The 57,671-nt window shown below is 60.6% G+C and carries 43 protein-coding genes (1 of these 43 running past the window's edge); 27 read left to right on the top strand and 16 right to left on the bottom strand.

What is annotated here, in order from left to right:
- Positions 1–9,394: the 3' portion of a hemagglutinin repeat-containing protein gene (locus ACVOMB_RS02770; protein WP_481529765.1), read on the top strand. The gene continues 3,566 nt to the left of window position 1, outside the view; 9,394 of the gene's 12,960 nt are visible here — the last part of the coding sequence; its start codon lies off the left edge, out of view; its stop codon occupies positions 9,392–9,394.
- On the top strand, positions 9,384–10,076 hold the full coding sequence (locus ACVOMB_RS02765; protein WP_481529764.1) for a hypothetical protein: 693 nt from the start codon (positions 9,384–9,386) through the stop codon (positions 10,074–10,076). The genes ACVOMB_RS02770 and ACVOMB_RS02765 overlap by 11 nt, the downstream gene beginning before the upstream one ends.
- A gap of 615 nt (positions 10,077–10,691) precedes the next feature.
- Here ACVOMB_RS02765 and ACVOMB_RS02760 read toward each other — a convergent pair.
- The gene (locus tag ACVOMB_RS02760; RefSeq protein ID WP_481529763.1) at positions 10,692–11,660 is read right to left on the bottom strand and encodes an IS5 family transposase; all 969 of its coding nucleotides are present in this window, start codon (positions 11,658–11,660) and stop codon (positions 10,692–10,694) included.
- A gap of 113 nt (positions 11,661–11,773) precedes the next feature.
- On the opposite strand from ACVOMB_RS02760, the gene ACVOMB_RS02755 reads away from it, so the two are divergent.
- The 6 genes from ACVOMB_RS02755 (at position 11,774) to ACVOMB_RS02730 (ending at position 18,927) form a co-directional block, all read left to right on the top strand.
- The gene (locus tag ACVOMB_RS02755; RefSeq protein WP_481529762.1) at positions 11,774–12,838 is read left to right on the top strand and encodes a hypothetical protein; all 1,065 of its coding nucleotides are present in this window, start codon (positions 11,774–11,776) and stop codon (positions 12,836–12,838) included.
- Positions 12,829–13,416 (top strand): Imm42 family immunity protein, encoded by a 588-nt coding sequence (locus tag ACVOMB_RS02750; RefSeq protein WP_481529761.1) that lies wholly within the window; start codon positions 12,829–12,831, stop codon positions 13,414–13,416. Before ACVOMB_RS02755 ends, ACVOMB_RS02750 begins: the two co-directional genes overlap by 10 nt.
- 685 nt (positions 13,417–14,101) lie before the next feature.
- Positions 14,102–14,926, top strand: a complete 825-nt coding sequence (locus ACVOMB_RS02745; protein ID WP_481529760.1) for a hypothetical protein — start codon at positions 14,102–14,104, stop codon at positions 14,924–14,926.
- Between the two features lie 104 nt (positions 14,927–15,030).
- Positions 15,031–15,477 carry a hemagglutinin repeat-containing protein gene (locus ACVOMB_RS02740; protein WP_481529759.1) on the top strand — a complete coding sequence of 149 codons (447 nt, stop codon included), beginning with the start codon at positions 15,031–15,033 and terminating at the stop codon, positions 15,475–15,477.
- A gap of 19 nt (positions 15,478–15,496) precedes the next feature.
- Positions 15,497–16,540 carry a zinc-binding metallopeptidase family protein gene (locus tag ACVOMB_RS02735; RefSeq protein ID WP_481529758.1) on the top strand — a complete coding sequence of 348 codons (1,044 nt, stop codon included), beginning with the start codon at positions 15,497–15,499 and terminating at the stop codon, positions 16,538–16,540.
- A 434-nt stretch (positions 16,541–16,974) separates the two neighbouring features.
- Positions 16,975–18,927 carry an alpha/beta hydrolase family protein gene (locus tag ACVOMB_RS02730; protein WP_481529829.1) on the top strand — a complete coding sequence of 651 codons (1,953 nt, stop codon included), beginning with the start codon at positions 16,975–16,977 and terminating at the stop codon, positions 18,925–18,927.
- A gap of 179 nt (positions 18,928–19,106) precedes the next feature.
- Here ACVOMB_RS02730 and ACVOMB_RS02725 read toward each other — a convergent pair whose 3' ends face one another.
- On the bottom strand, positions 19,107–20,063 hold the full coding sequence (locus ACVOMB_RS02725) for a LysR family transcriptional regulator (RefSeq protein WP_481529757.1): 957 nt from the start codon (positions 20,061–20,063) through the stop codon (positions 19,107–19,109).
- A 96-nt stretch (positions 20,064–20,159) separates the two neighbouring features.
- Between ACVOMB_RS02725 and ACVOMB_RS02720 the strand changes: the two genes are divergently transcribed.
- Entirely contained in the window at positions 20,160–20,822 is a 663-nt protein-coding gene (locus ACVOMB_RS02720; RefSeq protein WP_481529756.1) for a LysE family translocator, read from the top strand.
- An 800-nt stretch (positions 20,823–21,622) separates the two neighbouring features.
- Complete coding sequence (locus ACVOMB_RS02715) at positions 21,623–22,984, top strand: carbohydrate porin (RefSeq protein ID WP_481529755.1); 1,362 nt, start codon at positions 21,623–21,625, stop codon at positions 22,982–22,984.
- A gap of 298 nt (positions 22,985–23,282) precedes the next feature.
- Here ACVOMB_RS02715 and ACVOMB_RS02710 read toward each other — a convergent pair whose 3' ends face one another.
- Positions 23,283–25,046 (bottom strand): peptide MFS transporter, encoded by a 1,764-nt coding sequence (locus tag ACVOMB_RS02710; protein WP_481529754.1) that lies wholly within the window; start codon positions 25,044–25,046, stop codon positions 23,283–23,285.
- Between the two features lie 208 nt (positions 25,047–25,254).
- Here ACVOMB_RS02710 and ACVOMB_RS02705 point away from each other — a divergent pair, with 208 nt between their 5' ends.
- The 5 genes from ACVOMB_RS02705 to ACVOMB_RS02685 all read left to right on the top strand — a co-directional run bounded on the left by ACVOMB_RS02705 (position 25,255) and on the right by ACVOMB_RS02685 (position 32,943).
- Positions 25,255–27,246 (top strand): OPT family oligopeptide transporter, encoded by a 1,992-nt coding sequence (locus tag ACVOMB_RS02705; protein ID WP_481529753.1) that lies wholly within the window; start codon positions 25,255–25,257, stop codon positions 27,244–27,246.
- A gap of 301 nt (positions 27,247–27,547) precedes the next feature.
- On the top strand, positions 27,548–29,608 hold the full coding sequence (locus ACVOMB_RS02700) for a S9 family peptidase (protein ID WP_481529752.1): 2,061 nt from the start codon (positions 27,548–27,550) through the stop codon (positions 29,606–29,608).
- Between the two features lie 114 nt (positions 29,609–29,722).
- Positions 29,723–29,959: an SHOCT domain-containing protein gene (locus tag ACVOMB_RS02695; protein WP_481529751.1), complete on the top strand. Its 237-nt coding sequence runs from the start codon at positions 29,723–29,725 to the stop codon at positions 29,957–29,959.
- Between the two features lie 216 nt (positions 29,960–30,175).
- The gene (locus tag ACVOMB_RS02690) at positions 30,176–31,426 is read left to right on the top strand and encodes a DUF819 family protein (protein ID WP_481529750.1); all 1,251 of its coding nucleotides are present in this window, start codon (positions 30,176–30,178) and stop codon (positions 31,424–31,426) included.
- Positions 31,427–31,692: 266 nt separating this feature from the next.
- Positions 31,693–32,943, top strand: a complete 1,251-nt coding sequence (locus tag ACVOMB_RS02685) for a DUF819 family protein (RefSeq protein ID WP_481529749.1) — start codon at positions 31,693–31,695, stop codon at positions 32,941–32,943.
- Positions 32,944–33,161: 218 nt separating this feature from the next.
- Here the strand turns inward: ACVOMB_RS02685 and ACVOMB_RS02680 are convergent, their stop codons facing one another.
- Both ACVOMB_RS02680 and ACVOMB_RS02675 read right to left on the bottom strand, forming a co-directional pair.
- Positions 33,162–33,386 (bottom strand): YbdD/YjiX family protein, encoded by a 225-nt coding sequence (locus tag ACVOMB_RS02680; protein WP_481529748.1) that lies wholly within the window; start codon positions 33,384–33,386, stop codon positions 33,162–33,164.
- Positions 33,386–35,452 carry a carbon starvation CstA family protein gene (locus ACVOMB_RS02675; protein ID WP_481529747.1) on the bottom strand — a complete coding sequence of 689 codons (2,067 nt, stop codon included), beginning with the start codon at positions 35,450–35,452 and terminating at the stop codon, positions 33,386–33,388. Before ACVOMB_RS02675 ends, ACVOMB_RS02680 begins: the two co-directional genes overlap by 1 nt.
- Before the next feature lie 236 nt (positions 35,453–35,688).
- On the opposite strand from ACVOMB_RS02675, the gene ACVOMB_RS02670 reads away from it, so the two are divergent.
- Positions 35,689–36,540 carry a pirin family protein gene (locus tag ACVOMB_RS02670; protein WP_481529746.1) on the top strand — a complete coding sequence of 284 codons (852 nt, stop codon included), beginning with the start codon at positions 35,689–35,691 and terminating at the stop codon, positions 36,538–36,540.
- A 92-nt stretch (positions 36,541–36,632) separates the two neighbouring features.
- Here the strand turns inward: ACVOMB_RS02670 and ACVOMB_RS02665 are convergent, their stop codons facing one another.
- From ACVOMB_RS02665 to ACVOMB_RS02655, 3 genes are all read right to left on the bottom strand, one after another.
- Positions 36,633–37,094, bottom strand: coding sequence for a hypothetical protein (locus ACVOMB_RS02665; protein WP_481529745.1), 462 nt, complete (start codon positions 37,092–37,094; stop codon positions 36,633–36,635).
- 244 nt (positions 37,095–37,338) lie between these two features.
- Positions 37,339–38,058 carry an aquaporin Z gene (aqpZ, locus tag ACVOMB_RS02660; RefSeq protein WP_481510554.1) on the bottom strand — a complete coding sequence of 240 codons (720 nt, stop codon included), beginning with the start codon at positions 38,056–38,058 and terminating at the stop codon, positions 37,339–37,341.
- A 200-nt stretch (positions 38,059–38,258) separates the two neighbouring features.
- Positions 38,259–39,119, bottom strand: a complete 861-nt coding sequence (locus tag ACVOMB_RS02655) for a pirin family protein (RefSeq protein WP_481529744.1) — start codon at positions 39,117–39,119, stop codon at positions 38,259–38,261.
- 410 nt (positions 39,120–39,529) lie between these two features.
- Between ACVOMB_RS02655 and gpmA the strand changes: the two genes are divergently transcribed.
- Positions 39,530–40,279 (top strand): 2,3-diphosphoglycerate-dependent phosphoglycerate mutase, encoded by a 750-nt coding sequence (gpmA, locus tag ACVOMB_RS02650; protein ID WP_481529743.1) that lies wholly within the window; start codon positions 39,530–39,532, stop codon positions 40,277–40,279.
- Between the two features lie 223 nt (positions 40,280–40,502).
- Here gpmA and ACVOMB_RS02645 read toward each other — a convergent pair whose 3' ends face one another.
- Positions 40,503–40,913, bottom strand: coding sequence for a helix-turn-helix domain-containing protein (locus tag ACVOMB_RS02645; RefSeq protein ID WP_481529742.1), 411 nt, complete (start codon positions 40,911–40,913; stop codon positions 40,503–40,505).
- Positions 40,914–41,174: 261 nt separating this feature from the next.
- Here ACVOMB_RS02645 and ACVOMB_RS02640 point away from each other — a divergent pair, with 261 nt between their 5' ends.
- The 3 genes from ACVOMB_RS02640 to ACVOMB_RS02630 all read left to right on the top strand — a co-directional run bounded on the left by ACVOMB_RS02640 (position 41,175) and on the right by ACVOMB_RS02630 (position 44,626).
- Complete coding sequence (locus ACVOMB_RS02640; RefSeq protein ID WP_481529828.1) at positions 41,175–42,080, top strand: alpha/beta hydrolase; 906 nt, start codon at positions 41,175–41,177, stop codon at positions 42,078–42,080.
- Positions 42,081–42,215: 135 nt separating this feature from the next.
- Positions 42,216–43,028 carry a helix-turn-helix transcriptional regulator gene (locus ACVOMB_RS02635; protein ID WP_481529741.1) on the top strand — a complete coding sequence of 271 codons (813 nt, stop codon included), beginning with the start codon at positions 42,216–42,218 and terminating at the stop codon, positions 43,026–43,028.
- A 74-nt stretch (positions 43,029–43,102) separates the two neighbouring features.
- The gene (locus ACVOMB_RS02630) at positions 43,103–44,626 is read left to right on the top strand and encodes a serine hydrolase domain-containing protein (protein ID WP_481529740.1); all 1,524 of its coding nucleotides are present in this window, start codon (positions 43,103–43,105) and stop codon (positions 44,624–44,626) included.
- A gap of 212 nt (positions 44,627–44,838) precedes the next feature.
- Here the strand turns inward: ACVOMB_RS02630 and ACVOMB_RS02625 are convergent, their stop codons facing one another.
- On the bottom strand, positions 44,839–45,201 hold the full coding sequence (locus ACVOMB_RS02625) for a roadblock/LC7 domain-containing protein (protein WP_481513213.1): 363 nt from the start codon (positions 45,199–45,201) through the stop codon (positions 44,839–44,841).
- Positions 45,202–45,632: 431 nt separating this feature from the next.
- Between ACVOMB_RS02625 and ACVOMB_RS02620 the strand changes: the two genes are divergently transcribed.
- The gene (locus ACVOMB_RS02620) at positions 45,633–46,325 is read left to right on the top strand and encodes an alpha/beta hydrolase (protein WP_481529739.1); all 693 of its coding nucleotides are present in this window, start codon (positions 45,633–45,635) and stop codon (positions 46,323–46,325) included.
- A gap of 37 nt (positions 46,326–46,362) precedes the next feature.
- On the opposite strand, the gene ACVOMB_RS02615 is transcribed toward ACVOMB_RS02620, so the two are convergent.
- Positions 46,363–47,085: an AraC family transcriptional regulator gene (locus tag ACVOMB_RS02615; RefSeq protein WP_481529738.1), complete on the bottom strand. Its 723-nt coding sequence runs from the start codon at positions 47,083–47,085 to the stop codon at positions 46,363–46,365.
- A gap of 150 nt (positions 47,086–47,235) precedes the next feature.
- Here ACVOMB_RS02615 and ACVOMB_RS02610 point away from each other — a divergent pair, with 150 nt between their 5' ends.
- Positions 47,236–48,447, top strand: coding sequence for an MFS transporter (locus tag ACVOMB_RS02610; RefSeq protein ID WP_481529737.1), 1,212 nt, complete (start codon positions 47,236–47,238; stop codon positions 48,445–48,447).
- A 70-nt stretch (positions 48,448–48,517) separates the two neighbouring features.
- Here ACVOMB_RS02610 and arsB read toward each other — a convergent pair whose 3' ends face one another.
- From arsB to ACVOMB_RS02595, 3 genes are read right to left on the bottom strand one after another with little or no spacing between them, the layout of a single operon-like run.
- Positions 48,518–49,546, bottom strand: a complete 1,029-nt coding sequence (gene arsB, locus ACVOMB_RS02605; RefSeq protein ID WP_481529736.1) for an ACR3 family arsenite efflux transporter — start codon at positions 49,544–49,546, stop codon at positions 48,518–48,520.
- A 17-nt stretch (positions 49,547–49,563) separates the two neighbouring features.
- Positions 49,564–50,076 carry an arsenate reductase ArsC gene (locus ACVOMB_RS02600; protein ID WP_481529735.1) on the bottom strand — a complete coding sequence of 171 codons (513 nt, stop codon included), beginning with the start codon at positions 50,074–50,076 and terminating at the stop codon, positions 49,564–49,566.
- Between the two features lie 36 nt (positions 50,077–50,112).
- Positions 50,113–50,442 carry an ArsR/SmtB family transcription factor gene (locus ACVOMB_RS02595; RefSeq protein WP_481529734.1) on the bottom strand — a complete coding sequence of 110 codons (330 nt, stop codon included), beginning with the start codon at positions 50,440–50,442 and terminating at the stop codon, positions 50,113–50,115.
- Between the two features lie 17 nt (positions 50,443–50,459).
- Here ACVOMB_RS02595 and arsH point away from each other — a divergent pair, with 17 nt between their 5' ends.
- The 4 genes from arsH (at position 50,460) to ACVOMB_RS02575 (ending at position 55,772) form a co-directional block, all read left to right on the top strand.
- A complete protein-coding gene (gene arsH / locus ACVOMB_RS02590; RefSeq protein ID WP_481529733.1) occupies positions 50,460–51,206 on the top strand; it encodes an arsenical resistance protein ArsH in 747 nt (248 codons plus the stop codon).
- A 311-nt stretch (positions 51,207–51,517) separates the two neighbouring features.
- Entirely contained in the window at positions 51,518–52,306 is a 789-nt protein-coding gene (locus tag ACVOMB_RS02585) for a DeoR/GlpR family DNA-binding transcription regulator (protein ID WP_481529732.1), read from the top strand.
- A 57-nt stretch (positions 52,307–52,363) separates the two neighbouring features.
- A complete protein-coding gene (locus ACVOMB_RS02580) occupies positions 52,364–53,503 on the top strand; it encodes an MFS transporter (protein ID WP_481529731.1) in 1,140 nt (379 codons plus the stop codon).
- A 175-nt stretch (positions 53,504–53,678) separates the two neighbouring features.
- Positions 53,679–55,772: a M13 family metallopeptidase gene (locus ACVOMB_RS02575; protein WP_481529730.1), complete on the top strand. Its 2,094-nt coding sequence runs from the start codon at positions 53,679–53,681 to the stop codon at positions 55,770–55,772.
- 204 nt (positions 55,773–55,976) lie between these two features.
- Here ACVOMB_RS02575 and map read toward each other — a convergent pair whose 3' ends face one another.
- Together map and ACVOMB_RS02565 are read right to left on the bottom strand one after the other, a co-directional pair.
- Positions 55,977–56,768: a type I methionyl aminopeptidase gene (gene map, locus ACVOMB_RS02570; protein ID WP_481529729.1), complete on the bottom strand. Its 792-nt coding sequence runs from the start codon at positions 56,766–56,768 to the stop codon at positions 55,977–55,979.
- Positions 56,765–56,977 carry a ParD-like family protein gene (locus tag ACVOMB_RS02565; protein ID WP_481529728.1) on the bottom strand — a complete coding sequence of 71 codons (213 nt, stop codon included), beginning with the start codon at positions 56,975–56,977 and terminating at the stop codon, positions 56,765–56,767. The genes map and ACVOMB_RS02565 overlap by 4 nt, the downstream gene beginning before the upstream one ends.
- Positions 56,978–57,282: 305 nt before the next feature.
- On the opposite strand from ACVOMB_RS02565, the gene rpsP reads away from it, so the two are divergent.
- Positions 57,283–57,543, top strand: coding sequence for a 30S ribosomal protein S16 (rpsP, locus tag ACVOMB_RS02560; protein ID WP_282273428.1), 261 nt, complete (start codon positions 57,283–57,285; stop codon positions 57,541–57,543).
- Positions 57,544–57,671: the final 128 nt, after the last annotated feature.

Below are 57,671 nucleotides of genomic sequence, written 5' to 3'. Positions count from 1 at the left end.
CGGTGCGCTGAACATCACTGGTCAGCAGGTCGACCTGAGCAAGGGCATCACCTCGGCCCAGCGCATCGCTATCACCACCACCGATTTGAGCAACGCCGGTGGTCAGCTTTCCGCCACTGGCAACGATGCGTTGCACCTGCAGGTTGGCAACCGCTTGGACAACAGCGGTGGCAGCATCGGCAGCAATGGCGCCATCGATCTGGCCGCGAACCAGTTCCTCAACAACCAAGGCAAGTTGATTGCCGCAGGTAGCGGCGCAAGCACGGTGACGGTTGGTCAGCTGCTCGACAACAGCGGCGGCGCACTGTCCAGCAATGGTGACCTGAGCGTAACCGCCGGTCAGATGAACAACGCTGGCGGCACGCTGTTGACCGCCGATGAGGCCAGTCTGCAACTGGCGGTAGACGGGCGGCTGGACAACAGCAACGGCGGCCGCGTTGCTGCCGGTGGCGACCTGAGCCTGGCAGCGGACATCCTCGATAACCAGACCGGTACCATCGAGCACGCTGGTGCCGGCACGCTGGATATCGCTGTGAACACGCTGCATGGTGCAGGCGGCAAGATCATCGGTAACGGCGATCTCGCGCTGCGGGGCGAAACGCTCGACCTGCAGGGCGCCACTACCCAGGCCAAGCGCCTGCAGGTGAACGCAGGCAGCCTGACCACGGCCGGCGGCACCTTGGTCTCTACCGGCAAGGACGCTTTGCAGTTGCAGGTGCGTAATGCCCTGAACAACGATCGCGGCACCATTGCTGCCAACGGTGCATTGGCGCTGGATGCTGGCAGTGTCTCCAACCGTGGCGGCACCGTCAGTGCCGCAGGCACCGGCGACAGCTATCTGCGAGTGGATGGGGCGCTGGACAACAGCGCTGGCACCATCGCCAGCAATGCGTCTTCGTTGACGTTGACATCGGGCAGCCTGGTCAACGAAGACGGCACCATCAGCCACGCAGGTGAAGAAGCATTGATCCTGCAGACCGGCCAGCTCGACGGCCAGCGCGGCACCATTGCCAGTGCCGGCGCACTGCAGCTGACCGCAGCGCAGGTAGATCACCGCAACGCCACCCTCAATGCCAAGCAGCTGACGGTGAACGCTGCAGGCTTCGACAACCGCGGCGGTACCGTGCTCGGCACCGGTCAGCAGCCCAACAGCGTCACCGTGCAGGGCACGCTGGACAATGGCAGCGGCGGCACCATCGCCAGCAACGGTGACCTGTCGTTGAAGGCCGCTACGCTGGGCAATGCAGGTGGCACCGTGCAGCATGCGGGCGCCGGTACGCTCAGCATCGATGCGGGCACCTTGAATGGCCAAGGTGGAACACTGCTGGGCAATGGTGCGCTGAACATCACCGGCCAGCAGACCGATCTGAGCAAGGGCACCACCTCAGCCCAGCGCATCAACATCACCACCACCGATTTGAACAATGCCGGTGGTCAGCTGTCGGCAACCGGTACCGAGGCGCTGCGCCTGCAGGTAGGCAACCGTCTGGACAACAGCGGCGGCAGCATCGGCAGTAATGGCAGCTTCGATGTGACCGCAGCGGCCTTCATCAACAACAAGGGCAATCTGCAGGCCGCCGGTGCCGGCAGCAGTCGCCTGGATGTAAGCGGTGTGCTGGACAACCGCGAAGGCAACATTCTTGCCGCTGGTGACACCCGCATCGACGCAGGCAGCGTGGATAACCGCAGTGGCACCCTGCATGCAGCAGGCGATTCGCAGCTGACCCTCGACGTTGATGGCCTGCTCGACAATAGCGGCAAGGGCACGGTCTCCAGTGGCGGTGATGCGAGCATCAGCGCCGCCGCGCTGGCTAACGCGGGCGGCAGCATCGCTGCTGGCGATGCGTTGACCCTGACCACCAACAACGCCATCGACAACACTAACGGCCTGATCCAGGCCGGTGCCGCCCTGCAGTTGACCAGCAATGGCCTGCGCAATGGCGACGGTACCGTGCTGGGCAACAGTGTCAACATCGATACCCGCGGAAATGCCCTGGATAACCGCGACGGTACGCTTGCCAGCCTGACCGGCGCGTTGGATATCCGCAGCGGCGCGCTGGACAACAGTGCTGGTCTTATCCAGTCCGCAGCCGCGCTGAACATCAACACCGCTGGGCAGCAGCTCAGCAATGTCAATTCCGGCAGCGCTGGCGGCATCGTCAGCGTCGGTACGCTCGATATCAACAGCGGCAAGCTGGACAACCGCGCCGGTACGGTGTTCTCGCAAGGGGCCGCACAGCTGCGTGCCACCGATATCGACAACACCAGCGGCTGCTCACTGGTAAGCGCTGCCGGCCTGGTCATCCAGGGCCAGACACTTGCCAACAGCGGTGGCGAGGTGAAAGCCGGTGGCGACGCCAGCCTCGCACTGCAAGGCGCCCTGAACAACAACACGGGTCTGGTCGCAGCCGGTGGCACCCTTCAGCTAACTGCCACCACGGTGGACAACCGCAACACCGCGACGGGCGCCAACTTGGGTCTGCAAGGTGGAAACCTGCAGCTCACCGCACAGAGCTTGGACAACCGCCAGGGCCAGCTGATCGCCGACAACGACGCGCGTCTGCAGCTGAGCGGTCAGTTGAACAACAGCGCCGGCCAGATATCCACGGGCAAAGACCTGGAGGTGCGTGCCGATGCCGTACTGAATACCGGCGGTAGGCTGGTGTCCGGCGGCAATCTGCAGCTGGATGCCCGTCATCTGTCCGGTGATGGCAAGGTGCTGTCGCAAGGCGATGCTACCTTGAATCTGGTGGAAGGCTTCACCAACACCGACGAGGTAGCAGCCAACGGCAAGTTGACCCTCAACACCCAAGGCGCGCTGGACAACCAGGGCAAGCTGCAAGGTGGCGGCGTGGAAGTGCACGCCAACAGCATCAACAACGCGGCCAATGCAGAGATCAGCAGCGCCGGTATCACCCATCTGGTCGCCGACGGTGCCTTGGTGAACCGCGGTTTGTTGAACGGCGTGGTGAGCCATCTGCAGGCAGGTCAGCTGGACAACGTAGGCAGTGGCCGTATCTACGGCGACCATATCGCAATCAACACAGGCAGCTTGAATAACCGCGCCGAGACGCTCAACGGCATCACCGCTGCAGGCACCATCGCCGCGCGCGAGCGCTTGGACCTGGGTGTACAGGGCGTGCTCAGCAATACCGGACAAAGCCTGATCTTCAGCGACGGCGACGCGGCTATTGGGGGTGCATTGGATGCCAATCGGTTCGCTACCGGCGCCGCACAGAAGATCGACAACCTCGGTTCCACCATCGAGATCTCCGGCAATCTGGACATCGCCGCACTGGCGGTGAACAACATCCGTGAGAACGTGGTGGTCACGCAGGAATCCAGTTCCAGTACCACCCAGTTGAATCAGCCGGGTTGGTGGAACAACGGTAGCAACAACACCAACAACATCCGTAATTCGTCCAACTACCAGGCACATGAAATCTACTATCTGAGCCCGGATGACATTCTGGAGGACGCGCCTTACATCACTCCGGATGGGCAGGTGGTACACAAGGCGGTGATCCGGGTGACCCCGCAGACCACGGCCTATTTTTTCGGTCGCGGCGCGTTGTATGGAGCCAAAGGTGAGCGCTCGCGCATCAACCTGGCCGACGGCACCATGACCATTTATTACTCAGGGCGTCAGGACGGCCAGAGCAATCCGGACCAGGTAGCCGGTGGTGCTGATGATCCGTTCGTCGAACTTACTCATACCGAGCCGGGTTCCCCTGCCTTCAGCTATGTCAGTGACAACCTCAGCTACAACAATGCCTATGGCACCTGCACAACCAACTGCGTGCAGCTGACGGCATGGCATGCGTATACGGACCCGGACAGCACACTGATCTACCCCAACCGGTATTCCAGTACCAGCCTCAACGGAAACGAGCGGTACCGGCTGGCAACCCACACCGTGGTGGAGGATGTACTGCAGTCGGCCGGCCCCGATGCCATCATCCATGCCGGTGGCAACATGCGTATAGATACCGATGCGCTGACCAACAAGTACGCGCGTATCGCCGCTGGCGGCAATCTGGCCATCGTCGGCTTGAACAAGGCTGAGTCCAGCGTAGACAACATTGCGTTGCAGTTGTATCGCACGCATTCGTTCCAGAATGTGTCGGTTACCTTTGGTGGTGCCCGCCACAACTGGACCAACCCGGACATCTCCGAGAAGACCGGTCAGCTGGGTGGCCAGATCACCGCAGGCGGCACTTTGACGGTGGATGTGGGTGACCTGAGCAACCTCAATGACGGGCGTAACCCGCCCAATGTGCAGGACGGCCTCGACTTCGGTGACGTAAACACTGCAGGGCCGGCCGGTGGCAACCTCGGCCCTGGTGCTGGTCAGGTACAAGGACCGGGCACAAGCAACGGCCAGAGCGCTGCTGTTGCCGCCGGGAACGGCCCGCAGACGGTAGCGGACAGTGCTGATAGCGGCGGCGCTGGTACTGGTCGTTTGCAAGATCTGCTTGGCAAGATCGCCGCGCAGGCAGCATCTGATGCGCCGAGTGCTACCCAACAGGGCGGGCAGGGCGGTGCCAGCGTCGGTGGTGGTGCTACTGCGGTGGCAGGCGCCACAGCGGTAAAAGCTAACGGCGACGATCCGACATTGATTATTGCCGGAACGCTGGACAACACCGCACCCAGCGCCAGCCTGTTCAAGGTGGACGCCAATCGCGGCCAGCACTTGGTGGAAACCGATCCGCGCTTTGCCGACTACCGCAACTGGCTGAGCTCGGACTACTTGCTGACGCAGATGGGTTTTGACCCGGTCAACGTGCAGAAGCGCTTGGGCGACGGCTTCTACGAGCAAAAGCTGGTGCGCGAGCAGATTGGCGAGCTCACCGGCCGTCGTTTCCTCGATGGCTACGCCAGTGACGAGGATCAATACCGCGCCCTGCTGGAAGCAGGCGCAACCGTGGCCAGCAAGTGGGGCCTGCGTCCGGGTATTGCGCTGACCGCCGAGCAGATGGCGCAGCTGACCAGCGACATTGTCTGGCTGGTGGAGCAGACCATCACCCTGGCTGACGGCTCCACTACCACCGCACTGGTGCCGCAGGTGTTCCTGCGCGTGCAGCCGGGTGATCTGGACAACAACGGCGCGCTGTTGGCCGGCGCCAACGTCGACCTCAAGCTGCGCGGTGACTTCGTCAATCAAGGTAATGTCGCCGGGCGGCAAGTGGTGTCCATTGACGCCGGCAACATCCGTAATCTTGCCGGCGCCAACATCAGCGGCCAGCAGGTGGGGCTGCAGGCCAAGCAGGACATCGACATCATCGGCAGCAAGGTAACCGCTGCCGATGCGCTCAGCGTCAAGGCAGGCGGCAACATCACCGTCGCCAGCACCACGCGCAGCTGGGAGAACAGCGGCACGCACGCGCAAAGCAACACCAGCATTGATCGTGTGGCTGGGCTGTATGTCACCAGTCCGGGCGGCTTGGGTGCGCTCACCGTAAATGCCGGTGGCGACGTCACCCTGACCGGCGCGCAGGTGATAAATGCCGGCGTGAAGGGAGCCACCGTATTGGCTGCCGGTGGCAACCTCAATCTGGAAACCATCGCCCAGAAGCAGAGCCTGGACCTCACCACCGACAGCCGCAACTATGTGCGTAACAGCCAGACCACCCACGTCAGCAGCACCGTGAACGGTGCGGGCAACGTGGTGCTGCAGGCCGGCAACGACGTCAATCTTGCTGCTGCCAATATCAACGCCGGCAATGCGATTGCGGTGCAGGCTGGGCGAGATATCAACAGCAGTGTTGCGGTGGATGTGAGTACTTCCGATAGCAGCTATGCGGGCAAGAAAACCTCGCGCGCAGTGTCGGCCAGCGACGAAACCGTGCAGGGCACGCAGATCACCGCGGGCAGCGATATTGCGCTGCAGGCTGGGCGTGATGTCACCTTGCAAGCGGCCACGGTCGCCAGCGATGAAGGCGGCATCGGTGTTTCTGCTGGTCGTGACGTCAATCTGACTGCTGCGCAGGAGCAGCACGACCTGAGCATCGACGAGCAGCGCAAGAAGAAGGGCTTCCTCAAGACCAAAACCACCACCACGCATGATGAGTGGCATGACAGCATCGCCGTTACCACCACGCTGAGCGGCGAGACCGTCACCGTGACGGCCGGCCGTGACCTGACCTCGCAAGGGGCGCAGATTGCGGGTACGGGTGATGTGATCTTAGCGGCAGGACGTGACCTCACGCTTGGTACTGCGCAAAGCACCTCAAGTGAGACGCACGACAAAACCGTAACCAAGTCGGGCTTGTTTGGCAGCGGTGGCATCGGGTTCACTGTCGGTAAGCAACGCACGGATACCGAGGCCGACATCACCGGTGTCAGCCATACCGGCAGCACCGTAGGTAGCCTGGGTGGTGACGTGACCTTGGTGGCCGGCAATGCACTGAAGATCGAAGGCAGTGACGTGATTGCCCTTCAGGGGGATATCACGGGCAAGGCCAAATCGATCTCCATTACCGAGGTGCACGACACCAGCACCGCAGAGCAACAGACCCGCTTCAAGCAGGCAGGTTTGACGGTGGCAGTCAGCGCCCCGGCCCTGAGCTTGCTGGAGACAGCCAATGACCTGAGCAAGGCCGCAAAGCAATCCGGCGGCGATGGTCGCATGCAAGCGTTGGCAGCAGGAACGGCAGCGCTCAACGCCTACAACTCGGCCGGTGCGATGAATCAGCTGGCGGATGGCCTTGCCAGTGGTAACCCGGCAGACATGGCCAAGGGTGCAAACGTCAGCATCTCTGCCACCATCGGAGCCAGCAAGAGCTCGAGCCAGAGCACGCAGAGCAACAGCCAGGCCAAGGGCTCCAGCCTGCAGGCAGGCGGTGACGTCAGCCTCATCGCAACCGGCGGTGGTGAAGACAGCAACATTCTGATTCGTGGCAGTGACATTACGGCAGGCAAGGATGTGCTGCTCGCTGCGGATAACAATGTCACACTTGAGGCAGCCCAGAGTACCGCCGAGCAGCACAGCAGCAGCAAGAGCAGCAGTGGCGCGATTGGCGTGGCAGCGAGTTACGGCAGCGATGGCGCTGCCTTCGGTATCACCGCCAGTGCAAGTGTTTCCCGAGGCAACGCTGACGGCAAGGATGTCACCCAGCGCAATACGCATGTAACCGCAGGAAACGCTGCCACGGTCATCAGCGGCGGAGACACCACCCTGAAGGGTGCGCAGCTGTCGGCAGATAAAGTGGTGGCCAATGTCGGTGGCGATCTGAACATCGAGAGCCTGCAGGACACCAGCACCTATGACAGCAAGAACAAGAGCATGGGGGCCAGCGTCACGGTAGGCGCGGGGTTCAGTGGCAGCGCCAGCTACAGCAGCAGCAAGGTCGATGGCGATTACGCCAGCGTTACCGAGCAGAGTGGCATCCAGGCTGGTGCAGGCGGGTTCGATATCACCGTTGCGGGCAATACCGAACTGAAGGGCGCGGTGATCGCCAGCACGCAGGAAGCCGTGGATGCAGGCGTGAATCGACTGCAGACCGGCACGCTGACCACGTCCAACCTTGAAAACCACAGCCAGTACAATGCCAAGGGCGTCAGCCTGTCTGGCGGTTACAGCGCGGCAGGCGAAGGCGGCGCAACCGAAGGCAGCCCGAGCACCACAAACAACGGCAGCAACTGGTCGTGGCAGAACTTCAACACCGGTGCGCAAGGCGCATCCGCTGGCTACGGCAGTGAGAAGGGCACGGAGAACTCGACGACAAGCAGCGGCATCAGTGGCGGCACAGTGGTCATTACCGATCAGTCAGGCCAGCAGGCGCTGACCGGCAAGAGCGCAGAACAAGCGCTCGCCGCGCTGAATCGTGATGTGCTCACTGGTGATGACGCCAATGGCCTGGCCAAGGCCTGGGATGGTCAGAAGCTGCAGCAGCAGGTTGAAGCGCAGGCGCAGATCACGGCGATGTTTGGGCAGCAGGCTAGTAAGGCTGTTGGTGACTATGCAGAAAAGCAGATGGAGCTTGCCGCGGAGAGCCGTAAGAAGGCTGCAGATGCGACAGACCCCGCTGAGAGGGATGCGTTGAATGCCTTGGCCGACCAGCTGAATAGTCAGTGGGGCGAAAGCGGAAGTTTGCGTGTGCTCGCACATACCGTGATTGGCGGCCTAACCGGCGGTGTTGGTGGTGCGGCAGGTGCAGCCGCCGGTACGTTGACCGCGCCAAAGGTGGCCGACGCACTGCGCGAAGCCGGGGTGACCGGGCCGCTGGCTGATGTGCTGACAGGGGTAGCTTCAACAGCGGTGGGTGCTGCTGCGGGTGGTACTGCTGGTGGCGCGGCTGGATTGAACGAGGTGGCAAACAATTGGCTGTCACATAAGCAAACTGCTGATGCGAATTTGGAGTTGGCTGGCTGTGAGGTCGCCGGCGGAAATGTGAGAGCCTGCAAGGATGCGGTGATTGCCAAGACTGATGCGTTGGATGTGAGCCAGCAGGAGAACTGGAGGGCCTACCAAGAGCGAGTAGAGCAGGAGCTGGCGGCGGAGCAACTGGGAGGCGCGTGGTACTCAAAAGAAGAATACATGAGTAAGGCCGCGGAGCTGTCAGCCATATACTGGAATGGCTCCGGTGAGACTGAAGGATCTGCTGTTTTCACCGGATACGAGCCAGCACGTGGTGCGGGCTATGTAATGCGCAGTATCCTCGGAAGCGCAAATGATTACGTTGGATTCTTTTCAAGGCCTGGTTTCCTGGTTCTAAAAGACATGGCTGGTGGTGCAATACTTGGTGTCAAAAACCTCGCTACTTCGACGGTGGACTATTTGAAAAGTCCCCTTCCTGCGGCAAATTTGAGTGCAAGTATTGATAACAAGTTCACGCTGACTACGCGTGAAGGCGCGGAGATTGTAGTTGGAGTTGCAATTGGTGTTGCTAGCGATGGTTTGATTTCAGGACTATCTAAAGCTGATGTCACGCCCGTAGGGCCGAAAGGAGAGACGCCGCCGCATTTGCACCCAGATGCAATCATAGGGGATGGTCTGATAGACCATCCCGTAAAGAATATTGATGAACTTTGGAAGTTGAGTCCGACTCTTCGCGGGTCCACAATCGAGTCGATTCTGTCCAAAACTGATTACAAGGATTGGTACAATATTGGGCAGTCGCAGCGTGGTAAGTTCCCTCTGATTGACTTTCAGAAGGGCGATAATCTTGTTAGTCTGAAGACTATTGATACGAGAGGGTCATCTTGGGTCTATGATATGCGAAATCATATTCAAGAACTGTCTCAAGCTACGGCTACTGTTGATGGGCGCAAGGCGATTATGATTTTGGATATTCGTACCCAGCCAGGTGGGGCGGCCTTGGCGCAGAGTTTGGTTAAGTTTGGTTCTGATCGTGGCATTATCGTTAATATTGGAGATTTCGATGGGCGGTGAAGTATTCGAGGCTGTATTCAAATCGAATTTTCAAGATCTTCATTCGGTGTCATATTTGGTGGGTATCCTCGAAGGGTCTTTGAATTTCGACTTGAAGGATCGCAATATTCAAATGACGCTAGACGATCTCAGGTCCAGACGATCTCTGCCTGTCTGCCTTAGTTTGAACGGGGCAGAAGTTCAGTTTGGGTCAATTCCTGGAAATCACTCTTTTATACAGGTGATTGGCAGCGGGCAGGCGTGGGATGCGTGGGTGAGGTTGGCCATGAGCTTTCCTGAGTTCTTATATGCACGAAGAGTTGATAGGGATTTTGACTACTGGAGTAATGTTCTTGACGTTAATATTATTGCTGATGGTGGGTTTGATATTTCAGATTTGAAATTGGTGTCAAATGGTTTGCCTCCTCCTTTGGCTAAGATGGTTGTTGATATACGAGATAATCCCGGGAGGCGGGTAATTAAGGAGGGCTATGTTGAGGCCGTCGGAAGCACCATGTGGTTAACCGATGATTTCCTCGGCTTGGTAGGATTTTATGGTGGGTTTGATCGTCTTTTGGCGGCGGGATGGAGTGTTGATAGTTTCGACGCGGGTTGTGTGAGGATTGACGTTAATCAAGATGTATTTTCTTGTAAAGGCGACAAGCTCGTTCAGTACAAGCTTCGGGCTGCACTGTATGGATGAGGGGTTAGGAGTTAGGAATGGCGGTGTAAGGTTTACTTAACCGTTGATGTTTTTGGGTAGTCGGAGCGTCAGGAGCGGTGCCTGAGAAATGGTGTCAGGTTCATATTTGGCCGTCTTTGTTCTTGATTGGCCGATGCGCTGGATGAGTTTCCGCGCGCGGTTAGGTTTCGGCTTCGACAATTGTCCGAAATCGCGAGGAGCCAAACGCTCGCTATCGCTGCAATGTCATACGGATCTGCTCTAGCTCCAGATCCATCGTTCCCTCTTGCAGGAACTGCCGGCGACAGGTGGCACACAATGCTAGCCTGATCGGCAACATTGTGTGCGGTGACGAAGTGAAGAGGTGGCTATGGTGGTTTTTACTGGCGGGATCTACGGCCGCTTCTGTGATATCCCTTTGATTCATGCGTCGAATTTGATGGCGGATCGCGGTGCTTCGATTAAGCGGATCATCGACAACGGGAAGTCTTGGTTGCTAGGGAAGGTCTGAAGAATCAGCTCATACCCTTTGTTATGCAGCGATTGAACTAGCGCGGTCGGCAGCCTGCATCAAATCGGTAACTTTCATGCCTAACTTCGCACAGCAGGACGGCATTTCCCGTCCTGCAGGCGCAATTACCCCATCTGCGGCAGTAGCTGCCGCCGCACCATCCACAAGTTCGACAGCGCAAACAGCGTAAGCATCTGCGCCGTGTTCTTGGCCAGGCCGCGGTAGCGCACCTTGGTGTAACCAAACTGGCGCTTCACCACCCGGAACGGGTGTTCGACTTTGGCGCGGACACTCGCCTTGAAGTGCTCCCAGCGACGTGCATGTTTGAAGTCGCGCTTGCTCTTGATAGCACGCAGTCTGGAAGGCTTTTCGGCGATCAAAAACGCTGCCACGACGTCCTGCAGCTCCGCACGATTCTCCGCACCGGCATATCCGCTGTCGCCATAGACCTCCTGTTCGCGGCCATGCAACAGGTGCTGCACCTGGGTGACGTCACCCACATTAGCCGCCGTGCAATGCGCGTGGTGAACGAGCCCGGAGTGCTCATCCACACCGATATGCGCCTTCATCCCGAAGAACCACTGATTGCCCTTCTTGGTCTGATGCATCTGCGGGTCACGCTTGCCGTCGTCGTTCTTGGTTGACGATGGCGCGTTGATGATCGTTGCATCGACAATGGTGCCGGCGCGCAGGCTCATGCCCTTACGCGCAAGGTGCGCGCTGATCTGCTTGAACATTGCCGCTGCCAGTTGGTGCTTCTCCAGAAGACGGCGGAAGTTGAGGATGGTCGTCTCATCCGGAATCTCCTCCAGCCCGCCCAACTGAGTGAACTGGCGCATCACCGGCGTATCGCACAAAGCCCCTTCCATCGCCGGGTCGCTCAATGCGTACCACTGCTGCAACAGGTGGATGCGCAGCATGGTTTCAAGCCGATACGGTTGCCGGCCGGGGCCGCCTGTCTTTGGGTAGTGCGGTTCGATCAACGCCAACAGCGCTTTCCACGGCACCACCTGCTCCATCTCGGACAGGAATATCTCGCGCCGTGTGCGCTTGCGTCGGCCTTGTTGTTCGGCGTCGCCAAAGGTCAGTTGCATGGGCGTATCAGGCTCCCGAATCGAGGCTTCAAGTCTGACAGGCTGCGGGTGATTTGTTCAGACCTTCCCTAACCGGCGGTGTTGGTGGTGCGGCAGGTGCAGCCGCCGGAACGTTGACCGCGCCCAAGGTTGCTGAGGCACTGCGCGAAGCCGGGGTGTCCGGGCCGCTGGCTGACGTGCTGACAGGGGTAGCTTCAACAGCGGTGGGTGCTGCTGCGGGTGGTACTGCTGGTGGTGCGGCTGGAATGAATGAGGTGGCCAACAACTACCTGACGCATCAACAGATAGAGCATTTCGAGGGGTTGTTGGAGAAATGTGGCGCAGATATGCAGTGTAGGGTGAATGTAATTCGGCGCGCGCAGCTAGTCTCTGTGGCTCAAGATGAGGAAATGCGTGCGCTTTGCTCCGTTGCACCTTCAAGCGCCGCTTGTGCGACATCGCTGAACCACGCTATTGAATATAAAAAGAGTAGCGGTTCGGAATCTTTCATTGTTTATTCAGATTACGTTCGCAGCTCGAACTTTCTTCGAGAGTTTATTCAGTCTGATACAGGATCCCAATTTCGATCATATGTCTTTGAAGGGACAGGGATAGAAGGCGTTTATCTAACTCCAATCGAAAATAGGATTGCGGCCGCGGGTTACTGGGCGAGCAATACCGAATCTGCCATTGATAAGCATGGGGGCTGGTCTGAAGAGGCCGGCTTGGCGGTAACCCTCGGTCTTGCTCAGGTTGCTTCAGCAAAGATTGGGACGGCACTTGGGCTTGTGGGGCAGAACGGAGGCTTCAATCCTGGCGGAAAGGGAGCTGCGTGGGGCGTAGCGCCTTCTGAGAGTGGGAGGGGTAGCCCGATTCCGTATAGGGAGAATACTGCCGCTTCGAACGGCTTGGTTTATCGATCAAATGGCAAGCACACTCCGGGGCAGGCAGGGTTTAACCGTGACGCGGGTGTTGAACCTGCAAATTCGCTACAATTATTTAGTGGTGCTGTTCCATTTGGGAAGAAGATGTACGCGAAGGATTCCGCTGGTAATGTGCACCAGTTTACATACACCGGTGCTGGTGACAATACATGGCATTGGGCTGGAAGTACCGGTGATAAGTCAGCCCCTTTGCCAAAGGGAAATATTCCAACGGAAGTTAGGCGTGCCTTGGGCATAGGAGGTAAGTGGCGGTGATTGTTGGTAATCCAGATCGCTTTGCGATATTCATCGATTGGGTGCCTGATTGGTATACAAGCGAGTACGGCTATAACGGGGCTTTCCACTATGTGGTCAATGGAGAGTTCTATCCGCCAATGCTGGTTGCCGCCCCTTTAAGTGGGGAGGTTTATAGCTTCGAGGTGGATAATTCAATTGTGGCGACTCCGGAAGATAAGGATATTTTCTTTATGCCGAAGGAAGTGGCATTTAGGGTGATGATGGAAAAAATTTTTCCGGATTATTTTGACCGAGATGTTGAGATTTCTGATGATTTCGTCACGGATTTCTCGTTCAAGGCTTCAACCGACCAGATGGAGAATCTAGGTTGCTTCTTCTTTGCGGTTTCTTGGGAAGGACTAACACGAATTCTAGGGGCTAGACTTGGTGAATTTGTTCCAAATGGGGATGGTGGGCGTGAGTGGTCAGCTTTCAGATCTCCTGATGTTTGCGAGGTTGTGTTGGGGGGGGGGGAGTTGTTGGAGCTGGTGGCGGGCGTTAAATCTGCATGGAACGGTATCGAGGTGCGGGTTGGTGATGAGAGGCGCAGAGGATAGGTGGGCTGTATATTCAAGAATTTTCGTTGTTGCTTAGCGGCTAGATAATTGGCTGGGCCAAATAGGGAGGGTGGTTTTGGTGTTTTAGAACGGCACCTTGAAGTAAACAAGCCTAAGCGATCTTGGTGGAAGCCCCGAGTGGAGAGGGGCGACTCTCCTCTTTGATAGGGACCAAGGCTGGGAAAGCCAGGGTTTGGGAGATGCTCCATGAGGATAGTGCTTGGGTTTAGATGTGTGAGGTTTGAAGCTTAGAATGGTGCATAGTCTGCTTGTCGGGGTTATTCAGCCCGAAATGCTTTAGGAATGCTTGGATTGAATTCGCGGAAAGAGGTGTTTCCTGATGCCGCGAAGGTCGAGGTCGATCACATCCTGCCCAGAAAATTCTTCTCCCAGATCCGCGGATTCGACTAATTGCCTAAATCTACGAGAGACGAACTGACGGATATGGTGGATAACTTGCAGCCTATGGCAAAAGGGGCGAATTGTTCAAAGAACTGTTTAGTTGAGTTTGTTGACGGCGGATGGGAGACTTGGAGAGGGCAGGAAGTGTCGGATAACTACAAGAAGTATTTGTTGGATCGTCATAACTCTGTTCGAGAGAAGGTTGAGGAAGTAATTTATTCGATGAGAAAGGGTGGGCGCGAGTGAAATTGTGAAAGTCGCATCGAGATATTATGATGGCGGAATGTACTCCTCAATGGTTGCTATGCCGGAGGATGTGCATGCTGGCGTGTTGATGGGCAAACGCGGACAGGCCTGTGAGTCGATACTTTCTAAGGGTAAGTCATGGCTTATCGAGTCATTTGCCACTTATCAGCCAGAGTCCTTTCGAACTATTTGCCATGAAGGTGGTGAGTTGCTTTTGGGCGTAAGTACGTTCGATGATCCGGTGAGAGAGGGCCGCGGGAAGGTGATGCTGCCGGATCTAATTATGTGTTTCCCGTCCTGTTTGGTGATTGTCGATCCCGGGAGATTGGCTGACAACTTTGAGGACGGCTGGGATTCATTCGGTTCTTTGCTCGCTCTGCCCGAAAGCATTTCAAGGTCGTGGTTGTGGAGGACGGGGGGGTGGAAGATACCTGCCGAGTTGCCGTCGAACCCGCTGATCAACCGAGGATTAGTTGCGCACCCGCGTTCGTCTTGGGTGCCGGTGAACAGAGTTCTAGAGTCCTTTGATCGGAAGAGTGCGGGGGCTAGGATGTCCATGCTCGTCGAGAGATTGCCAGGCGCGGTTGATACCCGGTTGGATATGGATGGAGAGGCTTACCAGTGGACAGCCATGCGTTGCTTTCTAGATACGAGGCCTGGTAACGAAGGTGGACCGCATGGGGACCAGTTTTTTGTTATCGATTCATGCAGGGATGGGCGCGTCTATCATATTCATGAAGGGAATGTGGATTCTATTCGAGTGCTGGACAGGCCCGGTGAGGCGATAGATTTTTATTCCTCCCATGTGTTAGCTGGAAATGGAGGGCAGTTCGACTTCATGCCGTGGAGCCGTCCGCTGTGAGGTGTGTGGTAAAGGACCGGGTGCTGTTGCAGCTTGCGCTTCGACCAAGGCAATAGGGTGGAAAGATTCAGCAAGAGACAGAGCAGGCGGCTGGATGGCGCGATGTGGTTCTCGATGTCGCTCAGAACACGTCACCGAAGTACACGACAAGACGGTCACAAAGTCCGGTTTGTTCTCTGGCGGGGGTTGGTTTCACCATCGGCAAGCAGCGCACGGACACCACGGCGAACATTGAGGAGAGGACGCACACCGGCAGCCTGATCGGCAGCACGGACGGTCGCGTGGATATCGCCGCTGGTCGCGATGTGCCGATCACCGGCAGCGATGTGTTGAGCCGGGACGGCATCGGCATCATCGGCCAGAACGTGACCATCCAGGCGGCCGAAGACAGGAACAGCGTCACCGAAACCCAGAAGTTCAAGCAGACCGGCATCAACGTAAGCTTGAAGGGCGGTGCGGTGGATACTGCCCTTGCCGTGAAGAACAGCGTCGAGCTGACCACCTCCCAGTTTTTTGAGCCATCCACAAGTAGAGATATTCGGCGAAACTAGTCCAGAGCAGCGGCGGGGCGTGAAAGCGCATGATTACCATGCGCCTGCGATAATTCACAAAAATTCAGGTCTCACGGAAGACACCATGCACGTTTCTGATCTTGTAAATCTGGTTGGTGCCAACGGTAGCGATCCGCAGCTTGCGGAGTGGTTCGAGCGTCATGGAGTCGGCAAGCCGCCTGTTTCCATCACCGCCAATCAGGGCACCAAGTGCATCAAGGACAAGCGTCATGAGATGGAGCACTACTTTGCGTTCGACATCATCAATGACCGCTTCTATCCGCCGGCCGATGGTCAGCGCAGCGGCTTGGTGTGCTATCTGCAAGCTGTGTTGCTGTTCTCACGCAAGCCCAAGGGCAATGTGGCGCTGCCGGCTGGATTCTGGGAAGGCTTCGTAGGGCCGGATGCCAGCTTTGACGAGTGCATGGCATTCTTTGACGGCAACGTGGACGCATACACCGATGAGCATCTCTTTCGAAAGCCATTGGGTGAGGATGTCGAGCTCAAGCTTTGGTTCTCTGCCAAGAAGCAACGGGTGGATTCCATGCAGATCAGCATCGTGCAGGACCGCCAGTTCCTGGGGCATCACGAGTTCGATCAAGAGAACCCCCACAACACGGTGAAGCCGGCCGCCACGCTGGTGATCAAATGGCTGTTCGACGGGCGCCATCTGCGGCTGGCTGACGAGGTGTATGCGAAGGGGCTTGCTGATGATCACGCACGGATTCTGGATTTCGTGCGACAGCATCTGAGAGGCCACGTGTGGGGATCGCAGCTCAATGACGATCAGGTAGTGCGGCAAGTGCTGAGCCATACCCAGACCAGTCGGCCGCTGAAGCTTTCGAGCGGGGAATCGCTGGAGCTGTTCGCGCAGACGCTGTATTTGCAGGCGGCTGGTGCTTGGGACGCTTATCAATCTGTGTACAACGATGACTCGCTGGAAGACTGGGGTGGATCTGTTGATCGGTTCCGGGAGTCGGTGGTGCTGGATGCGGGTCAGCGACAGGTATTCCTGGATATCTTGCATGACGCCTATCGTCTGGTTGCTGCGGATAAGGCATAGAGGAATCTGATCAGCGCGATGCTTCAGCAGTTGCAGTATCCGTAGCCCAGGTAAGCACAGTGCACGCGGGAGCGGAGATCTACAGGTCTTTCAAGCTGTTCGCCAACGGCCCCGGGTGCGCAGTGCTTATCCGGGCTGCAGCGCGAACGGTCGCTGCGTGACGTTCTCGTATTTCAGGCAGAAGCATCGTACTGATCAGCTGGAGGAATGTCGGCCGGATGTGATCGCGTTGAAACTTCGGGCCCGATTTGAATAGCCATGCATAGAGCGGTGAGACCGTAAGACTCGGTGTTTGCTGGTTTGGAAGCCAAACTCCATAGCCTGAGAGCAGTGCGCCACTTACTTTGGGGGCTTTCTCTATGGAAATACCCAGCAACAGCTGGCTAGAATCGGCCAACGCGGGCTGGACGCCCGTTTGAGGGGGCGAGATGCAGATGATGAAGCTGGGGATGGCTTTGGTGCTGTCTGTTTGTTCGGTCAGTAGTTGGGCTGCTGTGGATCTGGGGCAGTTCATCCGCAAAGATGAGTTCAACGAGATCAAGTTGTCGCCAACGGGTAAATATTACGCGGCCACGGTGCCGCTGGAAGACAAAACTGCACTTGTCATTTTTACCCGGGAAGGCAACAAGCAGTCCGGGATGTTTGTCCTGCAGCGCAATATGCACGTGAACAGTTTTGACTGGGTAAACGATGAGCGCGTGCTGATTGGTATCGCCGAGAAGTTCGGCCTGCTGGATCAGCCACGTCTTACTGGCGAGTTGTATGCCATCAATGCTGACGGCGGCCAGGCGGAATTGCTGGTTGGCTACCGAGTGCAGGGCAATGGGCCCGGCACCCGTATTCAGCCAAAAAAGGTCGAAAGCGTGGCTGCTTTTCTCGTCGACGCACTGTCTGCGGATGATCGGAATGTGGTGGTATCGACATGGCCCTTGGGTACGATGGAGCCGTTCACCCGCGCCGAGAAATTGGACGTGAACAGCGGGCGTCGTACCGTGGCCGCGACGGTGCCGGTGCGCAACGCGAGCTTTGTCACCGACAACTCTGGTGAGGTGCGTCTTGCCCTGGGATCGGGCTTGGACAACATCAGCAAGCTCTACTACCGCGATGCTGCAGGCGCTGAATGGCGATTGATCAACGATCAAAAAGCGAATGGCCGCATCGAGGTGCCGTTGGGTTTTTCGGCAGACAACACATTGGCCTATCTGCAGGTGCGCGGTGAAGGCCCCGGGCCGGACAGCATCGTGGCTTGGAATCCTGCTACCAGTGCCCGTACTACGGTGCTACGCGACGAGGCTGCGGACCCTTGGTCCATCATCTATCGCAACGGTACGAGCGTGCCAGTAGGTGCACAGGTGATGGATGGGCGCCATCGCAGTGTGTTCTTCGATGACGATGTGCCAGAAGCACGCTCATACCGCAGCCTGGAAGCCGCATTTCCGGGGCAGTCGGTGCGGATCACCTCCAGTACCAAGGACGGCCAGTTATCGATGGTGAGAGTCTGGTCCGGCAATAATCCGGGCGACTTTTACCTGTACGACTCCGCTGCCAAGAAACTGAGTTTCGTGGTCGCAAGTGGCAGCTGGATCGATCCGGACGCGGCAGCTGTTGTTGAGCCTTTCAGCTTTGCGGCCCGCGATGGACTGAAGATCCACGGCTATCTGACCAAGCCGCGTGGTGTCAGCGGTGCACGCCCGATGGTGCTGATGCCGCATGGTGGGCCGTATGGAATTTTCGACGAATGGCGTTACGACCGTGACGCGCAGATGTTGGCGGCGGCGGGCTATACGGTAATGCAGGTGAACTATCGCGGCTCGGGTAACCATGGCTGGGCATTCCGTCGCGCCGGTGCGCAGCAATGGGGCGGATCGATGCAGGATGACCTCACCGATGCCACCCGCTGGGCTGTCCGCGAAGGCCATGCTGATTCGACAAAAATTTGTATCTACGGTGCCAGCTACGGCGCCTATGCCGCGCTGATGGGCGCAGCCAAGGAGCCTACGCTTTACCGTTGTGCCGGTGGCTACGTGGGCGTTTACGACTTGCCGATGATGCAGCGTGCGGATGCACGTACCGCTCGCAGCCTGGGCAACTGGTCCAAGGACTGGGTGGGCGAAGATCAGGCTGCGCTGGCCGCGTCGTCGCCGAACCGCTTTGCCGATCGGATAAAGGTGCCTGTGTTCCTCGCTGCCGGTGGCGAAGACGAGATTGCGCCAATCGAGCACACCCGGATGATGGAGGCCGCACTGAACAAGGCTGGCGTTCCGGTTGAGTCGCTGTACTTCAGCACGGAAGGGCACGGTTTCTATACTGAGCCGCACCAGCGTGAGTACTACGGTCGATTGCTGGGTTTCTTGTCGCAGCACCTGGGCGGTGAGAAGGCGAAGTAGGCGCACGTGGCGCGTAGTTGGGGGCGTGCAAATCGCCCCCGCTACCTGACCAGCCCGGGTCTTTGCAGACTGGCCTCATTGCGGCGCGGGCGCTGCTCGGTACAACGGCATGCTGGAGTTGCCTGCCTGGGTTTGCCTCGGAAACCACAGCAGATGTCGTGCCGGCACTCGCAGGGCAGTTAGGTCTGTTGATCTGACGTACGAACTGGCCCGGCGAGGGTGGGCTCCTCAGCCAGACGCTCGGCCATGAAGTGGATGAAAGCCGTCAGTTTTGGTGGCAGATGACGCGTTGGCGTGTACAGCACCCAGGCCTGTCCGCCGTAGTTGCTTTGAAATGTCCAATCGCTGAGAACCTGCACGATGCGTCCTTGCTGCAGCGCTTCTTTGGCGGTGAAGTAGGGCAGGCTGCCGATGCCGAGGTTGTTCAGCACGGCATCGAGCCGCGCGCCGGTATGGTTGACCGCATAGCGGCCGTGCACATTGACGTTTACGGTCTTGCCTTGACGTTGCAGCTTCCAGCGCGCATCGTCGGGCGCTTCGCCCAGATAGATGCAGTCGTGATCGCGCAGATCCTGCGGCTGTGAGGGTGTGCCGCGTGTCCGTAGATATGCCGGTGATGCGCACAACAGATGATCGATGCTGATCAAGGGGCGGCCCATCAGGCCGGGTGCGGGCTGGTCGGAAATGCGTATGGCCAGATCGATTTCGTCATCGATCAAATCCAGCTGGCGGTCCTCGAAGCGCAGTAACAGGTCGATCTTGGGATGGCGCGCCAAAAAGTCAGCAACGTGCGGATGGATCAAGGCGCGGCCCACGGCTTTGGGGACACTGACGCGCACCAGCCCCTGTGGTTCGGGGCTGAGCTGGTGGGATATGGACATCACCGATTGGGCCGCATTGGACACGTCGGTGCAGTGCTGGAATACCGCCTGCCCAAGGTCGCTCAGCCGCAGCTTACGTGTGGAGCGCTGCAACAAGCGAATGCCCAGTGCCTTCTCCAGGCGAGCAACCGAACGGCTGGTGGCCGAGGGGGTGGTGCCGAGCTGGCGTGCGGCTTCGGAGAAGCTTCCGGTCTCCACTACCTTTACGAAGATCACCATGTCGGCCATCAGTGCGATGGTTTTATTTGTGCTCATGGCGCAAAGATCATTTGGTTCTTTGGGTGATTCCCCAAGTCTGATCCGGGAAATAGAATTTTTCCAGCCGCTCCTTACCTGACTTGGAACCAAATTTTGATCGCTTACTACCCCGAGTTCATTTCGCTGGCGCTGATCCATCTATTGGCCGTCATCGCGCCCGGGCCCGACTTCGCTGTCACGGTGCGGCAGAGCGTGCGCAAGGGGCGGCGGGCTGGGATATGGGTGGCGATCGGAATCGGCGCTGGCATTTCGGTCCATGTCCTCTACACCTTGCTGGGCGTGGGTGCGTTGTTGCATGCCCAGCCATCCTTGATGGCGGTGGCTAAAATTGCCGGAGCGCTCTACCTGCTCTATCTGGTGTTTTCCTTCCTGCGCAGCGCGAAGCAGGACAATCCAGTTGTAGAGATCGAGGGTGGTGCGGTAGTCGAAGGGGGCGCTTGGCGATCATTTGCACTGGGCTTCATGACCAATGCCACCAACCCAAAAGCAACATTGTTCTTCCTGGCCATTTTCACCACGGTGGTCAGTGCAGCGACGCCGCTGAAGGTTCAGGCGCTTTACGGCCTTTGGATGTGCCTGGTCAATGCGGGCTGGTTCGTGCTGGTCAGCCTGGTCTTCGCCCAACCGAGCGTGCGGCAGAAGTTCCTGCGCATGGGTGGACGCCTGGAGGCGGTGATGGCGCTGGTGTTCTTCGCGTTTGCGCTGCGCCTGCTATGGGAAGTTGGCAGCACTTACCTCAAGGGTGCTGCTGGATGAGATGTGCGGCGGGCAGCGTATTCAAAGGGCTGATACGCGCACCGGCGGTCCATCTTCCCTGAGTAGCTGCACTTTCCAATGGAAGCGCGGGGCGTCATCGGAGGCGAGCTGGAAGCGGGCGTTTCGCAGGAAGGCGGCCAATGCACTCATCAGCTCAACCAGCGCGAACAGCTTGCCACCGCAGGGCCTCGGAAATGAAGTCAGCCAATGGGGTGCACTCGGCCAGCGCCGCCCAGCCGCAGCTTTGATCTACCAGCGCGACCTCGCCGCAAACGGCTGTGCGCACACGTTGCCGTTCGCCCGGGGCAAGTTGGAAGTAGGCGAGAACCGCCAGCACCGCGATCAGTTCCGATAGTCATCGATGATGGCGAGCATCTGTCAACGGCGAGGAACTGATCCTGATTCGACGTAGATCACAAGCTGTGTGGAGTTGGTCAGAATCGCTGGAGTGCGCGGGCTTTGCCAGGAGCGTATTCACCTTTGAGACATCCAATATGTTTGCCGCCGCAGCTGCGTATCCAGGCTGCGGCATCAGTGAATGAGTAACTTCCTGATGGGGACATGGGCCAGCGCTTTATAAGCGGTTCTGTTCGGCGACGCGCCAAGAATGTTGGGTGCTGATTGCGAATCGTCTGCAAAATGCCTGCGCAATCATGGTTGTCGTTGCATCAGCTTCACTGCTTCAGGACTCTACTGTCACTTGCATCAACGGATGCGTCACGTTGGCAATGGAAATGATGCGGTGCATGCGCGTAGCGGGTGCAACGTGGCATTCCGTTCGCTGATCAAGGGAGTGAGCGGTGAAGAAGATTTGTGTTTGTTCGAGCCTTACGCTGACCGCTCGGTTGTGCGGTGTTTCATTCGCGCTGATGGCCGGTTCTGCGCTGGCGGCGGATGCGGCTTCGGCGGAGTCAGCGTGGATGCTGGGTGATTGGCATGGAGCTCGGCCCCGCTTGCAGGCGGCTGGCTACGACTTCACTATCGGATACGTGGGCGAGTTCGCAGGCATCCTTGACGGTGGCTATCGCGATGACCATCTCGGCCGTTTCAGCGGCCAGCTTGCACTGGGGGCGCACCTGGATCTGGACACGCTGTTCAGTTGGAAGGCCGCTGAGTTCCAGCTTTCCGTCACCGAGCGCAGCGGGCGTAGCCTGTCCAGCATTGGTATTGCCGATCCGCGCACCGGCCAACTCAGCTCGGTGCAGGAAATATGGGGGCGGGGACAAAACTGGCGGCTGACCCAGTTGTGGTTCAAGCAGCAGTACTTTGACGGGGCGCTCGATGTGAAGCTGGGGCGCTTTGGTGAGGGAGAGGATTTCAACAGCTTCCCCTGTGACTTCCAGAATCTGGTGGCATGCGGCTCGCAGGTGGGCAACTGGGCTGGTGGCATCTGGTACAACTGGCCGGTGAGCCAATGGGCGGCGCGGGTCAAGCTCAAAGTCACGCCCGAGCTGGCGTTGCAGGTGGGGGCTTACGAGCAGAATCCCCTGTTGCTGGACGCACGACGCGGTTTCACTTTCAGCACGCGGGGGCGCGCTGGGACCTTGCTGCCCGTGGAGTTGGTCTGGACTTCCGACCACGCGGTTGCTGGTTTGCCGGGCGAATATCGGTTGGGTTACTACCGCAGCACGGCGCGGGCCAAGGACGTGTTCCAGGACATTGATGGTTTGCCGCAGGCGATGATAGGTAATGACTTCAGGACACGGGATGGAAAACACGGCGCGTGGTTTACTGCGCAGCAGCAGGTGACGCGCTTGGCCGGTGATGGATCACGTGGGCTGACGCTGTTTGCCAACCTGACCAGCCACGACAAGGCGACCAATGTGGTGGACAGTTTTCAGCAGATGGGTCTGGTGTATCGGGGGCCGTTCAACACACGCCCGGAGGATGCTATTGGCTTCGCTGTTGGGCGAATCCATGTGAATGGAGATGTGACCCGCCGTCAGCGCATGTTGAATGCAGTCAACGGCGTTGATGACTACGCAGATCCGCTGTATCAGCCGCTGCAGAGCACTGAACACAACGCGGAGCTGTACTACGGGGTGCATGTAAGTGATTGGCTGACGGTGCGGCCGAACCTGCAGTACGTCAAGCACCCAGGCGGTGTTGAACAGGTGGACGACGCATTGGTGGCAGGCGTGAAGCTGCAAGTGGCGTTGTAGCGATTCCATTGTGGGAGCGGCGTAAGCCGCGAAGCTGACGGTCAGTCAGATTGCGGAGATCTCTGTCATTCAATCGGCACCGGCTTCGCGGCTCACGCCGCTCCCACAAGATGCGGGATTCACAGCACGTCGTGGATCACCGTTTCAGCGGCGGCGAAGCGTCGCAGCCGCCGGGCTTTTGTAGGAGCGGCGTAAGCCGCGAAGCTAATAGTCGGTCAAACCGCAGAGATCTCTGTCATTCAACCGGTACCGGCTTCGCGGCCTATGCCGCTCCTACAATAAAATGAAGGGCGTCGGGTCAGCGCACGCCGTGCATCATCCGCTTCAGCAGTGGCGAGGCGAGCAGGGCGACTACCGCACAGCCCAGACCGATCCACATCAGCAGCCAGAACAGGTGTTCGTAGCGGCCCGCCGCCTCGGCGATGTTCATCACTTCGCCTTCGGGTACGTCGATGGCGGCCAGCTTGCCGAACAGTGCAGCCAGGGTTTCGGAGAACGCCGTGGCCAGGAACCAGGTGCCCATCATCAGGCTGACCACGCGCGGTGCCGCCAGCTGGGTGACAGCTGACAGGCCAACCGGTGACAGGCACATTTCGCCAATCTCCAGGATCAGATAGGCGAGCACCAGCCACCACACACTGGCCATCTGCCCGGTTGCGCCTACCTGCTGCGCGGCCAGGGCCAAGGGCACGAAGGACAGGGCGCCAAATACCAGGCCGAACGAGGACTTCAACGGCTTGGACGGGTCAAGACGGCGCTTGTCCAGCCACGCCCACAGTGCGGCGAACAAGGGCGCAAGCAGCACCAGGAACAGCGCACCCAGATAGGTCAGGGAGCCGGCGGTCTGCGGCAGCACCAGGCAATCGCGGATCAGCATCACCAGCATTGCGGCGACGATGATGGCGAACAGCAGACGCGGCGCGTTCGAGGATGGATCGCGGTCCGACAGGCGCGCGGCGACCACGAAGCCCAGCGGTGCCAGCAGCAACGAAACGATGGACCACGGCAGCGGGGTGCCGTCGCGGATCACCAGCGATGGCACCAGATCCTTGGTCAGCAGACGGTCGGTGAAGGTGACCCAGGAGCCGTAGGTCTGCTCATACAGCGTGAAGAACACCAGCGCCATGAAGATCAGCACCATCAGCGCGATCATCTGCTGGCGTTGTTCCGGTGTGCATTGCGTGCCGGTGAACCAGGCAAACCACAGCAGTACACCACCCAGCACCACGATCATCAGCATCAGCGCCAGGCTGATTTCACCACCCAGGGCGAAGGCACCGTTGGCTGCGGCCCACATCAGTGCCGCGACAGGAACGATGCCGACGACGGCGACAGCGTAGATCAGCCATTCGCGCGGCACGCCGAGCACGCGCTCGCGCAGCGTCGCAGGCTGCGCCGGTTCGGCGTGACCTTGCAGGTACTTCTGTCCCCACAGGAACATCGCCAGGCCGACCAGCATGCCGATGCCGGCAGCGCCGAAACCGTACTTCCAGCCATAGGCCTCACCGAGGAAGCCACAGACCAGCGAGGCGAACAGGGCGCCGAGGTTGATGCCGGCGTAGAACAGGGAGAAGCCCGAATCGCGGCGTGGATCGTTGTCCGGATAGAGCTTGCCGACAATCGTGGAAATGTTCGGCTTGAGGAAGCCCACGCCCATGATGATCAGTGCCAGCGATAGATAGGTCACCGTCAGCGCGCCCTCATCGCGGACCACTTCGCCAGCCACCCGATGCGCCGCATGCCCCTCGAAGGCCATGCCGGCATGACCGAGCACCAGCAGGATGCCGCCGAACACCACCGCCTTGCGCATGCCCAGCCAGCGGTCGGCCAGCAGCCCGCCAAACACCGGGATGCAGTAGACCAGACCGCCGTAGGCGCCCAGCAGGTCCAGGCCGGCCTTGTCACCGAACAGGTGGTACTTGGTGAGGTAGAGCAGCAGCAACGCCTTCATACCGTAGAAGGAGAAGCGTTCCCACATTTCGGTGAAGAAGCAGACGTACACGCCCTTGGGGTGGCCGAGGAAGTCGTCGCTGCCGGTCGCCGGCAAGGAAGTTGTGGACATGGGCACCCGTCAAAATCGAAGGCCGCGAGTATAGGCGCGGTGTTGTCCAGGCATCGCCCGCAGCGCAACATCAGGCAAAACTCCTGCCGGGCTGTGCCGAATAGGGGCGCTGGCTGTGCCGCATGGGGGGCCGTGGCGCGCTGCGGCTGGACTTGCTGTTAAGCGGGCGTTAGCGTGGCGAAGGTTTTTTGCCATTCAAGGGCTTTCCATGAACAACGCTGCGCCTGCGCAGCTCACATTCCGCGCGGTGGTTCTTGCCATCGTGCTGGCTGTGGTGCTGTCTGCCGCCAATGCTTACCTGGGCCTGTTCGCAGGCTTGACCATTGCTACCGCCATTCCGGCCGCCGTCGTCTCGATGGGCGTGCTGCGTCTGCTTGGTGGCGGCACCATTCTTGAAAACAACATCGTCCAGACCGGCGCCTCGGCCGGTTCGTCGATTGCCGCCGGTGTGATCTTCACGATCCCGGCGCTGGTCATCATGGGCTACTGGCCGGACTTCAAGTACTGGTGGGTGCTGGGTATCGCCGGCCTGGGCGGCCTGCTGGGCGTGCTGTTCTCGGTGCCGCTGCGGCGCTCGATGATCGTCGAAGATCCGCTTCCCTTCCCGGAAGGCAAGGCTGCGGCCGAAGTGCTCAAGGCCGGTGAGAACCCGGGCCCGGGCATGAAGATCCTCGGTATCTCGGCTGCCATCGGCGGTCTGGTCAAGCTGGCAGCGGCCTCGGGCCTGCGCATCTTCCCGGATGCCTGGGCGCAGTCGGCCTATATCGGCAGCTCCAAGATCACCGCCTTCATCGGTACCAACCTGTCGCCAGCGCTGCTGGGCGTGGGTTACATCGTCGGCTTGAACGTCGGCATCGTGGTGGTGTCCGGCTCGATCCTGTCCTGGCATATCGCCATCCCCCTGTACCAGGCGTTCTTCCTGGGTGGTAACCCGGACCTGGCGGCCTCGCTGGCCAATGCCGGCTCGGCCGAATCGGCCTTTGCCATCTGGGGTTCGCAGATCCGTTACCTGGGCGTCGGCGCGATGCTGATTGGCGGCGTTTGGACCCTGTTCTCGCTGCGCAAGTCGCTGTTCAACGGCGTCAAGAGTGGTTTTGCTGCTGCCCGCAAGAGCAGTGGCCCGGCCCTGGCCGAGACCGAACGCGATCTGCCGATGAAGTGGATGCTGATCGCCCTGATCGCCTTCACCCTGCCGCTGCTGGGCCTGTACCAGGCCATCGTCGGCCAGTGGCATGTGTCGATCCCGATGACCATCATCATGATTGTCGCCGGCTTCCTGTTCGTGTCGGTGTCGGCCTATCTGGCTGGCCTGATTGGTTCGTCCAACAACCCGGTTTCGGGTATCACCATCTCCACCATCCTGTTCGCCTCGGTGGTGCTGGTGCTGCTACTGGGCAAGGACGGCCTGATTCCGGTCGGCGTCGGTGGTGCTCCGCTGGGCGCGGTGGCCGCGATCATGATCGGTGCGGTGGTCTGTTGTGCGGCCGCCGTTGGCGGTGACAACCTGCAGGACCTCAAGGCCGGTTATCTGGTCGGTGCTACGCCGTGGAAGCAGCAGCTGATGCTGGGCATTGGCGCATTCTCCTGCGCCCTGATCATGGCGCCGGTGCTGAACCTGCTGGCCCACGCCTACGGCATCGGTGCGCCGACTGCCGAGCACCCGAACTCGCTGGCTGCACCGCAGGCCAACCTGATGGCTTCGGTTGCACGCGGTCTGTTTGGTGGTGAACTGCCGTGGACGATGATCGCGCTGGGCGCGGGCGTTGGTGCGGTGATCATTGCCATCGACGAGTGGCTGAAGAAGACCGGCAAGCGCTTCCGTGTGCCGGTGCTGGCCGCTGCCATCGGTATCTACCTGCCGCTGGAGCTGATGGTGCCGATCTTCCTGGGCGGCCTGCTGGCTCATCTGGTCGAGCGTTTCCACAAGTTGCGTGCCGACGACGAAGAAGGCCGCGACCGTGTGCACCGCCCTGGCGTGCTGTTTGCTGCTGGTTTGATCACCGGTGAGGCGCTGATGGGTATCGCCATTGCGGTGCCGATCGTGGTCAGCGGGCAGGGCGACGTGCTCGCACTGCCGCTGGGTGGCTTTGCCGATACCTGGGCGAGCATGTCGGCCTGGGTTGGCCTGTTCGTGCTGTTCCTGGTTGGCCTGCTGATGTACCGCATCGGCAAGAAGGGCGAGCCGGCGGCGAAGGCTTAAGGGCTGACACTCGACGGGCCGCGAGGCATTCCCTTCTCCCGCTTGCGGGGGAAGGTGCCCCGCAGGGGCGGATGGGGGGAGCTTTTGATCTTTATTTGGCTGGCGGGCTTGAAGCTCTAGAGCCAAAGCACCCCTCCCCAACCCTCCCCTTGGCCTGTGGCCAAAGGGAGGGGGCTCAAGCCAAAGCCGCCCAAGGGCGGCTTTGCTGTTTCCGGCGGTTGCCCGGCCATGACTTCAAGCCTTTGCAGTGGGGCGGGCTGGCCGCCTACCATCGGGGTTTGCCTTTGCCTGGGAGTTGCCCATGAAGCTTCGTCACGCCCTGTTGCCGCTGTGCCTGCTGGCCGCCTTGCCATCATTGGCCAGTGCGCGCGGTTTTGAAGTCCGCGACATGGTCAAGCTGGACCGTGCGTCCGCACCGTTGCTCAGTGCCAATGGCGCACAGGTGGTGTTCGCCAAGCGCATCGTCGATGCCGACCTCAAGGCCAGCAGCAGCCTGTGGATCCGCGACCTGCGTACCCGCGACATGGCACCGCCGAAGCAGCTGACCCCGGCTGGCTGGAACGTCAATTCGGCCTCGATCGAGGGCCAGAACGTGTACTTCCTCAGCGCCAAGAACGGCAGCCAGCAGCTGTACGTGATGCCGTTGGCTGGCGGCGAGCCGCGACAGCTCACCGATTTCGCGCTGGACGTGGACAGCTACCGCGTCTCGCCACAGGGCGACCGCGTGCTGTTCAGCGCCGGCGTGTTCCAGGACTGCGGTTCGGACCTGGCCTGCACCAGCAAGCGTCTGGACAAGGACAAGGCTGACAAGAGCAGCGGCCAGGTCTACGACAGCATGTTCGTTCGTCATTGGGATACCTGGGCTGACGGCCGTCGCAACACGCTGTTCGTCGCGTCGCTGCCGGCAGCTGGTGCTGCTGCGGTGAAGGGCGCTTCGGCGATCAGCGCAACGCTGGCTGGCGACGCGCCATCCAAGCCTTTTGGTGGCAATGAAGACTTCGTCTGGTCGCCGGATGGCAAGACCGTCGTGGCCAGCATCCGCGTGCAGGGCAGCCAGGAGCCGTGGTCGACCAACTTCGACCTGTACCGCCTCGACGCAGCCGGTAAGAAGGCACCGGTCAACCTGACCGCTGCCAACCCGGCATGGGACGCCGGCCCGGTGTTCAGCGCCGACGGCAAGACCCTGTTCTACCGCGCGATGAAGCGCCCGGGCTTCGAAGCTGACCGCTTCGGCCTGATGGCGATGGACGTGGCCAGCGGCAAGGTCAAGGAAATCGCCGCACAGTGGGACCGTTCGGCTGATGGCATCACCTTGTCGGCGGACGGCCAGACCATCTACACGACCGCACAGGACATGGGCGAGCACCCGTTGTTCGCGGTCAACATCGCCAATGGCGAGCCGAGCAAGCTGGTGGGCGAGGGCAGCATCTCCTCCTTCGACATCGCTGGCGATGCGCTGGCCTTCACCCGCAACTCGCTGAAGAGTGGCGACCAGGTGTTCACCAGCAGCACCGCTGCCGGCGCACCGCAGCGCGCCATTACCCAGAGCGCCGGCGAAATGCTGGACGGGGTGAACTTCGGTGACTTCGAGCAGTTCTCGTTCAAGGGCTGGAACGACGAGACCGTGCACGGTTACGTGGTCAAGCCGCACAACTACCAGGAAGGCAAGAAGTACCCGGTGGCGTTCCTGATCCACGGCGGCCCGCAGGGCAGCTTCGGCAATGGCTGGAGCTATCGCTGGAACCCGCAGACCTATGCCGGTCAGGGCTACGCAGTGGTGATGATCGATTTCCATGGCTCCACCGGCTACGGCCAGGCCTTCACCGACGCGATCAGCCAGCATTGGGGTGATCGCCCGCTGGAAGACCTGCAGAAGGGTTGGGCCGCGGCGCAGCAGAAGTACAGCTTCCTCAACGGCGACAAGGCCTGCGCGCTGGGCGCCAGCTACGGCGGCTTCATGGTCAACTGGATCGCCGGCAACTGGAATGAGCCGTGGAAGTGCCTGGTGAACCACGACGGTGTGTTCGACCAGCGCGCCATGGGCTATGCCACCGAAGAACTGTGGTTCACCGAGTGGGAGCAGGGCGGTACTCCGTACGACGTGCCGCAGAACTACGAGAAGTTCAATCCGGTCAACCACGTCGCCAACTGGAAGAAGCCGATGCTGGTGGTGCAGGGCCAGCTGGATTACCGCATCCCGGTGGAGCAGGGCCTGGCCACGTTCACCGCGCTGCAGCGTCAGGGCATCGAGTCCAAGTTCCTGTACTTCCCGGACGAAAACCACTGGGTGTTGAAGCCGCATAACAGCGTGCAGTGGCACGACACGGTCAATGGCTGGTTGAAGCAGCACATCGGCGAGTAACGGGTCATTGAAAAGGCGCGCCGTTGGTGCGCCTTTTCTTTTGAGTTGGTACTGCGGTTGCAGCGAGTCGCTACGTTACATTTTGATATCTGTTGTCATGGAGGATGGGGAACGATGGGAAGCTTCAGCATTTGGCATTTATTGGTTCTACTGATCGGCTTTGTATTTTTCGCAGGCGGTATCGGCTTGGTTGTCTGGCTGTGCATACGCGTAGCGCGCAAGCCGGGCCCAGGCGCCGTTACAGCGAGCTCGCAGCAGCGTCTGCAGCAGCTGGATGAGCTTCGCGGCAAGGGCCTGCTCAGTGAGGCCGAATATCAGCAGCAACGTGCTGTCATCGTGGGCAGCATCTAGTTCGGGCGTAGTTGTTGACCAGTCGGGGGCAATCCCCGGCAGGGGTTGGAGAGCGTTGTTGTTCTGCCGGGCCGGCATGGCCGGGAGGGGCGAAGGAGTCGCCGTTGTTGCTTCGTCCTGCGCTATCCCCGTCTTCCGTTCTTGACGATGTGTGGCTGTAGGTTTCTTCAAGGGCGGGGGTTTGCCCACACCAGGTAATCAAGGGGATAGACGATGATGGCAGCCGCAACAGGCGCACTCATCAGTAATGACATCATCGTGTTCGGCCTGATCGCCGCCACGCTGGGCGTTATTTTCTGGACATCGGGCAGCAGCAATCCGCTGCTGAAAAAGTTCTACAGCTTCGTGCCCGCGTTGCTGCTGTGTTACTTCATTCCCGGTGTGTACAACACCTTCGGTCTGATCGATGGCGAGACCACCAAGCTCTACAACCCGATCGCGCGCGATGTGTTCCTGCCTGCGGCGCTGGTGTTGTTGACGCTGTCCATCGACCTGAAAGGCATCCTGGGCTTGGGTTGGAAGATGCTGGCGATGTATGTGGCTGCAGTGCTGAGCATCATGTTGGGCGCGGTGGTCGCATTCCAGATAATGGCCTGGCTGCATCCGGAAACCGTGGCCGGCGCAACCTGGGGCGGCATGGCGGCGCTGGCTGGCAGCTGGATCGGCGGCGGTGCCAACATGCTGGCGATGAAGGAAATCTTCGAAGTCGACGCCACCACTTTCGGCCAGTTCGCGGTGGTGGATGTTGGCGTCGGCTATGTCTGGATGGCGGTGCTGATTTTCTTCGCCTCACGTGCACCGGCGATGGACAAGCGCAGTGGTGCCGATACGCGCGCGCTGGATGATCTGCGTGATCGTGTGGCCAGTTACCAGGCACAGCACGCGCGCATTCCCGCGCTGGGTGACTTGATGGTGATGGCTGGCGTGGCATTCGGTGCAGTTGCATTGGCACACGGTCTGGCCGCTCCGTTGGCGGATTGGTTTGCCGCAAACGTCAGTTGGTCCAGCTCGGTGAGCATGGACAAACCGTTCGTGTGGGTGGTGATGCTGGCGACCTTCATCGGTCTGGGCCTGAGTTTCACCCGCGTGCGCGAGTTGGAAGGCGTGGGCGCGTCGAAGTGGGGCTCGATGTTCCTGTACTTCCTGATTGCCTGCATCGGCATGCAGATGGATCTGCTGGCATTGCTGGAGAAGCCTTGGCTGTTCGCATTGGGCGTATTGTGGATCGGCGTGCACATCGTGCTGTTGTGGCTGGTCGGCAGGCTGCTGAAGGTGCCGTTCTTCTATTTCGCCATTGCATCGCAGAGCAATATCGGTGGCCCGGCCTCTGCGCCGGTGTTGGCGACTGCGTTCCATCCGGCCTTGGCGCCGGTAGGTGTGTTGCTGGGTACGCTGGGTTACGCCGTGGGTACCGGTGCGGCCTATGTGGTGGGGATTACCTTGCGGGCGATGGCTGGAGCTGGGTGAGAAGCGGCACGCGTTGCGTGCTTATCCTCTCCCCAACCCCTCTCCCGCAAGGGGAGAGGGGCTAAAGTTGCGGTTGCACGGTTAACTCGCGCTCGCCGGATTCGAGCCCCTCTCCCCTTGCGGGAGAGGGGTTGGGGAGAGGGGAGGCGCGTAGCGCTGCTTTCACTAAACAAGACCCCCATCCACCACCATGCTAGGCTCCACCCTCAACGCCACGTCACCAACGTGGCGTTTTTATTTCCCTTCGATCGACAGGAACAGGCCTTATGCCGACCGAACGCACTACTGCTCTCATCACCAATGACATCGTCGGCCTCGGCCTGATCGCTGCCACATTGGCCCTGATCTTCTGGTTGGCCAGCGGCCCAACCCCGTTCTGGAAGAAGGTCTTCACCTGGGTGCCGGCGCTGCTGCTGTGCTATTTCATACCCGCCATCTACAACACTACTGGCCTGATTGACGGCCACAGCACCAAGCTCTACAACCCGATTGCACGTGACGTATTGCTGCCGGCCGCGCTGGTCTTGCTTACGCTTTCCATTGATTTGAAAGGTATCGCCCGGCTCGGTCCCAAGCTGCTGGTGATGTTCGTGACCGGCACAGTCGGCATCGTGCTTGGCGCGGCGGTGTCGTTCCAGGTGATGAAATTCATTCACCCAGAAACCGTAGCCGGCGATACCTGGGCCGGCATGGCTGCATTGGCGGGCAGTTGGATCGGCGGCGGCGCCAACATGGCCGCCATGCGCGAAACCTTCAACGTGGATGCCACCACCTTCGGCCAGATCGCAGTGGTCGATGTGGCCTGCGCCAGCCTGTGGATGGCGGTGCTGTTGTGGCTGGCTGGCCGCTCGCAGGCGATTGATGCCAAGAGTGGTGCAGACACCTCGGCCATCGACGACATGAAGCGTCGCATTGCCGAGTACGAAGCCAAGAGTGCGCGTAACCCCAGTCTGACCGACCTGATGGTGATCGTTGGTGTTGGTCTGGGTGTTGTTGGTCTTGCACACGCATTGGCTGTCCCGTTGGCCAACTGGTTTGGTGAGAACGTCAGCTGGGCCAGCAAGGCCTCGTTGAACTCGTCGTTTGTGTGGGTAGTGATGATCTCCACCATTTCAGGCCTGTTGCTGAGCTTTACCCGTGCGCGGAATCTGGAAGCGGCGGGTGCATCCAAGATCGGCACCCTGTTCCTGTATTTCCTGATTGCCTGCATCGGCATGCAGATGGATCTGCTGTCGCTGGCTGATCGTCCGTGGCTGTTCCTGCTCGGTGTGATCTGGATGGGCGTGCATATCGGCCTGCTGTACGTGGTTGGACGGATGTTGCGTACGCCGCTGTTCTTCTTTGCGATTGGTTCGCAGGGCAATATCGGCGCAGCGGCATCGGCACCGGTGGTGGCTGCGGCTTTCCATCCGACCTTGGCGCCAGTGGGTGTGCTGTTGGGTACGGTGGGCTATGCCACCGGCACAGTGATCGCGTACATGACCGGCTTGATGTTGAAGTGGATGGCGGGCGCCTGAGGCTTCGGCTTGGGTTGTGGGAGCGGCGTGAGCCGCGAAGCTAGTGCAGGTGCAGATCATGTTGTCACTGCAATTGCATGATCTGTCGGTTACGCGGCTTACGCCGCTCCTACAAACTGGGTTTTCGGTAAGGCCTCTGCCGAGCATGGCTCGGCACTACAGGTACAAAAAAGGCGGCGCCAGTGGCGCCGCCTTTTTTGTTTTGCTTGTCCGCGGCCTCAGCAGCAGCGGAAGCCGCTCCTGCCGCCGAAGCGGGCTTCCTGACGTTCGCGGAAGAAGGTTTTGTAATCCATGACATCACGGTCTGGATGCTTCTCGCGCATGTGCCGGACATAGTTGTCGTAGTCCGGCACGCCGCAGCAAAGCCGCGCGGTCTGTACCAGGCGCCGCCAGGTGCGGCGGAACGACTGGTACTGGCCGACGGGGACCAGCTCGGTGCCCATTACAGATCAACCTCGTGCGGCTTCAATGCCACGTAAGGCGTTTCCTTGTCGGTGCGCACTGTCGAGCGGCGTGCAGCGGCGATGGTCTTGATCGAGTACACCAGCACGGCGAACACCACGAACAGGAACAGCGCGGTCAGGCCGGTGTTGATGTAGTTGTTCACCATCACCTGGTGCATCTGGTCGAAGTTCTTCGACGGTGCCAGCAGCTCGCCGGCGGCAATGGCGTCACGGTACTTGTGCGCCTGGGCCAGGAAGCCCACTGCCGGTACGTCGGAGAAGATCTTGATGAAGCCGGCTGCGGTGGTGCAGATCAGCAGCCAGATCGCCGGGACCAACGGCACCCAGGCGTACTTGTCCTTCTTCATCTTGAACAGCACCACGGTGCACAGCAGCAGTGCCACGCCGGCCAGCATCTGGTTGGCGATGCCGAACAGCGGCCACAACATGTTGATGCCGCCCAGCGGATCGGTCACGCCCTGGTACAGGAAGTAACCCCACAGTGCGACGCAGCCGCCGGTGGCGATGAAGCTGGCCACCCACGAGTCGGTGCGGCGCAGGGCCGGCACGAAGTTGCCGAGCAGGTCCTGCAGCATGAAGCGGCCCGAACGGGTGCCGGCATCGACGGCGGTCAGGATGAATAGGGCTTCGAACAGGATGGCGAAGTGGTACCAGAACGCCATCATGCCGTCGCCCGGCAGCACTGCATGCAGGATCTGCGCGATACCCACCGCCAAGGTCGGTGCGCCACCGGCACGCGAGAGGATGGTGCTCTCACCGATCTCTGCCGCGGTTGCGGTGAGCTGGTCCGGGGTGATCGCAAAGCCCCAGTTGGTGACTACCTGGGCAGCGTGCACCACGTCGGTGCCGATGATCGCGGCCGGGCTGTTCATGGCGAAGTAGATGCCCGGCTCGATGATCGAGGCGGCGACCATGGCCATGATTGCCACGAATGACTCCATCAGCATGCCGCCGTAACCGATGTAGGCAATGTGGCCTTCATTGGCCAGCAACTTGGGCGTGGTGCCCGAGCTGATCAGCGCATGGAAGCCCGACACCGCGCCACAGGCAATGGTGATGAACAGGAACGGGAACATGCTGCCCTTCCACACCGGGCCAGTGCCGTCGGTGAACTGGGTCAGCGCCGGCATCTTCAGTTCCGGCATCACGATCAGGATGCCGATCGCCAAGCCGACAATCGTGCCGATCTTGAGGAAGGTGGACAGGTAGTCGCGCGGTGCCAGCAACAGCCACACTGGCAATACTGCTGCGACGAAGCCGTAGCCGATCAGCATCCAGGTGATCTGGATGCCGGTGAAGGTGAACATCGGGCCCAGCACCGGATCAGCGGCAACCTTGCCGCCGTACCAGATCGCTGCGATCAGCAGGAACAGGCCTGCGATCGAGATCTCACCGATCTTGCCGGGACGGATGTAGCGCATGTACACGCCCATGAACATGGCGATAGGCATTGTGGCTATCACTGTGAACATGCCCCAGGGGCTACCCTCCAGTGCTTTCACCACGATCATCGCCAGCACCGCGAGGATGATGATCATGATCATGAAGACGCCGAACAGCGCGATGGTGCCGGGCACCTGGCCCATTTCCTCGCGCACCAGATCGCCCAGCGAGCGACCATTGCGGCGGCTGGAGATGAACAGGATCATGAAATCCTGCACCGCACCGGCCAGCACCACGCCGGCAATCAGCCATAGCGTGCCGGGCAGGTAGCCCATCTGTGCGGCAAGCACCGGGCCGACCAGCGGGCCGGCGCCGGCAATGGCGGCGAAGTGGTGGCCGAACAACACGTGCTTGTTGGTGGGCACGTAGTCCAGGCCATCGTTGTTGATGATCGCTGGCGTGGCGCGGGTGGGATCAACTCCCAGCACCTTGTTGGCGATGAACAGGCCGTAGTAGCGGAACGCGACCAGGTACAGCGATACCGCTGCCACCACGATCCAGAGGGCATTGATGTGTTCGCCGCGGCGTAGTGCCACGACGCCTAGACAGAACGCGCCTATCAGGGACAGCAGCGCCCATCCGGCTTTTGAAAAACCTTTCATCGAGTCGCCTCGCAGGGGAATGTCTGCAAGGGTCTACCCAAGCAGGTCGGGGGTCAATGTGCATGGCAGCTGAAGCGGATGCGACTTTGGTCTTAGGTCCATGTCTTATCGAACATGACTGCGGGAGCTTGCTGTGCTTCAGCGGTAGGCTGGCTGGAACAATTGGTTGCAGCCGTGGCGATTGGTTTGGCGGTTGGCGAAGGCCATTGTCTGTTGCATGTTCAAGGAGCTTCCTGATGACTAGCCAAGATTCCGCACGGGTGGTGCGCACTATCCGCGGCATGCCCACCTCCGATGGCGCCGGTGTACGTCTGACCCGGGTCATCGGGACGCCGTCGTTGCCGGAGCTGGACCCGTTCCTGATGCTGGACGAGTTCGGCACGGACCGGGCCGAGGATTACCTCGCCGGTTTCCCCGACCACCCGCACCGGGGTTTCGAGACGGTGACCTACATGCTCGATGGCCGCATGCGGCACAAGGACAATCACGGCAACGAGGGTTTGCTTACCCCCGGCAGCGTTCAGTGGATGACAGCCGGGCGCGGCCTGGTCCACTCGGAAATGCCCGAGCAGGAATCCGGCCGCATGCGCGGCTTCCAGCTGTGGGTGAACCTGCCGGCGCGCGACAAGATGAGCGATCCGCGCTATCAGGAGTTCGCGCCCGAGCGCATTCCGCAGCTGGCACCGGCTGAGGGCGTAAGCGTAAAGGTGATCGCCGGCACGGTGGATTCGATCACCGGCCCTATCCAGCAGCCGGCCACCGACCCGGTGTATCTGGATATAAGCCTGAGCGCGGGCACTGCCTGGAGTTACGGCTTGCCTGAAGGCCACAATGCCTTCGCCTATGTGTTCGAGGGCGATGCGTCGCTGGGCGAGGGTGAGGATGCACGCGCGGTTGAGCTGCAGCAGCTGGCGGTGTTGGGTGGCGGCAGCACGCTGCATATGCGTGCCGGTGCCGAGGGTGCGCGACTGATCGTGGTGGCAGGGCACCCGCTGCGCGAGCCGGTGGCGCGGCACGGGCCGTTCGTGATGAACACCCGCGAGGAACTGATGCAGGCCTTTGTCGACTACCAGCAAGGCCGCTTCTGAACGATGGCCGGTCCCGCGCGCGATGCGACGGGACCGGCATCAAAGGGTCTTCATCAGTGGTCTGTCAGCAACGGACCGGTATCCGTCGTGGCTCAGTTGCTGCCAGCCAATGCGGACGGATTGAGGTTCAGGCTCTGGGTAAGGGTCTGCAGGGTGCCCAGCTCGGCATTGTCGGCGGCGTCGATCCAGATCTGTGCGTAGCGGTTCTTGTCCAGCTTGACCACGCTGATGCGGCGCGACTCCAGACCGGGCAGGTCACGGCCGCCCATGTCCAGCTTGTACCAGTACAGCTCGGTGCCACCAAACGCACCCTTTTCCGCACGCAAGGGACGGTTCAAGGCCAGCCCCGGATCACGCCCGCTCAGCATCATGTTCAGTACTGCGCGGCCATCTTCAGTGGTGGCTTTGCAGACGATGAAATCGCTTTGGGTCTGTTGCTCCCAATGCAGGCCGCTGCTGGCAGGCAGCGATGGACATTGCACGGCCTGCTGGGCGGAAGCGTTGGCGCAGGCAGCGAGCGCAAGTGCGCCCAAAAAAATACGGACAGTCTTCACTTCGCATTCCCCCATGGAACATCGGCCCTGCGGCACGACGAAAAACGTGTGGATGGTTCTGAAGGCGGTACTGGCTGGTGGGCGGTATCCCTCCCTGTGTACGTGCATCCCCATGCGCGCCAGCCAAGTTGCGACGGTATTACAAAAACCCCGTCACTTGCAAAGTGTCCTTTCTGGCAATGAGAACGGCCCCGCAAGGGGGCCGTTCGGACTAACTGATAACACTTGAAACCAATGTGGTGACTTACTTGTCGCTGCCAATCCACTTATAGGCCAGACCGCCAATGGCTGCACCCAGGATCGGTGCCACCCAGAACAGCCACAGCTGGCTGATTGCGCCGGGGCCGGCAAACAAGGCCACGGCGGTGGAGCGGGCCGGGTTTACCGAGGTATTGGTGACCGGGATGCTGATCAGGTGGATCAGGGTCAGGGCCAGGCCAATGGCGATCGGCGCGAAGCCGGCCGGGGCACGGCCATGGGTAGCGCCCATGATCACGACCAGGAACACCGCGGTCAGTACCACTTCGCACAGGAATGCAGCCGCGACCGTGTAGCCACCCGGCGACAGTGCGCCGTAGCCATTGCTGGCGAAGGCGCCGGCCTGGCTGCCATCGATCAGGAAGCTGGCATTGCCTTTGGCGATCTGCAGCAGGATGAAGGCCGCGACGATACCGCCCAGTACCTGGGCAACGATATAGGGCAGCAGATCCTTGGCCGGGAAGCGACCGCCGGCCCACAGGCCGATGCTCACGGCCGGGTTGAAGTGCGCGCCGGAGATGTGGCCGAACGCATAGGCGCCGGTCAGCACGGTCAGACCGAAGGCCAAGGCGACACCGACAAAGCCAATACCCAGCGGATTGGCGTCACCGCCGAACTTCGCTGCCAATACCGCGCTGCCGCAGCCGCCCAAGACCAACCAGAAGGTGCCGAGGAACTCGGCAGCCAAACGCTTTCCCATGCTCATGATGATGTTCCCTATGTTTTCCCCGGTACGGGTGTGGGGAAAATAACGGAGAAGCGGGTGAAGTGAGTAACAAATTCGCTAACTATTTTGCCCGCACAACTGTAGTGCTTTAGGCCTATGCGCGATTTGCGGGTTGTCAGCTACAGCAAGGCAGGGGCGGCCATGGGAATTCCGCCCGTGCCATGACAAGGAAAGTGGGCTCAGCCGGGTAGGGGGATGAACTCCTTGTCATCGCCGGGAATCGTGCCGAAGCGACCGTTCTGCCAATCGTCCTTGGCCTGCTCGATGCGCTCCTTGGAGCTGGAGACGAAGTTCCACCACAGGTGGCGCGGGCCATCCAGCGGTTCGCCGCCCATCAGCATGGCCTTGAGGGGAGTCTTGGCGCGCAGCCGGCTGTGAGCACCGGGCTCGGGAATGATCAGGTGCTGGGTAGGCACATCCACCCCATCCAGCTGGGCATCGCCCTCAAGGATGTAGAGCGCGCGCTCTACATGGGAGTTGTCCAGGTCGATCTCAGCGCCGGGTTCCAGGTCGATGGCGACGTTCAAGGTGTCGGCGAATACCTTGACCGGTGATTCTTCGCCGTAGGCGCGGCCGGCGATCACCCGCAGCCAGGCGCCGTCGCGGTGTTGCTGTGGCAACTGGTCAGCGGAAAAGTGGAAAAAGCCGGGATCGGTTTCCTCGTGACTCTTGGGCAACGCCACCCAGGTCTGCATGCCATGCAGGGACTGCGCGTGTTCACGTGCCTCACTGGGGCTACGTTCGGAGTGGGCGATGCCACGGCCGGCGGTCATCCAGTTGACGTCGCCGGGGCGGATGATCTGTTCCGAGCCCAGCGTGTCGCGGTGGCCAATCTGCCCGGCCCACAGGAAGGTGACCGTGGCCAGACCGATATGCGGATGCGGGCGCACATCGATGCCTTGGCCGGGACTGAAGATGGCCGGGCCCATATGGTCCACGAACACGAATGAGCCAACGCTGCGCGCCTGCAGCGAGGGGACCGCACGGCGGACCTGGAAGCCGCCAAGGTCGTGGACGCGCGGGCTGATGATGGTGGTCATGGCTGGCTGCTCCGGGGTGTTTGAATGTGGGGGCAGGATGGCATGGCACGCGCGAAGAAGGGGTTGCCGTGCGGGGAATGGATTGTTGTTTTGGTGGAGAGGGTTGGCGGGCTGGAAGCTGGTGGCTGAAAGCGTTACCCCTCCCCAACCCTCCCCTTCGCTGCGCGAAAGGGAGGGGGCCGAAGCCCGGGTTGCGCGCAGGGCTGCCGCTTCGCTCCCTCCATTTGCCAAAGGCAAGGGGAGGGCCGGGGAGGGGTGAGCTTCTGCTCCTGCTCATCCACCAAACAAACATACAAAACCAGTCTCCCCTGCAACTACATGGCTTCCATACTCAAGCCCCAGGCAAGGAACGGATGCCGACGTGAAGGGCTACAATCGCGGTCTTACTTCCCCATCCGGAGACCTCCGCAGTGACCCGCAAACTCGTGCTGTTGCGCCATGGCCAGAGCCAGTGGAACCTCGATAACCGCTTCACCGGCTGGGTGGACGTGGAACTCACCGAGCAGGGCCGCCAGGAGGCCGCTACCGCCGGCCGGCTGATGAAGGAAGAGGGCCTGCAGTTCGATGTAGCCCATACCTCGGTGCTCAAGCGCGCCATCCACACCTTGCAGGGTGCACTGGCCGAGCTGGGTCAGGATTGGCTGCCGGTCAACAAGTCCTGGCGTTTGAACGAGCGTCACTACGGTGGCCTGCAGGGCCTGGACAAGGCTGAGACCGCCGCCAAGCACGGCGAGGAACAGGTCAAGGTGTGGCGCCGTTCCTATGACATCCCGCCGCCGCCGATGGACCTGGCCGATCCGGGTCACCCAATCCATGATCGTCGCTATGCCGGCCTGGACCGCAATGCGCTGCCGGCCACCGAGTCGCTGGCGACCACGCTGGATCGTGTGTTGCCGTATTGGCACGACGCCATCGCCCCGCAGCTGAAGGAAGGCAAGACCGTGCTGGTCACCGCCCACGGCAACTCGCTGCGCGCGCTGTACAAGTACCTCAACAACGTGAGCAAGGAAGCCATCCTCGAGCTCAACATCCCGACCGGCATCCCGTTGCTGTTCGAATTGAACGACGACCTCACCGTCAAGTCGTTCCGTTACCTGGGCGACCCGGAAGCAGCCAAGAAGGCTGCCGAAGCTGTGGCCAATCAGGGCAAGGCCAAGTAAGCGATCAGCTGGAAGCAGCACCAGCACTGGTGCTGCTCACTTCAGCAGTGAATCACCCGAAATCCGATGCCAGCGCGCTGGCATCGGATTTTTGTGTTTGTGGGAGCGGCGTAAGCCGCGAAGCTGGCATTGCTGAAGGCCTTGGGGCAGCTGCCATCTGATGATGGCTCTACTTCGCGGCTTACGCCGCTCACACAAAAAGCCAATCAACGTGCAGCCAGCCTCAACGTTGGCACTGGGCCGGCTTTGCATCGCAGAGCGCGTTGTCGCGCAGCGCCATATCCTTGCCGATGTTGTAGGCGCCATACAGGATCGCCATCACCAGCAGGGCTATGCCAAACACGAGGTTCTCGGGGCGTATTCTTGGAGCCGTTACTGATGCAATAACCGGAGATCCAATCTCGATAGCTGCACCCTCGATAGACTCGGCATGCAGCAGATCCTTCGCCGCAACCTCCAGCGCCGCCGCAACCGCCATCCGCGACTCAAGCGAGGCGTTGCCTTCGGCTTCCAGCCGTTGCACGGTGCGTGGGCTCAAGCCACAGATGCTAGCCAGGTGCTCCTGCGACCAGCCGCGTGCTCCGCGCAACTGCCTGATCCGCTTTCCGTCGATCTTCACTGTTTCATCTTCCATGCCACGTTCCTGACGATGTTAGCCGAGCTGGCAGGCTGCCGTAGAACCGGCTGTGGCAACACGACAGCAAGCCGCCAGTGGCGTGTCGTTTCAATTGAATCAACGGCTTGCGCGTTTCGAAGTGGCGGCTGCAGCGCTCCGCAATGCGTAGGCAGTTGGGAAAGGCGGCCCTCGCGCGCGCGCCTTGTCATGCCATCATCGGGAACTGATCACGATGACTGGAGTGTCTGCTTGAGCAAATGGATGATGTCGGTAGTGGCAATGGTGGCGTTGAGCGCCTGTAGTGGTGCTCCGGAGGCGACGCCCAAAGCCTCGCCACAAGCAACGGTAGCCCAGCCTGTAGCGGCAAACGCGCAGCGCGGTGAAGGCAATCCTTACGAAGTGCTTGGCAGCGAAGTCTGGGACGTGCCTGATCCAGTCAGTGGCCGCAGCTACCAGGTGTTCGTGTCCTTGCCTGCCTCTTACGCCGATAACCCCGATAAACGCTACCCGGTGCTGTACGTCACTGACGCCGACTATGCCTTCCCGCTGGTCTGGCAGATGGCGCGCCGATTGAATGTCGAAGGTCGCAAGATCGAGGACTTCATCCTGGTCGGTCTGTCCTATGCCAAGGGCGAGGGCGGCATGCAGAGCCGCCGGCGCGACTACACGCCCACCACCAATGGCCCAAGTGGCTCGCCGGCCGATGCCGTGCACGGTGGTGCCGGCGACTACATCAGCTATCTGGAAACGCAGGTACTGCCATTCGTGGCCAAGCGCTACCGCAGTGACGAGAGCCGTCGCATGTTCCTTGGCCATTCCTACGGTGCCTTGCTGGGTACGCAGGTGTTGCTGGAACGACCGCAGCTGTTCAGCGGTTACATCCTCGGCAGCCCGTCGTACTGGTTCGACAAGCACGAGATGGAGCGTCGCCTGGCCGCGGCAGGCAAGCCGGCCGAGCTGCCGGTGCGCGCCTATATGTACGTGGGCGAGTACGAATCGGTGCAGCATGGCGGCGATGCCGACATGGTGGTCGATGCGCAGCGCATGATCGGCCTGTTGGGCGCCCGAGGTGGCCAGGCACTGGAGCTGAAGCTGGATGTGCTCAATGACGAGGACCATCTCAGCGTTGCTCCGCGTGGTTTCATGCACGGTTTGAAGTACCTGCTGGCCGCGCCCAAAAGCTGAGTCAGTCAATCGGCTGGGTTGGGACCGGTGCGCGGACAGCCGCCGGTCCCTGCATGCGGCACCACGACCAACGGCAGGTGCGCCGCCGTGCGGCGTGGCTAGACTTGGTTCAACCCTTGCCGCCCGCGCTACGCCATGTCCTCGCCGTCAGCCACCCATCGGATCGATGCAGCGCAGGGCCCAAACCGGCGCCGGGTCTTCAGCGGCGAGTGTCTGGCCGCGCGGGTCAGCTGGTACGCGCCCGGTGAGCGCATGCAGCGACACGCGCATGATTGCCACCAGCTTTCGTTGTTGCTGCTAGGCACCTTGGCCGAGCAGACCGCGCAGGGCGAGGAGCGGCTGGCCGTGCCAGCGCTGGGGGTGAAGCAGGCGGGAGTGGCACATGCCAATGACTACGGCCCGGCCGGTGCGCTGATGCTGGGTATCGATCTGCCGGCCACGTTCGATCTGTACGAGAACCTGGGCATCGGCCGTGCCTGGCAATGGCGTGGGCATGCGCCACAGCCGTTGCTGTTGCAGGGACGGGAACTTCTTTCGGCGCTGTTTGCCGGGGAACTGGCCAATACCGACGTTGACAGCCGGCTGTGGGAATTGCTGGCCGGGATGGCAGCCAGCGACGAGCGCCCGCGCGGCACACCGCCGCGTTGGTTGGCCTTGTGCTGCCAGCGGCTGCAGGAAGAAAACGCGCCATTGACCGAACTGGCCGGCGAGCTTGGCGTGCATCCGGTGTATCTGGCGCGGGCATTCGCGCGCTGGATGGGCTGCGCACCCTCGGTATTCCGGGCGCGCGCGCAGTTGCAGCGTGCTTTGCCGCTGCTGGCCAAGGGCCAGGATTTGGCCGACGTGGCGCAGCAGGCTGGCTTTGCCGACCAATCCCATTTCAGCCGGGTTGCCCGCACGCATAGCGGACTGACTCCGGCACGGCTGCGCGCGCTGTTGCGGGTGTGAGCAGGTTCAATCCGTTCAAGATCTGCCCTGTGGCGGTAGCGCATCTTGACCGCTGTCAGCTACGGAGCCGCTCCATGCATCTGCGCAACATCCTGTCCCTGCTATTGCTGCTGCCGGTCTGGCTGGGCTGCATGACAACGGCAGATGCCGCATCCGCGCAGCAGGCTGCGGGGAAGTTGGCTACATTTCTGGATGGTATTCCGGAGCTGGGGCCGGGCTATGCGGTGGTGATCGTCGACCGCGACCAGCAATTGCTGGGCTATACGCGAGGCCAGCGCAACGCCAGCAGCAAGGCAGCGCTGACCATGCACACGCCGATGTACATCGCATCGCAGACCAAGTCGTACATGGGGCTGCTGGCACAGGTGCTGGATCAGCAAGGCGTGCTGCGGCTGGACAGTACCCTGGCTGATCACTGGCCGCAGCTGCGCCTGCCCGAAGGCGTCGATCCTGCTGCTTGGACTCTTGCAGACCTGCTCAATCACCGTGTGCCCTTGAGCGCGGATGCGATCACCACGCTGGAGGCCTATATCGGCAGTCCCGATCCGGCCCTGTATCCGCAATTGCTGCAGCAGTTCGCAAGCAAGCGCGCCGACGGCTTCGACTACGACAATCTGGGCTACAACATCTACGCGGCGATCCTGCAACAACACACCGGTAAGTCGTGGCAGGAGTGGTTGCAGCAAACTTTGTTCACCCCGCTACAGTTGCACGAAACCGCAACGAATACTTCAAGCTTCGATCCAGCGCAGCTGGCCTTCAATCACCAGTGGCTTGGAGCCGAGCAGGGTTGGCGGCTGGTGCCGCCCAAGCCTGATGCCTTGATGCACTCGGCTGGCGGCATGATGACATCGCCGCGCGACATGGGCCGTTGGTTGCGTTTGCAGTTGGGTGCACCGCTGTCTCCGCAATTGAATGCAGACGCCCTGCAGGCAGCACACCGCATCGGTGCGCAGGTCGATCCCAGGGCCCGCAACGCCTATGAGCTGCCGTGCAATGGTTATGCGTTCGGTTGGAATGTATGTGACTTCGAGGGCCGCACGCTTTACATTCACGGCGGCAGCTATACCGGTGCGCGCAGCATGATGGCGTTCTCACCGGATCTGGGCGTGGGTATCGGTGTGTTCTCCAACTCGGATAACGCCACCGGTTGGTTGACCTCGCGCACAGTTGTGCAGTTCTTCCAATATTTGGTCGACCATCCTGAGGCGGCCTCATGGGCGCAGATCCGCCAGAAGGCCTATCCGCAGCGTGTAGCCGAGCAGTTGGCGGGCATGCGGGCGCGGCAGGCGAAACAGCATGACGATCCGCGTTGGCAGGGTTGGCAATGGCGGCCAGATTCGAACGCGCCCTATGCCGGTGATTTCCGTGGAGTAGCGTTGCCGGTCACTGCCCAGGTGATCGTCGATGGCGAGGGAATGCAACTCCAGATCGGTGCACTAAATCGCAGGCTGACACCTGCTGCACGGGATCTGTTTGCTGCGCAGAATGGGCCTTTGGATGTACCTGAGCCTGTGCAGTTTCAACGTGATGCAAAGGGGGAACTGCTAGGGTTCGAATTTGATGGCGAACGCTATATGCGCGTGCCATCACGCTAGGGCAGGTGGCGGCGGCTGGAATTGTTTGTGGGAGCGGCGTAAGCCGCGAAGCTGATGTTGCTGCACGCGCAGATGTATGTGCCAGCTGATGAGCTATCTGCTTCGCGGCTCACGCCGCTCCCACAATAGTCAGACCTCGCACGGTGTTGTTACCCGAAGAAAAAGCCCGGCATCAGGCCGGGCTTTTGCATGCAAACAAGAGCAGTCCTGGCTTACTTGAAATCCAGGGTCTTCTCGAAGGACTTCAGTTCGTGCCGTGCCATCGCCAGGTTGGCGTGGGTGCGGTCGAGCACGACATACAGGAACAGATCCTTGCTGCCGTCCAGCGGGCGAATCAGGTGGTACTGCTTGGACAGGGTCAGCAGGATGTCTTCCACCACGTCGCTCAGGCCCAGCGAATTCGCCACGCGGCGCTTGGCGCGCACGACGTCAGCGTTGCCGGCGGCGGCGACTTCCATGTTGATGGCGCCGCCACCCAGGGTTCCCAGCGCCATGCCGCTGTCGCTGTCCACCAATGCGGCGCCGATGAAACCAGCAATTTCGCTCAAAGCATCTAGTTTTACGTTTGCAGCCATTTTCAATCCAATGAAGTAAAGGTTTCTACAAAAGCAAAGCCCGCACAGGTCCATCCCGGGCGAGCGGCCGCGCAGCATAGCGAAAACCATCGAGCGTTTGCGAGCAGGTCAGGTATGTGGCCGGAGACGATCCATTCCATGGTTGGATCGCTGATTCCTCGATGTGTGCAGTGATGGCTTGCAGAGCACACGATGGATGCGCCTGCGGAGATTGGGGGTATCGCACTGCTATATCCGGCAATGGCAGTGCCTGCACGCGTTCTCTCGCTGAATTGGGATCAGTGGTTTTCGATGGAATTCAGCAATGAAACCGTCACCGCCAATTTACGGCCGAGTCGCAGAATGGCGGCTCAAGGTGACTGCCAATCGCAGAAAGGGCGATGAGGTCGCATCTCCGTCATCAACTATTCCAATCAGCGGGAGCACACATCATGGGCAAGCCGGCAGTGGTTCTGGTGCATGGTTTCTGGGGCGGCGCGGCGCACTGGGCGCGCGTCATTCTGGAGCTGAGGCGTCTGGGATATCAGGATATCCGTGCGGTTGAGAACCCTCTGACATCGCTGGCCGATGACGCCGAGCGCACCCGCAAGATGGTGGCGCAGATCGACGGGCCGGTGGTCCTGGCCGGGCACTCCTACGGAGGTGCGGTGATCAGCCAGGCCGGTAACCTGCCCAACGTGAAGGCACTGGTGTTCATTGCTGCCTTCGCCCCGGATGCAGGTGAAAGCCCGGGTGGCATCACCCAGCAGCATCTTCCTGTCGCAGCGCCGAATCTGGCGCCAGACGGTGATGGCTACCTATGGCTCAAGCCAGACAAGTTCCATGAAAGCTTCTGCCAGGACCTGCCCGAGGAGGAGGGCTTCGTCATGGGGGTAACGCAGAAGGCGCCATTGGCCAGCACTTTCGGTGACAACGTCACTGATCCGGCCTGGAAGCACAAGCCAAGCTGGTACCAGATATCCAGCCAGGATCGGATGATCGCGCCGGAAAACCAGAAGGCGATGTCTGCCCGTCTCAACGCGCGCAAGGTGATAACGCTGGATGCGGGGCATGCGTCGTTGGCATCGCATCCGGTGGAAGTTGCAGCCTTGATTGATGAGGCGGCAACGGCTACAGCGGGTTGAGAACGACGCGCGATGGCGTTGCGGTTTGCATGCGGCGTCAGCGGAAGAACTGACTCGGCGTCAGCCCGAAGCGGCGCTTGAACATGGTGGCGAACGCGCTGGGGCTTTCATAGCCCAGTGCCAAGGCCACGTCGATGACTTTCTCGCCGACCGCCAAGCGCTCCAAGGCACGTAGCAGGCGCGCCTGCTGGCGCCACTGGCCGAAGGTCATGCCCAGTTCGCGCGCGCACAGGCGTTGGATGGTTTTCACGTCCACCTGCAGGCGGGTAGCCCAGTCCTGCAGGGTGGAGGCATCGTCCGGGTGTCGCTGTAGTTGCCTGCCGATCTGGCGCAGCCGTGGGTCGCGCGGTTCGGGCAGGTGTAGCGGCAATACCGGCAAGGTCTGCACTTCATCAAGGATCAGCCGCATCAGCCGGCCATCACACGAATTCTCTGCATAGCGCACCGGTATTTCGACCGCAGCGTGGATCAGCGATGCCAGCAATGGGGTGATGGACACTGCTGACGGTGTCTCCGGCGCGTCCGGCATTGCCTCCGGGGTGATGTACAGGCTGCGCATCTGTACCAGGCCAATGCAATGCACCTGATGGCCGATGCCGGCCGGCATCCAGATAGCGCGCGTGCTGGGCACCACCCAGCGGCCCATGCCGGCGTTGACTACCAGCACCCCGGTTTCCGCATAGACCAGTTGGTGCCGATCCGGATGGTGGTGCAGGGGAATCAAGGTGCTGGTGGGGTAGTCGCGGGCCTTGCAGTACACCACTGTTTCCGGGCCGACCGGGAGTGGTTGGCGGTGGCCTTTTCGGACAGGTGGAATGTCCTTTTCTAAAGGATGCATGACCATATCGCGCAGGATGGACGTGAATGGCGACTCTACCATGCGCGTCCGCCCCCACTTCGCGGTCACACCATGTCATCTCCTGCTTCAACGGTTGCAGCTCCTGCCTCACAACGTCGCCCGGTCGCGGTAGGTGTGCTTGCTGCGATCAGTAGTTCGCATCTGGTCAACGACATGATGCAGTCGCTGATCCTGGCGCTGTATCCAATCTTCAAAGGTCAGTTCCACCTGAGCTTCGCCCAGGTCGGCTTGATAACGCTGACCTACCAGCTCACCGCGTCGTTGTTCCAGCCCTTGATCGGCCTGCGTACCGACAAGCGGCCGGCACCGTATTCGCTGCCGATGGGCATGGTGTCCACCTTGTGTGGTCTGTTGCTGTTGGCGTTCGCGCCCAACTTCGCAACGGTGTTGGTGGCGGCGATGTTGGTCGGTATCGGCTCGGCCATCTTCCATCCAGAATCTTCGCGCATCGCGCGGCTGGCCTCGGGCGGCCGCCATGGCCTGTCGCAATCGGTGTTCCAGCTGGGCGGCAATGCCGGTACTGCGGTTGGTCCGTTGCTGGCAGCGGCAGTGATCGTGCCGAACGGGCAGCGCAGCGTGGCCTGGTTCGCCTGCGCCGCGTTGTTGGGCATCGGCCTGCTGACTTACGTGAGTCGCTGGTATCAGCAGCACCTGCTTGCCGTTGCCGCGCAGCCCAAGGTGGCGGCCAAACCTGCCAATCTGTTGCCGCCGAAGACCGTGGCCTGGGTGATCGGCATCCTGCTGGTGCTGATCTTCAGCAAGTACTTCTACATCGCCGGTTTGAGCAGCTATTACACGTTTTATCTGATCCAGAAATTCCATGTCTCAGTGCAGAGTGCACAGCTGCATCTGTTCGGCTTCCTGGCCGCATCGGCGGCCGGCACCTTGATCGGCGGGCCGCTGGGTGACCGCATCGGCCGCAAGCCGGTGATCTGGGCTTCGATCCTGGGCGTGGCGCCGTTCGCCTTGATGCTGCCGTATGCCGACCTGCAGTGGACCATGATCCTGACAATGGTCATCGGCTTTGTGTTGTCGTCTGCATTCTCGGCGATTCTGGTCTATGCGCAGGAGCTGATGCCCAACCGCATCGGCACGGTCTCCGGCTTGTTTTTCGGCTTCGCCTTCGGTATGGGTGGTCTTGGAGCAGCAGTGTTGGGGGTGCTGGCCGATCACACCAGCATCATCTGGGTTTACAAGGTGATCTCGTTCCTGCCATTGCTGGGCATCGTCGCAGCCTTCCTGCCGAATCCGCGCGCACGTTGAGGCGCGTGGTAAACGCGCAACGCCCGGCGCTGGCCGGGCGTTGCGTTTGAAGTGATGCACGCTTGGATGTCTATCTGGGCTTGGCTTCGTACCAGTGGCGGCTGCGGTTGACGAGGTAGACCACCGACAACATCACCGGCACTTCGATAAGTACGCCAACCACCGTCGCCAACGCCGCGCCGGAGTGCACACCGAACAGGCTGACCGCAGTGGCCACGGCCAACTCGAAGAAGTTGCTTGCGCCGATCAACGCGGACGGACCGGCAACGCAATGGGCCACACCTAGTCTGCGATTGAGCAGGTACGCCAAGCCGGAGTTGAAATAAACCTGCAGCAGGATGGGGACCGCGAGGATGGCGATGACCAGCGGCTGTTCAATGATCTGCCGGCCCTGGAAACCAAACAGCAGCACCAGCGTTGCCAGCAATGCAGTCAACGACAGCGGTCCAAGCCGTTCCAATACATGATTCAGACGTGCTTGCCCGCCACTACGCAGCAGCCAGCGCCGCAGCAGCACCGCAAGCACCACCGGCAGCAGGATGTACAGCGTCACCGAGAGCAACAGTGTGGCCCAGGGCACGCTGATTGCCGATATGCCGAGCAACAAGGCTACCAAAGGCGCAAACGCCAGCACCATGATCGCGTCGTTCAAGGCGACCTGGCTCAGGGTGAAATTGGCATCGCCCCTGCACAGGTTGCTCCATACAAACACCATTGCCGTGCACGGCGCGGCTGCCAGCAGGATCAAGCCGGCCATATACGAATTAATCTGGGCGGCAGGCAGCCATTCGACAAACACGTGGCGCAGGAACAGGCCACCAAGTACCGCCATCGAGAAAGGTTTCACCGCCCAGTTGATGAACAAGGTCACGCCGATGCCGCGCCAGTGCTGGCCGACCTGGCGCATTGCACCGAAGTCCACTTTCAGCAGCATCGGGATGATCATCAGCCAGATTAGTACGGCCACCGGCAGATTGACCTTGGCTACCTCCAGGTCGGCGAAGTGAGCAAATGCGTCCGGGAATTGATGCCCAAGTGCGGTTCCCACGACGATGCACAACGCGACCCACAAGGTCAGGTAGCGTTCGAACAGACCCATGCGCGGCGCCTGCTCAGTCACGGAGCTTGCGCGTCATCGGGTTGCACCAAGCCTATGCCATCGAGCGCGGATTGGAGTTGTTGACGGTCATTCCATGCTGCAGCGGGCAGGGCGAGCAATGCCAGTAGACGCGCTTTGACGACGCGATGCGCCTGCGCGAACGCCTCACGCTTGGCCTCATTGCTGCCTTCCAACGTTGCCGGATCTGGCAGACCCCAATGCGCGCGGACAAAATCACCAAACACCACAGGGCAGGTTTCGGCAGCGGCCGAATCACAGACCGTGATGACCAAGTCCATGCGTGGTGCATCGTCGGCGGAGAACTCATCCCAGGATTTGCTGCGCAGGCCGGCGCTGGCGATGCCCTCGGACTGGAGTTGCCCGATTGCGAACGGATTGACTGTGCCGGTGGGCTGGCTACCGGCGCTGAAGGCCGCGAAGCGATTGCCGCCCCAAGCGCGCAGGGTGGCTTCGGCAAGCACGCTGCGTGCACTGTTGCCGGTGCACAGGAAAAGAACATTAGTGGTCATCGCTGCATCTCGGCTTCAGGTGATTTCGGCGGTTGTTCAGCAGCAATGCTGGCCTGGCGTGACTTCGCAGCCTGCGTCCGGCGAGCCTGCGCAGCAGTTCTGTGTGAGGTAGGCCATCAATGCATTCATGGCTGGGTAGTTGGCGCGGTAGCAGACGTTGCGGCCGATGCTTTCGCTCTGCACCAGCTCTGCATGCACGAGTTCCTTCAGGTGAAACGACAGCGTTGCATTGGGCACGGACAGGGCTTGGGCTATATCGCCGGCCATGCGTCCCTGTGGACCGGCTTCGACCAGCAGGCGGAAGGCGGCCAGGCGGGTGGCGTGGCCGAGTGCGGTCAAGGCAGCTATTGCTTGATTCATTTCCATGTTTCTAGAATAGTCGAATGAATATGACCAATCAAGCCGCATCCAATCCTCTACCCAACGTCGACCTTGGACTTTTGCCCGAGCTGCGTGCGGATCTGCTGGGCGCCGAATCGGGCACACATCGGCCCCGCATCCTGTTGCTGTATGGCTCACTACGGCCGCAATCGTTCAGCCGCAAACTGGCGTTGGAGGCCGAGCGCGTGCTGCAGCAATTGGGTGCGGAAACCCGATTGTTTGACCCGCACGACCTGCCTTTGCTTGATGGCTGCGACAAGGAACACCCGAAAGTGCAGGAGCTGCGCGCGCTGTCGCTGTGGTCGGAAGGGCAGGTATGGGTGTCGCCGGAGCGCCACGGCACGCTGACAGGGGTGTTCAAGAACCAGATTGACTGGTTGCCGTTGGAGGACGGCAGTGTGCGCCCAACGCAGGGAAGAACGCTGGCGGTGATGCAGGTCTGCGGCGGCTCGCAGTCGTTCAACGTGGTCAATGCCTTGCGGGTGCTGGGCCGCTGGATGCGCATGGTCACCATTCCAAATCAGTCCTCGGTAGCCAAGGCCTGGCAAGAGTTCGATGAGCAAGGGCGCATGCGGCCTTCGCCGTACTACGACCGCGTGGTCGATGTGATGGAAGAGCTGGTGAAGTTCACGTTGATGGTGCGCGGACGCAGCGACTACTTGGTCAGCCGTTACAGCGAGCGCAAGGGAGCTGCCGAGGCCGAGCAGCTGGTGCTTGCTGCGGGTGTGGTTGAAGCAAACACGCCGTGACTTGCCGTGGCTTCTGCGCCCTCCCTTTCGCAACGCGAAGGGGAGGGTTGGGGAGGGGTAAAGCTTTTGCTGTAGCGCTCCCGGATCGCCTGATTGCCACCGGCAGGGACCTCATCCCGGATTGAGGCATCAGTGCCCCAGCGGCCGCAGGCGCATGACCGAGTCTGCTTGTTCATTCTTTGTTATGCACGAAGTTGCACGTTTTATTGTGTTGATGCATGATTTCGTTATCAGGGGCCGAGGCGGCCGGAGCGGCGACCCTCGGCGCTGCCGATGCCGAGCCAGATTCCCATCAACACAGAAACCATCACATGACCGCCTCGGACCCCGATGCACTCCCGCAGGAGCGCCAGCAGCGCATCCTCGAACAGCTCCGCAAGCACGGCCGGGTTGTGGCCAATGATCTGGCGGCTGCGTTCGCGGTTTCTGAGGACTCCATCCGTCGCGATCTACGCGAGATGGCAGCCAAGGGGCTGTGCCGGCGGGTGTATGGCGGGGCGCTGCTGCCTACGCCGCAGTTCGACGCCCTGCCTGAGCGGGTAGGGCGGGATGATCCAGAGCGCAGCGCCTTGGCTGTGCAGGCTGCTTCGTTATTGCTGCCCGGGCAGGTGGTACTGATGGATGCGGGCTCCACCAATGTCGAGATCGCCCGAGCGCTGCGTGGCACCGCGTTGACTGTTGTTACCAACTCCCCTGCTGTAGCCAATGCACTGGCCGGTGCGTCGGCTGCCGAGGTGGTGATGATCGGTGGCCGGGTCGATCCACGCAGTGGCGGTGCCATCGGTTCCATCGCCTTGCAGCAACTGACGCAGTTGCAGGCGGACGTCTGCATTCCCGGCGTCTGCGCAGTCGATCCTGAAACAGGTATCTGGGGCATCAATGCCGAAGAGTGCGCATTCAAGCAGGCAATGCTGCGCGTCAGCGCTACCACGCTGATTGTCGCCAGCAACGAAAAAGTCGGCGCACGTGGCAGCTTCCGTATTGCCGGCATCGAGCAGGTTGATCAACTGCTGATCAGTGACCGTGTCCCGGCCGAAATGCAGCAGCGGTTCGCATCTATTGCACAGCGCCTGCATCGGGTTGCCGTTGCGACAGCTTGATTCAGTGACGCTTTCGCCCGCTGGCACCTGCAGTAGAACAACATCCAGGAACAACACGTGACCAATCTAATACTTCTACAACGCAGCCAGCAGATAGCCACGCGCGCGGCCTTCTTCGTTCCCGGTTTTGCGATTGCATGCTGGGCGCCGCTGGTACCTTTTGCGAAGGCCCGTGCAGGTCTTGATGACGCAATGCTTGGCGTGTTGTTGCTGTGTCTCGGTCTGGGCTCGCTGCTGTCCATGCCGCTGGCCGGCATGCTGGCCGCGCGTCACGGTTGTCGCCCAGTAATGCTGGTGACCGTAGTGATGATGGTGCTGATGCTGCCATTGCTGGCCGTTGCATCCACGCCGCTGAGTATCGGCATCGTGCTGTTGGTGTTCGGCGCGGGTATCGGTGCCATGGACTGCGTGATGAACATCCAGGCGGTGGTGGTAGAGCGCGAGTCCGGGCGCGCGATGATGTCCGGCTTCCACGCGTTTTACAGCATTGGTGCCTTGACCGGTGCGGCGCTGGTAACGCTGCTGTTGTCGATTGGCGCAGGGGCGTTGTTGGCGACGTTCGCGGTGGTTGCCGGCGTTGTGGCGATCACCGCGCTGTCGTCGCGTTGGTGGCGCAGCGAACGAGCGGAGCAGGGCGAAGCCAGTTTTGCGTTGCCACGCGGTGTGGTGATCGTGATTGGCGCGGTGTGTTTCATCAGCTTTCTCGCCGAAGGCTCGATGCTGGATTGGAGCGCGGTGTTCCTGCATGACGTGCGTGGCGTCGAGCTGACCCATGCCGGCTGGGGTTTTGTCGCCTTCAATATCGCAATGACTGCCACACGCCTGCTCGGTGATGGGCTGGTGAACAGGCTCGGATCGAGTGTTGCGGTATTGCTCGGTGGCTTGTTGGCCTGCGGCGGCTTTGTGCTGGCCACGCTGGTGCCCAGCTTCGGTGTGGCCTTGCTCGGCTACGCATTGGTCGGCATTGGTTGCGCCAATATCGTGCCGGTGATGTTCAGCCTGGCCGGGCGCCAGACCCGCATGCCTGAGAGTGTTGCCATTCCGGCAGTAACCACGATGGGCTATGCGGGCGTGCTGCTTGGGCCGGCGGCGATTGGCTTCATCGCCCAGCAATGGTCGCTGCAGGCTGCATTCCTGATTGCTGCTGGTGCGTTGGCGTGTGTGGCGGTGATTGGTTCGCTGTTGCGGGTGCGTTGAACGCATTTTTTGCTGCTCAGTTATTCAGTTGAGTTGCTGACCAACCCCGTTGTAGTCGCAGCCAGTGCTTGTGGTCGTGACTTTCGGCGGTTCGCGCGCGACCCGGCAATCCTCTAGTCTCACAGGTTGGCTCGCGCGCTACGCGCGGCCTTTCCCTGTTTGGCCGGAGATGTCCATGTCGTTTTCCAAGCTAGTCCCGTTGTCCTTGACGGTTGCAATCGCCGCCTCGCTCGCCGCCTGTGGCAAGACCGAAGCTCCCGCCGCGCCGGCTGCTGAAGCCAAGGCTGCGTTCGACCAGTCACAGCTAAAGACCCAGCTGATCTCGCTCAACGCCGCCGATCTGGATCCGGCCGTGCAGGCCTGTGCCGACCTCAACGGCTTCGTCAACAGCAAGTGGCTCAAGGCCAACCCGGTGCCGGGCGACCAGACTACCTGGGGCAGCTTCGAGATCCTGCGCGAGCGCTCGCTGGAAGTGCAGCACGCGCTGGTGCAGCAGGCTGCCGCTGGCAAGGCTGCAGCAGGTTCCAACGAAGCCAAGATCGGCGACATCTGGAAGACCGGCTCGGATGAGGCCGCCATCGAGGCCGCCGGCATCAAGCCGCTGCAGCCAGAACTGGACAAGATTGCCGCGCTGAGCGACACCGCTGCCATCACCGGCTATCTGCGTGATGCTTATGCGCAGGGCAATGGCTTCCTGTTCTCGCTGTACGCCAGCCCGGACTTCAAGGATTCGGCCAACGTCATCGCCTATGTCGGCCAGAGCGGTCTCGGCCTGCCGGAGAAGGGTTACTACTTCGACGAGTCGCAGGCCAAGATCCGTGAGGCCTATGTCGCTTACATCGAGCAGCTGCTGACCCTGTCCGGCGTTGATGCCGCGCAGGCGAAGGAGCAGGCCAAGGCGGTGATGGATTTCGAAACCCGCCTGGCCAAGGCCTCGCTGTCGCGCATCGAACTGCGTGACCCGGCCAAGCGCTACAACCCGCTCAGCGCCGCTGATGCTGACAAGCAGACCCCGAACTTCAGCTGGACTGCGCTGTTCGACGCGCTGCAGATCCCGGCCAAGGACAAGTTCTCGCTGGCCCAGCCGGGTTTCTTCGGCGAAGTGGACAAGATGCTGGGCGACGTGCCGGCTGCCACCTGGCAGGCCTACCTGCGCTTCCACACCGTGGACAACGCCGCGCCGTACCTGAGCAAGAACTTCGAACAGGCCAATTTCGATTTCTTCAGCAAGACCCTGCGTGGCCAGCAGGAAATGCAGCCGCGCTGGAAGCGCGTGCTGGATTCGGTGAATGGTTCGATGGGTGAAGCGCTGGGCCAGCTGTACGTGGACGCAGTGTTCCCGGCCGAATCAAAGGTTGCCATGCAGCACCTGGTCGAAAACCTGTCGGTCGCGTTGAAGGCACGCCTGGAAGGCTTGCCGTGGATGGGCGCGGATACCAAGAAGAAGGCGCTGGAGAAGTGGGCCAGCTTCACCCCGAAGATCGGTTACCCGGACAAGTGGCGTGATTTCTCGGGCCTGACCACCAATGGCGACAGCTACCTGGGCAATGTGCAGGCCGCGCAGGCGTTCAACTACCGTTACATGCTGGGCAAGATCGGCAAGCCGGTGGACAAGACCGAGTGGGGCATGACCCCGCAGACCGTCAACGCCTATTACAACGCGACCAAGAACGAGATCGTGTTCCCGGCCGCCATCCTGCAGCCGCCGTTCTTCGACGCCAAGGCCGATCCGGCGCTGAACTACGGTGGCATCGGTGCGGTGATTGGCCATGAAATGATGCACGGCTACGACGACTCGGGCAGCCAGTTTGCCGCCAACGGCAACTTCGACAACTGGTGGACCGATGCCGACCGCACCGCATTCAATGGTCGCACCGACCAGCTGGTCGCACAGTTCGATGGCTACGAATCGCTGCCGGGCGTCAACGTCAAGGGCAAGCTGACCCTGGGCGAGAACATCGGTGACCTCGGTGGTCTGACCGTTGCCTATGACGCATTGCAGATGGCGCTGAAGGAAGACGCGAAGGCCAATGTGCCGGTTGATGGCTATACCCAGGATCAGCGCTTCTTCATGAACTGGGCCACCGTGTGGCGTCGCAACTTCACCGATGGCGAGCTGCGCGTGCGTTTGAACACTGATCCGCACGCACCGGCCAACTTCCGCGCTAATGGTGCGCCGTCGAACATGCCGTCGTATGCCGCTGCGTTCCAGTGCAAGGCGGGCGATGCGATGGTGCGCGCTGACGACAAGCGGGTTGTGATCTGGTGATTGCGGTTGATTGATCGCTATGTGTGAATGAAGAAGGCCCGGCATTGCCGGGCTTTCTTTTGTCCGATCACATTGGTGGCGAGTAGCTTGGCTTTTGTAGGAGCGGCGTAAGCCGCGAAGCAGATAGATCATCAGATGGCGTATCTGCCATTGGCTCCAGGAATGCCAGCTTCGCGGCTTACGCCGCTCCTACAAAAGCCTGTCTTACACGAGCGCGCCAAGCAGCTTCTGCGCGGTGGCCCGTTCCTCATCGCGCAGCGTCAACACGCGCACGCCAGTTTCCGTCACTTCGACGGTATGCTCGCACTGCGCCGATAACTTTCCATCGCGCGTGGTCACCGTCCAACCATCGTCGTGGTTGTCGATCGCTGCGCGGCCCTGGTTGATCATCGGCTCGATGGTGAAGGTCATGCCGGCCTGCAGTTCCAGCCCTGCGCCGCGATGCCCGTAATGCAGCACATTTGGCTCTTCGTGCATTTCGCGACCAATACCGTGGCCGCAGTATTCCTTCACCACCGAATAGCCTGCCTCCTTGGCGTGGCGATGGACTGCATAGCCGATGTCACCCAAGGTTGCGCCGGGGCGTACCGTGGCGATTCCTTTCCACATGGCCTCGTTGGTGATGCGCACCAGACGTTTGGCTTGATGGCTCACCTCGCCGATCAGGAACATACGGCTGGAGTCGGCGATATAGCCGTTTTTCTCCAAGGTGATATCCAGGTTGACGATGCTGCCGTTGCGAAGGATGTCTTTCGATGACGGTATGCCGTGGCAGACCACAGTGTCGATGGAGCTGTTGAGCACATAGGCGAAGCCATATTGGCCTTTGCTGGCCGGGCGCGCCTGCAACTGGTCGACGATGAAGCGCTCGACCCAGTCGTTTACCTGCAGGGTGCTCAAGCCTTCCAGCGGCAGCTGGTTAAGCGCTTCGAACACCGACGCCAGCAGACGCCCGGATTCGGCCATCAATGCCAGTTCGTGCGGCTGCTTGATCATGCGTCTGCCGTCCGCATGCTTGCTGGGCTTACCCCGGCAGCCATGAGTTCGCGGGCGACGAGTTCCTGAAAGCTCAGCTGCGGGTTGAGTTCGCAGAGCATGCCGATCTTGATCCAGAACCCGGCTTGGGCATTGATGGAGCGGCCAGACACGGTGCTGGCCTTGCGCAGGTTGTCGTGCAGTTCGTCGTCGATGTTCACGATGCCCATCGGTCGCTCCCTTGATTGAATATATGATCCATATGCGAATCATATTATTCGAGCGCTGAACGAAACGGAACGGACCTCCTGACGGCGGCATCTGCCAAGTGAAGCGTTGATCGAAGTAGGTAGCGCCAACGGGCTGGCTGTGAGGGTCGAGCTCTGCAACGCTGGTGCGGCGCCAGCAGAAGTCGAGCGACTGCGCCCGTTCAGGTACCCCGGTAGGGCTGGGCTTGGAATGGGGCGGGGTGGTCGCTATAATCGCTGGCTTACCGCGCCATCCTGGCGACTGGGCAACATAGGAAAACACCACCATGGTCAAGATTCGACTGACCCGCGGCGGCGCCAAGAAGCGTCCGTTCTACCACATCATCGTTTCCGACGTCCGTAGCGCCCGCGATGGCCGCAACATCGAGCGCGTCGGTTACTACAACCCGGTTGCACAGGGTGGCGAGCAGCGCGTTGTGCTGGATATCGCTGCTTGCGACAAGTGGATCGCCAACGGCGCTCAGATGACCGACAAGGTTCGCAACCTGTACAAGGAAGCGTCCAAGTCCCAGGCCGCTGCGGCCTGATCCTGGCGGGGGGGGGGGGGGCGCCCCGCCGGACGGGAACAGAAAAAAATAATAAGAGATCGCCACCACAGAGAACGTGAGGAGGGCGAGGTGTGGTGGTTTTGCGGCCCGGAACAAAAAAGAAGAGG

Source organism: Stenotrophomonas sp. STEN018 (assembly GCF_056760235.1).
The sequence above is the reverse complement of the archived record's forward strand: the minus strand, read 5'-3'. Positions and strand labels throughout refer to the sequence as shown.

Bases quoted from the DNA above. Each gene is read 5' to 3' on its own strand.
- ACVOMB_RS02765 (WP_481529764.1), top strand. From the start codon at position 9,384: ATGGGCGGTGAAGTATTCGAGGCTGTATTCAAATCGAATTTTCAAGAT.
- ACVOMB_RS02760 (WP_481529763.1), bottom strand. From the start codon at position 11,660: ATGCAACTGACCTTTGGCGACGCCGAACAACAAGGCCGACGCAAGCGC.
- ACVOMB_RS02745 (WP_481529760.1), top strand. From the start codon at position 14,102: ATGTACTCCTCAATGGTTGCTATGCCGGAGGATGTGCATGCTGGCGTG.
- ACVOMB_RS02730 (WP_481529829.1), top strand. From the start codon at position 16,975: ATGATGAAGCTGGGGATGGCTTTGGTGCTGTCTGTTTGTTCGGTCAGT.
- ACVOMB_RS02725 (WP_481529757.1), bottom strand. From the start codon at position 20,063: ATGAGCACAAATAAAACCATCGCACTGATGGCCGACATGGTGATCTTC.
- ACVOMB_RS02710 (WP_481529754.1), bottom strand. From the start codon at position 25,046: ATGTCCACAACTTCCTTGCCGGCGACCGGCAGCGACGACTTCCTCGGC.
- ACVOMB_RS02705 (WP_481529753.1), top strand. From the start codon at position 25,255: ATGAACAACGCTGCGCCTGCGCAGCTCACATTCCGCGCGGTGGTTCTT.
- ACVOMB_RS02700 (WP_481529752.1), top strand. From the start codon at position 27,548: ATGAAGCTTCGTCACGCCCTGTTGCCGCTGTGCCTGCTGGCCGCCTTG.
- ACVOMB_RS02695 (WP_481529751.1), top strand. From the start codon at position 29,723: ATGGGAAGCTTCAGCATTTGGCATTTATTGGTTCTACTGATCGGCTTT.
- ACVOMB_RS02690 (WP_481529750.1), top strand. From the start codon at position 30,176: ATGGCAGCCGCAACAGGCGCACTCATCAGTAATGACATCATCGTGTTC.
- ACVOMB_RS02685 (WP_481529749.1), top strand. From the start codon at position 31,693: ATGCCGACCGAACGCACTACTGCTCTCATCACCAATGACATCGTCGGC.
- ACVOMB_RS02680 (WP_481529748.1), bottom strand. From the start codon at position 33,386: ATGGGCACCGAGCTGGTCCCCGTCGGCCAGTACCAGTCGTTCCGCCGC.
- ACVOMB_RS02675 (WP_481529747.1), bottom strand. From the start codon at position 35,452: ATGAAAGGTTTTTCAAAAGCCGGATGGGCGCTGCTGTCCCTGATAGGC.
- ACVOMB_RS02670 (WP_481529746.1), top strand. From the start codon at position 35,689: ATGACTAGCCAAGATTCCGCACGGGTGGTGCGCACTATCCGCGGCATG.
- aqpZ (WP_481510554.1), bottom strand. From the start codon at position 38,058: ATGAGCATGGGAAAGCGTTTGGCTGCCGAGTTCCTCGGCACCTTCTGG.
- ACVOMB_RS02655 (WP_481529744.1), bottom strand. From the start codon at position 39,119: ATGACCACCATCATCAGCCCGCGCGTCCACGACCTTGGCGGCTTCCAG.
- ACVOMB_RS02645 (WP_481529742.1), bottom strand. From the start codon at position 40,913: ATGGAAGATGAAACAGTGAAGATCGACGGAAAGCGGATCAGGCAGTTG.
- ACVOMB_RS02640 (WP_481529828.1), top strand. From the start codon at position 41,175: ATGGTGGCGTTGAGCGCCTGTAGTGGTGCTCCGGAGGCGACGCCCAAA.
- ACVOMB_RS02635 (WP_481529741.1), top strand. From the start codon at position 42,216: ATGTCCTCGCCGTCAGCCACCCATCGGATCGATGCAGCGCAGGGCCCA.
- ACVOMB_RS02630 (WP_481529740.1), top strand. From the start codon at position 43,103: ATGCATCTGCGCAACATCCTGTCCCTGCTATTGCTGCTGCCGGTCTGG.
- ACVOMB_RS02625 (WP_481513213.1), bottom strand. From the start codon at position 45,201: ATGGCTGCAAACGTAAAACTAGATGCTTTGAGCGAAATTGCTGGTTTC.
- ACVOMB_RS02620 (WP_481529739.1), top strand. From the start codon at position 45,633: ATGGGCAAGCCGGCAGTGGTTCTGGTGCATGGTTTCTGGGGCGGCGCG.
- ACVOMB_RS02610 (WP_481529737.1), top strand. From the start codon at position 47,236: ATGTCATCTCCTGCTTCAACGGTTGCAGCTCCTGCCTCACAACGTCGC.
- arsB (WP_481529736.1), bottom strand. From the start codon at position 49,546: ATGGGTCTGTTCGAACGCTACCTGACCTTGTGGGTCGCGTTGTGCATC.
- ACVOMB_RS02600 (WP_481529735.1), bottom strand. From the start codon at position 50,076: ATGACCACTAATGTTCTTTTCCTGTGCACCGGCAACAGTGCACGCAGC.
- ACVOMB_RS02595 (WP_481529734.1), bottom strand. From the start codon at position 50,442: ATGGAAATGAATCAAGCAATAGCTGCCTTGACCGCACTCGGCCACGCC.
- arsH (WP_481529733.1), top strand. From the start codon at position 50,460: ATGAATATGACCAATCAAGCCGCATCCAATCCTCTACCCAACGTCGAC.
- ACVOMB_RS02585 (WP_481529732.1), top strand. From the start codon at position 51,518: ATGACCGCCTCGGACCCCGATGCACTCCCGCAGGAGCGCCAGCAGCGC.
- ACVOMB_RS02575 (WP_481529730.1), top strand. From the start codon at position 53,679: ATGTCGTTTTCCAAGCTAGTCCCGTTGTCCTTGACGGTTGCAATCGCC.
- map (WP_481529729.1), bottom strand. From the start codon at position 56,768: ATGATCAAGCAGCCGCACGAACTGGCATTGATGGCCGAATCCGGGCGT.
- ACVOMB_RS02565 (WP_481529728.1), bottom strand. From the start codon at position 56,977: ATGGGCATCGTGAACATCGACGACGAACTGCACGACAACCTGCGCAAG.
- rpsP (WP_282273428.1), top strand. From the start codon at position 57,283: ATGGTCAAGATTCGACTGACCCGCGGCGGCGCCAAGAAGCGTCCGTTC.